Source organism: Desulfonauticus sp. (assembly GCF_055126295.1).
On record NZ_JBSRHE010000011.1, the window covers coordinates 1 to 57,671 of the forward strand.

The window sequence follows — 57,671 nt, forward strand, 5'->3', positions numbered from 1 at the left end:
ATCTCTGATGCCGAAAGGCGTTGAGCACCCAGTGTAGCACTTCTAGGCACAAAACTGAGGCAACTGATTTGATCTCTGATGCCGAAAGGCGTTGAGCACATACAGAGGGGCTTGTATTCCAGGACTTTTATGAACTGATTTGATCTCTGATGCCGAAAGGCGTTGAGCACTTATAACAGATAAAGATAGTTTGGTGTATTCTTTACTGATTTGATCTCTGATGCCGAAAGGCGTTGAGCACTTAAGTCAGAAGGTTTGTGTAAAAGATGGTTTTACTGATTTGATCTCTGATGCCGAAAGGCGTTGAGCACTGGAGAGGTTCAAGTTTAACTTTAATAGAAGTTCGGCTGATTTGATCTCTGATGCCGAAAGGCGTTGAGCACTTCTTAGTGGCTATATTCAGCAGAACAAATATTCCTGATTTGATCTCTGATGCCGAAAGGCGTTGAGCACCAAGTGGGTATGCTGTGCCAGCCTCGGACAGTGCAGCTGATTTGATCTCTGATGCCGAAAGGCTGATCTCTGATGCCGAAAGGCGTTGAGCACTCGTTGCGATCCACCTCAACAGTGGCCTCCCAATCTGATTTGATCTCTGATGCCGAAAGGCGTTGAGCACGCAAAGGCAAAAGATTACGCAAAGGATATGGGCGCTGATTTGATCTCTGATGCCGAAAGGCGTTGAGCACAAGTTGGTAAAACTTATGTTCACAATGGGGATATATCTGATTTGATCTCTGATGCCGAAAGGCGTTGAGCACTTGAAAAATTGAAAGAAATTAACAGGTGGTGTTTACTGATTTGATCTCTGATGCCGAAAGGCGTTGAGCACCTTACTACAATAACAAATCAACTTCTTTAAACTATCTACTGATTTGATCTCTGATGCCGAAAGGCGTTGAGCATCCGAAACTTTTTATACCCAATTGGACCATTTGAAATTCTAAATTTCTAGTTAAAATAAATAAATTGCCCTCCCAAAAATAAACTAGATTTTTGACCTCCTTTTTATTATGAGAGTCTGGTCTTAGCAGTAAATAGGGAGTTAAGTATGGAAGAGAAAATCAAACAGGTAGTTAAAAAGGTAGTAGACGCAGTAAGTAATGTCTTTTCTACCATGGCTATGGTAGAAGTTAAGCCTGGAAAACCCTATGTAAAAAAGGATACTACTTCTTCCGGGGACGTGAGTGGAATAATTGGTTTTTCCAGCCCAGATGGTAAGTCCAAGGGAAGTATGTCTGTAACTTTTACTGAGCAGAGTGTTTTAGGTATTGTTAGTCAGATGCTGGGAGAAGAATTTTCCACTATAAGCAAGGATGTAGTAGATGCAGTAGGAGAGTTTACCAACATGATTTCTGGCCAGGCCAGAAGGGGAATGGATGAAATAGGTATGACCTTTGAAGCAGGCATTCCTTCTGTGGTGACTGGAAAAAATCATTCCATTAGCCATGTTTCCAGTAAGGCTATTTTGGTCATACCCTTTGAAAGTGCTTTTGGTCCAGTAATTGTAGAAATTTGTTTTGCTTAAAAAAAGCCCCTTTTAAAAGGGGCTTTTACTTTTAATCTAAAATTACTTCTTCTTCTATTTTGGCCTCTACTAAAGCAGTAGAGGGAGCATATTCATTTAAAAATCGCTTAAAATTATCAATATTTTGCTCCAGTACAGGAAAAGAGCCCCAGTGCATAGGAATTACTTTTTTACACTTAAGTAATTTACAGGCATAGGCAGCTTGTTTGGGGTCCATGGTAAAAACTCCTCCTATGGGAAGTAAGGCCAGGTCCAAAGAATAGAGCTCTCCCCACACTTCCATGGATTTAAAAATACCAGTGTCACCTGCATGATAAAGGGTGTAACCATTTTCTAAGCTTAAAATAAAGCCTACAGGTAAAGTATTGCTTCCAGAATGAAAGGCTTGAGTCATAGTAATTTTTATCCCTTTAAACTCTACTGTACCTCCAATATTAAAACCTATGCCATTTAAAATTTGTTCTGGTTTTACTCCCTTTTGTTGACATTTTTCAGCTACTTCTACAATAGCTCCTAAAGAGGCGTTAAAGTGTTTACAGATTTCCACTGCCTGCCCCAAATGGTCTGCATGGTCGTGCGTAACCAAGACCAAATCTACCTTTTTTAAATCTTTAAAACTGATTTTAGCACTGGGATTACCGTCAAACCAGGGGTCAATTAAAATGTTTAAGTTAGGGGTTATAATTTCAAAATTTGCGTGTCCATGCCAGATAAGTTTATTGCTCATACCTTAAACCTCCTTTTTAGTTTCTCCCCATGGAAGAAAAAGTTTATGTTCTATTCCCAATTGATCCAGAATTCTTCCTACAATTTGGTTGATTAAATCCTCTAAGTGTTGGGGTTGATGATAAAAGCCAGGGCAGGGTGGTAAAATGATTGCTCCAGCCCTTTTTAATTTCAACATATTTTCTAAGTGAATGGTATTTAAAGGCGTTTCCCTGGGCACCAGAATCAGGGTGCGCTTTTCTTTTAAACATACATCCGCAGCCCTATGAATAAGGTTGTGCCCAACTCCATTGGCAATGGCTCCCAAGGTAGCCATGGTGCAAGGGACAACAACCAATCCTGCGTGCTTCCAGGACCCGCTAGCCATGGGAGCAGTAAATTCCTTTTCTCCATAAATGTTTAAAGAAGAGGGAAGTCTTTTTGACCAATTAGGGACCTCTAAATCCAGGACCTGTTTTCCCACTTCAGAGATAATAGCATGTACTTCTATTTCCTTATCTCTTAGGAAAAGTTCTTCCAGGAGCCTGATACCATAAATAACCCCACTGGCTCCAGTGATAGCAACAATAATTCTTTTTTTCAGCATGTTTATTAGCCTAAGGGATTCTTTAAACCTTGACAAGAGCTTTTCTTAAGTCCATAGAAAACTGTCTTTGGGTTGGGTGGGCAATTAGCTCAGGTGGATAGAGCGTCAGCCTCCGGAGCTGAAGGCCGCAGGTTCGAATCCTGCATTGCCCACCATTTTTTTACTTCCAGGTAGCTATAATTTCTTTAGCCAATTTTAATTGACTTTCTCTATCTTTGGCTTTGCCTTCAAGAAAAGCCTTTTTAATCTTTTGAAAAATAAAATTAAATTTAGGTCCTGGTTTTAAGCCAAGATTTATTAAGTCTTTTCCTGAGATAAAAAGTTTTAGTTTTCTATATTGGGAAATATATAAGGAGATGTTTTCTCTTATCTTTTCATCTTTTAAGATAGCTAATAGATAAATTATACCTTCCAAAGGAATATCTTCTAATAAAAAATAAATTTCACTTAGTTTTAAGAATTTTTCTCTACTTCTAATTATATTTATATAGGAATTTTTTGATTTTTCTCTTATTTCAAAAAATACTCTGGTCTCTTTTTTAGATAATTTTAACCTATTTATAACCAATTTACAATCTTCATAATTTAGATCTGACAATAAAGCTAAAAGATATAATATATCTTTTCTAACCTTTTCTTTTAAATAGAGTAGAGTGTACCAGTGTAGCACCTTTTCTATCTCTTCAATTATTTTTATATTTTTTAGGTTTAAATCCAATTTAGGATGAATAGCAGTAAGTATCTCTAACTCCTTTAATCTTTTTAAACATTGAACTACTTTTTCTTCTTGAAAAATAAGTTTTAATTCGTGTAAGATTCTAGTCCCTGATAACTTATCAAATATTTTTATTTTTAAGGCGCTTTTTATTAATTTTTCTGTTTGTTTACCTATTCTAAAGTTGAATCTTTGTTCAAAGCGAATAGCTCTTAAAATCCTGGTAGGGTCTTCAACAAAACTTAAAGAATGGATAACTCGAATAGTTTTTTCCTTTAAATCTCTTTGTCCTCCAAAAAAATCAATGAGCTTTCCAAAATTTTCTGGATTAAGATGAATGGCCAGGGTATTGATGGTAAAGTCTCTTCTAAAGAGGTCCATTTTTAAAGAAGAAAGTTCTACAATGGGCAAGGCAGCAGGATATTCATAATATTCCAGCCTGGCCGTAGCTACATCTATTTTCTGTTCATTATTTAAAATAATGACAGCAGTTTTAAACTTTTTATGGCTTCTAACCCTTCCTCCAATAATCTGGGCAAAATGCTGGGCAAAAGCTATTCCATCCCCTTCCACCACAAAATCTAAATCTTTTACAGGAACATTTAATAAAAGGTCTCTAACCACACCTCCTACTAGATATACCTGGAAGTTGAGTTGTTTGGCCACCTTGCCAGCTAGCATTACCAACTCTAAACTCTTTTTATCCAGCTTTTCTTTTAACAGTCGCTGGATATTTTTTTCTTTGGGATGGTTATTTAAAAGGTTTTCCGGAAGTTTTAAGGGCTCTTGTACCAGAAAGTTGATTAAATCTGTTCTAGTAAAAACCCCAACAACTTCTTTATTTTTATCTACCACAGGAACTAATCTCTGTCTTTGGCGTAAAATAATGTCTATAACTGTGTATAAAGAGGTTTCCTTATCTACACAAGATATATCTTTTTGCATATAGTCTTCTAAATTTAACTCTCCCAATCCATGTAAAATTGCCTTTTCAGCTATCTGATGTTCAAGTATTCCTATACATTCATTTTTTTCATTAACTACAGGAATGGCTTTTAATCCCAGTTTAGTCATAAGTTCAGCAGCTTGTCTTAAATTTTTTCTGTTTTCTATAACAATAGCTGGAGAAGTCATTAATTTTTTTACTTTTAACTCGCTATTTATAATTGAAAATAAAATGGCTAAAAGTTCTTCTTTTACTTGATTTAAAGTTCTATCTTTTATTGAAGCTGAGGCTGCATAGGTATGACCTCCTCCACCAAAATAGGAGCATACTTTACCTACATTTACCTCTGGAATTCTACTTCTGGCAACTAAGTGGATTCTATCATTCATTCTTGCTATGGCAAAAACTACTTTTAGATTTTCAATTTCCATGAATTTATGAACTATAAAAGCAAAATCACCTAAGTATTCATCTAAAGATATGTAAGTTATAGTTATGTCAATAGAGTTTATATTTTTAGTAAATGAGTTTTTAATAAGGGTATTTAATATCTCTATCTGAGAAGAAGTGAAATCTCTATTAATAAACTCTGCAATAACATTTAAGTCCATTCCTTTGCTTTTAAGCCAGGCAGCAGCTAAAAAGTCATGCTCTGTAGTGGAGTTAAAAGTAAAGGAGCCAGTATCTTCGTAAATGCCCAAACCCAATAAAGTAGCTTCATCTGGAGTTATGTCCATATTTTGCTTTTTCAAAATATCTATAATTATAGTGGTGGTAGAGCCCCATTTTTTATATATAATTTTATCTGCAGATAAATCATCTTCTGTGTCTGGGTGATGGTCGTAAATGTGGATGGATATATTTTTATTTTTTAATATTTTGTGTATATGAGGTACTCTAGAGTACTGTTTGGTATCAACCAAAATAACTTTTTTTACTTTTTCAATATCTACATCATTAGAATGTTTGAAGTTATACAAATAGCTTGTAGATTCGAGAAAAAAATCTTTTATGTTTTTTTCTTGACTTCCAGGAAAAATTAAAACTCCTTCGGGATAGAGTTTTTTAGCAGCCACCATAGATGCTATGGCATCAAAATCAGCATTGGCATGGCAAGTGATTATTGTTTCAGCTACTATTTTTTTATCCACTTTAACTGTTCCTTAGATGTAATTTTTCGTAAATACTTTTTATTCGGTTGGAATTTACATGGGTATAGATTTCTGTAGCTGTAATGTCAGAGTGTCCAAGTAAGATTTGCACAGTACGCAAATCAGCTCCACCTTCTAATAAATGGGTAGCAAAGGAATGTCTTAATACATGGGGAGATATGTCTTTAATTATATTAGCTTGCTGAGCATATTTTTTAATAATTTTCCAGATTCCTTGTCTGGTCAATCTCTTACCACTTCTATTTAAAAAAATGTAATCTTCTTTGGGTTTAAAGAGTTTTCGCTTTTCCTGAAGATAGGTATTTAGTAATTCTTGAGCCTTGGAATAAAGAGGGACCAATCTTTCTTTTGAGCCCTTACCAAAAATTTTTAAAATTCCCTGCATAGGATCAAAGTCAAGGGGTTTAAGGTTTATAAGCTCAGAAACCCTAAGGCCTGCAGCGTACATTATTTCTAACATGGTTTTATCTCTAAATCCAAGTAAAGTAGAGGGGTTAGGGGCCTGGAGTATTTGTTGTACTTCTTTTAGAGATAGAATTTTGGGAAGTGATTTGGGAATTTTGGGATTTTCCAAAGAAGAAGTGGGGTTGTTTTTAACCACTTGTTTTTCTTCTAAAAAATTAAAAAACCCCCTTAAAGTAGATAAATGTCTGGCTATGCTTTTACTTTTTAAACCTTTTTGCCGAAGATAAAGCAGGTATAAAAAAAGAGAATCTTCTTCTGCAAAGCCTTGCTTATTTTTTTTTAAAAAAAATAAAAAATCTTCTAAATCCAAACGGTAGGAGTCCACTGTTTGTTTGGACAGTCCCTTTACGGCCAAAAGATAATGTAAAAATTCCTCTAAATAAACTTTTAAGTCCATTGGAAAATCCTTGCCCTTATTGAAGTTAAGCTATAAACTCAGTTTCATGTGTGCTAGTTATGAAGCTGTGTATCTTAGTCTGGGTAGTAATTTAGGTGATTTAATCCACAACTTAAAACTTGCTCGTAATAACCTCAATTCTTTACCCTACTTAATAGAAGCTCAAACTTCTTCCATTTATTATACAGAGCCTCAAGAAAAAAAAGACCAGCCCTGGTTTGCCAATCAAATAATCAAATTTTACTCTCTTTCCAGTGTAAAGCCAATATTTTTTTTAAACCAACTTTTAGCTATAGAAAAACAGATGGGAAGAAAACGAATGGAAAGGTATGGTCCAAGGATAATTGATATTGATATTTTAATCTGGGAGGGTAAAAAAATTAACTCCCCGAAATTAACCATACCTCATCCCCAAATGCTCAAAAGGGCTTTTGTCTTAATTCCCTTAAAAGAGATAGCACCTCAACTTAAAATCAATAACCAAAGCATCCATACCTATCTCAACAAACTAAGTTATAGGTTAATTGGAGATAAAATTTACCAATAAAAAATTAAAGTAAAAGTTTAACTAAGGAGGAAAAATGTTTAAAATTCTTTTAACTATTGCAGCTATTTATATTTTATTCAAACTCATTAGTAATGATAGAAAAAAGAAAAAAGCCCAGGAAAAAGCAGCAGCAGGACAACCTTCGCAAATAAGTGATGAAATGGTAAAAGACCCTATTTGCGGGGCTTATGTGCCTAAAAACAGTGATATCCGGGTGAAAGTAGGGGAGAAGGTTGAATGTTTTTGTAGCTATGATTGTAGGGATCAGTATTTAAAACAATTAAAGGGAAAGGAATAATTTTTCAAATCAGCTTTTAATTTTCATATTATTTTCTTTTTTTTCAGTTTTTTTTTCAGTCTTCCCAATTTTTCCTTGTATAAAAAGTAAGGGCTTAACCAGCAACAAGTTAAGCCCTGGTCCTAAACTTAGCCTCTAGCTTGTTTAGGAGTGGCTTTTTGATTTTGTATTTTAAGGTTCGGTTTTAATTTTCTAAAACTGAAAAGCCATCTGTTTTTCCTTTAAGTTATCTAGAGGATTGAAAAGAATCACAACATAAAAATATTTCAAAAATACTTCTTCCTTGTCAAACCCCTTTATTCATCAGACAAATACCCAATGAGGTCTCATGAGGCCTCACGGTTTTTCTTACTAAAAATTTTATTATATTTAAAATATTCAAACTGTTAAGAACAATTATTTAACTAAAATATAAAAAAATTATATAATATCTTTAAATAATTTTTATTTTTTAGAAGATTTAATTCCTCAAATAATACCCCGCAAATATCCCTCAATCAATTATCTTATATTTCAGGCGGTTATTTTGATATAAATTTTTGTCTCATAATGTAAATTATGTAAACTTTAATAAAAATAAGCTGCCAAAGAAAAGGAATTTTATCTGAAAAGGTAAACTTGTCTTGACGCTTAGTTTTCTTTGAGTTTAAAGACAAATCTCAGGATGAAGGAATTTTTAAAAGGTATAAATATTTCTTTTTCTAAATCAGGTGAACTTTTAATTTTAAGTTTCCTTATTTATCTGGTTCTAAGCCTGATTTGGAGACTTATTTTTAGATCTCGCCAACAAGGCAATACCTTTTCCTTTTTAAAATGGCTTTTGTTTCTTCTTGTTTTTAACCTTATTTTAGGAATAAATAATCTAAAGGCCATTTTTCAAAATAAAGTTGCCCTTACCCTTAATCTCATTTCTTTATGGATGCTTTTAAAACATTTTCTAAAAGGATTTTATCAAAATTATTACTTACCTAAAATAAAAAATAAAAATATCAACTTTATATATTTTGACTTAATAATTATATCTACTTTTATTATATTTTTTATAATTTTTTTACGTGAAGTACTCAATATAAATCTATCTTCTATCTTAACTTCTTCTGCTATTATCACTGGTGTTGTTGGACTATCCATGCAAGATACTATTGGCAGTTTAATTTCTGGGCTTTTAATTCAAATAGAAAAACCATTTAGTATTGGTGAATGGATTAAAGTAAATAATTTAGAAGGTAGGGTTGTAGAGATAAACTGGAGATATACTAAGATACAAACTATAAACTTTGATTATATTTTCATTCCCAACAATAGTATCTCTAGAGATACTCTAATAAACTATAGTAGACCTATCTCTAGAATATATAGATATATAGATGTGGGAATAAATTTTTCTATTTCACCTGTCAGGATAAAAAGCACAATTTTAGAAATCTTAAAACAAATCCCGGAAATAGCTAAAAATCCCCTGCCCAGAGTGCTTTTAATAGATTATGATAATTTTAGAATGATCTATAGAATAGGTTATTATATAGATCGTTTTGAAAAACATCGGCAGATTCAAGATAAAATCCTTTCTTCTCTCTGGTATGCTTTTAAACAAAAAAATATTTCTTTTCCCTTACCTAAACAAAACCTTATTTTTGATAGAAAAAAAGAAAAAACTTATCCTCTTGATTCTAAAATAATAAATATTCTTACTTCCTCTACCCTATTTAACAATTTTTCCAGCCAGGAAATAGAAAATTTACTTTTGCTTTCTGATCAAAGAACTTATCCACAGAATACTTTTATTTTTCAACAAGGAGATAGAAGTACTGAACTTTATTTTATTCTTAAAGGAAAAGTAGAAATAAAAACTGATAAAAAGCAAACTATTGCTGTTTTAGGGCAAGGGGATTTTTTTGGAGAAATGGCCTTACTAACTGAAGAGCCCAGAAGTGCTGATGTTTTGGCTGTAGAAGATACTCTCTGCCTGGTAATTGATAAAGAATGCTTTTCTACTTTATTAGCACACAATTTTAATTTTGTTCAAAACATAAAAAAGGTCTTTGAAGAGAGAAAAATTGATTTAGAAAAATACAAACCAAAACATCAAGCTAAAGATACTTTATGGACTATTTTTAGCAAGATATTTAAATAAAAGGAGATTTCTGAGTGAAACAAAAAATATTTTTGTTTTTAATTATTTTCTCTATTATTAGTAATCTGGTCTTGGCTTCAACTGTAAAAACAAAAAAGTCTGATTTTTCTGTCTGGCTTTATGAAGTTGGAGCTTATGATTTATTTTTGGATTCTTTAGATAATAAAGATTTAAACAACGAAAATTATTTCATATATTATTTAAACTCCTTATTTAAGGTAAAAGAATATGAAAAGATAAAAGAAGAAATTGCAACCAATCAAAATATTATTGAAAAATTTTCACCTGAAAATAAAGCCTATATATATTTAACTCTGGCTAGGGTTTTAAGAACACAAAATAATTATTTAGATTCCATTAATACCTATCTTAAGTTAATAAAAATTCTTCCTTTAAAAGAAGCGATAAAAATATTATCAACAGAAAAAAATTTAGAAGTATTATTTGAAGTAGTATTGCTAGATACTTTATGGAAATCAAATTTAGATAAGGATAAAGAAAAAGATTTTTTTCATCTTCTTGAGTTTGGATTGAAAATATGGCCTAAAAATTATCTGTTTAAAGAATTGCAAGAAGCTAGTACTAATAATAAAGCCTACGCTACTCAAGATATAAGTAAAAATGATGAATTAATGGTCATAAACTATATTTTAGCAAATTACTTAGGATTTAATGAATTAGAAAAACATTTTTTAAATAACATAGAGAATAATAAATTAAGAACTTTTTTAAGGGAAAGTTTTAATCTGGAAGAAACAAAGCAGGTATCTACGAATTTATTTAGCAATATTTTTTCCCAGGATTTAAATACCTTTAATACCCAAAAACTAGATTATTTTGATAATGAAAATTTAAATATATTTATTAAAGAACTTAAAACTAAAAATTTAACTGAAGGACTGGAATTTATAAAAAAACAATTGGAATCTTTCTTTTTAAATGAAAAAATTAAGATTAATCTCTATGAAATATATTTTTGTTATCTTATTTTTAATTCAAGATTTAATGAAGCAGCTCAAATATATACAACTTACTTTAAAGATAAAAACAACTTAAAACTTGACAGCATAGCTTTTAAACTAGATTTAATTAGCGATTTAAAATTAACCAATTATAATAAATATTCTCCTTATTTTATTATTTATTTGTTAAAGATAATGAACTATCCTCTTTCCAATTTAACCTATCCCTGGGCAGAACAATTTTTACCCTTTGAGCCTATTGGTTTTTATAAACAATTAGCAGCAAAAAAATCTCTTGATTTTTCCACCAGTTATCATTTTTCCTTTCTTTTTCCCAAAAGTTATTTGGGGCAAAAATCTTTTTTGTTCTTAGCCAAAAAAGTGCATTCTGAAAAAAATAATTCACTTGCCTGGAAGTATTTACAACAAATCGATCCTGATAAACTGGACTGGAATTCAAAAGTGGAGTTATTAAAAGCCAAAGCAGGTTTACTCATGGAGCTTAATCAAACTGAAGAGGCCTTAAGTACCTATTTAAAACTTTTATCCTTTGCTCCAAATCAGCTTTCAGTGGAAAAAAAATTAAAACTTGGATTACTGGCCCAAAGACTAAACAAGCTTTCTTTAGCAGAAAATATCTTTATAAATCTTTTGGCCCAAAAAGAATCTCTTACTACTTCCTTGCAAGCTGAAACCCTGTTTTGGTTGGCAGAAACCTATCAAATGCAGGGTTTGGAACAGGAAGCTTTAAAGAAATATCTGGAGCTAGCTTATAGTTACCCAGAAGAAAATATTTGGGCAGTTACAGCTCTTTATCGAGCTGGGCAATTGTGTGAAAAGAATAAAAACTATTCTTTGGCTAAAACTCTTTATTCTCTAGTGTTAAAACAAGCAGAGCGTAAGAGTCAAAAAGAAGCAGCTAAGGAACGACTCAAATTTTTAGAAGATAAGATAAGTTCTCCAGACAATAATATCCTGTTTCTTTTTTAATCGCCTGCTTATGAGTTAAAAAGAGAAGTAAAAGAAAACTTTTCTCCGTCAAAAAGTCCTTTATCTGTTATTTTTAGTTTAGGAATAACAGGCAAGGCTAAAAAAGAAAGATACATAAAAGCTAAGCTACCTAACCTACTTATCTTTTTTACTTCAACATCTATTTCTCTTATTTTTTTTACTACCTCTTCTGCTCTATCTAAACTCATAAGGCCAGCTAAAGGTAAGGCTAGATAGGCACAAACTTTTTGATTGACCACTACCGCCAGTCCCCCTCCCTGCTCTCTTAAAAAATTAGTAGCAACAACCATATCTTTATCATCTACCCCAGCTACAATTAAATTGTGAGAGTCATGGGCAACAGTGCTGGCTAAACTTCCCTTTTCCAGTTGTAATCCTTGCACAAAACCCAGACCAATATTTCCTGTATTTTTGTGTCTTTCTATGACTGCTATCTTTACTATATCTCTAGTTATATCAGAAACCACCCTATCATCAATTATTGTAGGTAATACCTCCTTACTATTGGTAATTATTTGATTGGGTATAATTTCAATTATTCTTATTTTATCTCCTTTTTTGGGAATATGAAAATCTTTTTCTGTTATTGGAGAAAAGTTTAATTTTTTAATCGGAAAATCTATTTTTTTATCAAATTTATGTTTCTCTAGAGATTTTCCTTTTAAAAATACCTTTTCTATTTCTAATTCCTGTAAGTCATTTACTACCACCAGGTTGGCTTTATACCCAGGCGCAATTGCTCCATATTTATTCAGCTTAAAATAACTGGCAGGATTTATGGTAACAAGTTTGATAGCTTTAACGGGATCTATTCCCAGTTGAATACATTTTTTTAAGTTATAATTTAAATGTCCATGATAATATAATTCATCTGCATGTCTATCATCAGTAACTAAAGAGATGCGTTCAGAATTAGTTTTTATAAGAGGCATTAAGCTTTCCAGGTTTTTTTCTGAACTTCCTTCTCGGATAAAAATGTGCATTCCTTTACCTAATTTTTCTTTAGCTTCCTCCAATAAGCTACACTCATGATCGCTTTTAGCTCCAGCCAAGATATAAGCATTTAATAATTTTCCAGAGAGTAAGGGAGCATGTCCATCAACCGCTAAATGTCTTTTTTGGGCTAGTTCAATTTTTTTTAACAGTTCCAAATCTCCTAAGTAAGCTCCTGGATAATTCATGACCTCGGCTAAGCCTAAAAAACGGTGCGCATGGTGAGAAAACAAGTAGTCTATATCTTCAGAGGTAAGTACTGCGCCAGAAGTTTCAAAATTACTGGCTGGAACGCAAGAAGGGGCCATAAAAAATATATCTACAGGCAAATCTTCTGTCAGTTGTAAAAAGAGTTCAATCCCTTTTCTACCCAGGACATTGGCTATTTCATGTGGATCGCACACCACACAACAGGTTCCCCACCTGGCCACCACTTTTGCAAACTCTGCAGGATTTAAAAAAGTTGATTCTATATGGATATGACTTTCCAGAAAGCCAGGAAGTAAGTATCTTCCTTCTAAATTTAAGACTTCTTTGGCTTTGTAGCCTTTTCCTAAACCAACGATAGTATCCTTATAGATAACTACGTCCTCTAAGTAAATTTCCTCTGTAAAAACATTGACTATTTTAGCCTTACTTAAAATAAGATCAGCTTCCCTTTCTCCTCTTGCCACCTCTAAAAATTTACCATATTCTTTTAACTGCATAACTTACTCCCCTTTAAGGAGGATTTAAATGAAATATATTATTTTTGAAGATTTTTCTGGAAAACCTACTCCTATTATTTTCCCGGAAAAAATTAATTACCTCGAGTTAAGAGAACAAATTCCCTATAGCAAAGTTCTTTCTGCTGGTAAAATACTTTTTAAAGAGGGTAAATTTGTTTGCTTTGATAAAGCCAAGGAACTGGGGGTTGCTGCTCAAGCTGAAGATGCCCAATTAATAGCCTCTTTGTTTTCAGAAGAAAGCTAGGGTCTGGTTTTCCATCTTCGATGGAGCCAGTACCACTGTTCTGGAAAGGAATATACCTTTTTCTCCACTGCTTGAGTATAAAAAGAGGCAATATCTTTTACTTTATCTTTTAAAGTTCCTTGAAGATTTTGAGTATCCAGAGGATTTTCTAAGTAAAACTCAAATCCTTCTCTATTTCTAACTAAAAAAGTAGGCCAGACCAAAGCTCTGGTTCGCAAAGCAATTAAAGCAGGTCCCATATTTACTGCAGCAATTTCATTTAAGAAAGGTAAAAAAATTGCTTCTTTTCTTAAACAATTGTGATCTACTAAAAAAGCAGCAAGCCCTCCTCTTTTCAATTGAGGAAAGATTTTATGAGTTACCAATCTATGTCCTACAATTTCAATATTTTTACTTTCTCTTAACTCGCCAATTAGATTAGCTAAAAATTTATTTTTGGAAAACTTTACCACTATTTGAGATTTTTTTTCTGGTAAATAATATCTGAGCACCTTTAACAATAGTTCCCAGGATCCTAAATGACCTGTTACTACTACTGCAGGACGCTTTGATTTACTTATTTTTTCTAAGTTTTCCTCATTTTTGATTTTTACTTTTTCTTTTATAAATCTATAATCTACATTTTCTAGCATTAAGGATTCAAAATAGGAGATTCCCGTATGGATAAAACTTTTTTTAGCTATACTTAAGGCTTTATTATAGTTAAAATTTAAATGCTTAATAATGGATTCTATAGCGTATTTTCTTCTTGAAGAAAGTAAGTTCCAGAGCAAAATTCCTATTTTTTCCCCATAAATTTGATAAGAGTCCGTACTTATTTTTTTAGCTATGTATTTTATAAAATTTACACTTAGGTTTTCCATATCTTATTTTCCATGTATTCTTCTAACTCTTTTTTATAATTTGAAATATCTTTATCAGACAAAGAACTTATCCAAAAGGGTTTTCCATATTTCACAATACAAGAACTAAAAGGAAGTGGCAATTCAAATTTATCCCAGGAATTAAAAGTATATTTTAAAGAACACCTTGTTCTTACAGGTATTATGGGTAATTTTAATTTATAAGCTAAATAAAATATTCCTTCTTTTATCTTATGTCTAGGACCTCTCGGTCCATCTACAGTCAAGACTATATCATTGGGATTTTTTTTAAACTCCTTTAGTAAAGACACTAAAGCTTTTACTCCAGTTTTACTACTGGAGCCTCGAGCTAATAAAAAACCAAATTTTTTCAACACCCTGGCAATAAGCTCTCCATCTCTACTTGGACTGGCCAGGGCAATGATATTTTGTTTCTGATGGAGATAGATAAGGGGGAAAATTTCCCCATGCCAAATGGAAAATAATACTTTTTGCCCTTGTTTTTTTAGGGAAAGGTAATTATCATACTCTACTCGTTGATAGCGAAGGCTCTTCCCCCAGACTTTGACCAGAGGGGGTAAAAGGGAAGTTATTAGGTCTAGTTTATTCATATTATTATCTCATAAAAACAGGAGTAAGTTATGGAGATAAAAACCATTGAATGTCAAGGCTTACCTTGTCCTAAACCAGTGCTTAAAGTAAAAGAGTTTTTGAATCAAAGCCAGGAAAAGGAATTTATAGTAATAGTGGACAATAAAGCAGCTCAGGAAAACGTTTCTCGTTTTTTAGCCCAGCAAGGATATGAAGTAATTGATACAACTGTTCAGGATAATGAAATTAAATTAAGAGTAAAACAAGCAAAAGAAAGCAAGAATGTTTTAGATGTATCCCAAAATACAGATAATACTTTGATTTTTATAACCAAGAATAGATTGGGAGAAGGTAGTGAAGAATTGGGAAAGGGACTGATAAAAAATTTTATCTCCACTTTAAAGGAAATGAGCAATCTATGGCGTATAGTTATGGTAAATAGTGGAGTAAAATTAGCTACAAAAGATAGTCCAGTTCTTTCTCAACTAAAGGAATTAGAAGAAAAAGGAGTTTCAATTTTAGTTTGTGGAACATGTTTAAACTATTATAACTTATTGGAAGAAAAAGAAGTTGGTGATACCACTAATATGTTAGATATTATCACTAGTTTAGAAATAGCAGATAAGGTTATTACTATATGAATACTATTAATATTGGCCAGATATCTTATCTTAATGTCTGGCCTTTTTTTTATTTTTTAAAAAAAGAAAATCATCCTTATCATATTAATTTTATAGAAGATCATCCAGCTAAATTAAATGATCTACTCTTAAAACAAGAGATAGATCTGGCTCCAGCCTCTTCTTTTGAATACTTATTACACAGTGAAGAGTATTTTTTACTTCCGGACTTAAGTATCAGCGCCCTGGAAAAAGTTAAAAGCGTACTTTTTTGTTCTCCTGTGCCTTTGGATAATTTGTCAGAATACTTAAATAAAAATCAAAAAACAGTATTGTTAACTTCAGCTTCTGCTAGTTCCATAAATTTATTAAAAATTTTATGGAATTTTTATTGGCAATTACCAGAAGTAGATTTTAGATTTAAAGAACCTGGGAAAGATTGGCAAGGAGATTGTCCTTTTTTAGAAATAGGAGATCTGGCTTTTGAATTGTACTTACACTCTCCTAAAAATTTATTTATCTATGACTTGGCCCAGGAATGGCACTCTTTTACTGGCTTGCCTTTTATTTTTGCCCTCTGGATAGTGAGTAAAAGGGCTTTAGAAAAATTAGAAACCATTCTTGACTTAAAGGAAAAGCTTATCTCTTATAAACAAAAAATAAAAAAGAATTATTTAGAGTTAAGTAAAAAAATAAATTCTAGATTTTCTACTCAAGAAATAGCTAATTATTGGCAGACTATGGATTACGATTTAACTGCTGAGCATAAAGCAAGTATTTTACTTTATGCTCACTATCTTTGGAAATTAAATTTAATACCAGGGATACCTGGTTTAAAATTTATTTAGGGTTTCAATTTTTCAAAATTTTCTTCTTTTCCTACAATAGCTAAAACATCTCCCTTTTTAAGCTTTTGATCAGCTCTAGGGACAAAGGTATATTCTTTTCCACCTTTATGTTTTATAGCAATAACCTGTAGGCCATACTGATTGGTTAAATCCAAATCTCTAAGAGTTTTTCCTTCCCAGTTTTCAATAACTATTTCCTTAAGTAAAATAGCCTTGCCCATGGGTAAGTAGTCAATCAGCCCGGGTACTACTAGACTTCTAGCCAGTTGCTCTGCAGCAAAGCGTTCAGGGAAAATGACATGGTCTACCCCTATTTTTAGTAATAACTTTTCATGGTCATCACTAATGGCTTTACACCAGATATCAGGCGCTCCCAATTCTTTTAAGTATAAAGCGATTAAAATACTTGCTTCCATAGAATGACCAACACTAATAATAACATGATTGAGTTCAGCAAATCCAAGTTGAGCAAGAGCGTCTTTATCTGTTGCATCAGCCTCATAGGCTTGAGTTAATACATCTTGAGCACGTTTGATACGTTCTGGTCGATTGTCCAGACCTACGACATTATGCCCCAGTCCTACCAGGGCTTTGGCTAAATAAAAACCAAACTTTCCCAATCCAATAACACCTATTTCAAACTTGGCCACTTATTTTCCTCCTAACCTATGAGTAAACTATTTTCTGGCCATTTAAACCTCTCCTGGGTTTGCCAGCTTTGCAAAAGAGTTAAAAACAAAATAGGACCTAACCTACCTATAAACATAAGTAAAATGATTATACTTTTTCCAAAAGGAGTTAAATTAGGCGTAAGTCCGGTGGAGAGTCCTACAGTACCAAAAGCTGAAACCACTTCAAAGAGAATTTCTATAAACCTTCCCTTACTTAAGTGATGGGGCATATCTCCCCCTTCAGTGGCAAGTAAAATAGCAGTAGCTAAAAAAACAATAGATAAAGCAAAAATAATTAAGGTTAAAGCCTTATTTAAACTTTTTTCTTCCAGGGCGTATTTGCCAATTACACATTGTTTTCTGCCAATAAGATTAGACCAACCAAAAGCAATTAAAGTACGAAAAGTCGTGGTTTTAATACCCCCAGCACAAGATCCAGGAGAACCACCAATAAACATAAGAAAAATCATAATAAATAAAGATAAATTGGTCATTTTACTGATATCAACGCTATTAAATCCAGCGGTTCTACACGTAATGGATTGAAAAATAGAGCTAATTATTCCTTTCGTAAAATCAAAATTAGAGTCTGAGTGGGCAAAGAACTCAGCTATAAAAATTAGAATTGAACCAACTACTATTAACCAAAATGTTGTTTCTAAGACTGTATTAGTATGCCAGCTTAGCTTATCTTTTTTTAAATTTACTTTTTTTATTCTCTTTTCGTATAGTTCTAAAATTACAGCAAAACCCAATCCACCCAAAATAATTAAAATCATAAACACTAAATTTATAGGTATATTGGAACTATATTCCATCAAACTAGAAGAAAATAAAGAAAATCCAGCATTACAAAAAGCAGAAATTGAATGAAATAAGGCAGAAAAAGGAGTAAACTTTGTAGGTTCTAAAAGATACAAAATAAAAGCCCCACTAAATTCAATAGCTAAAGTAAAATTTAACATTTTTATTAAAAAAGAGCCTAAGTGGAAAGTGGGATCGTGTAAGAGAGACTGTCCTACAGCAATTCTATCAGTAATAGAAATTTTTTTTCTCCAGAGATAAAATACCAAACTGGTATAACTCATAATACCTAAACCGCCAAGCTGGATAAGTACCAGAATAATACTTTGACCAATGGGAGAAAAAAAAGACCCTGTATCCACTACAATTAGACCTGTTACACAGGTAGCAGAGGTAGCTGTAAATAAAGCATCCAGCCAGGATATGGATGTACCCTTTAGGCTAAAGGGCTGATGAAGTAAGACTGTACCCAGCAAAATGGTTAAGGCAAAGAAGTAAACAGGTAAGGCAAAGGGAGAAAAAAACTTTTTTTTCATCTTTAATTTCAATATTTTTAGATGGGCTGGTTTAATCTTCTGTTGCTAATTCTTAACCTTTTCTACAGTTAAAAGCAAATAAAAAAGCCTATCCTTATTTTGCTTAAGGATAGGCTTAAAAACAATTTATTAAAATTTGAGCTTAGCCCAAGCTATTCACTAATTTGCGTAGCTTAGAAACCTTGCGAGCAGCATTCTTCCAATGAAGAACCCCTTTTTTGGCAGCTTTATCAATTACAGAAGTTGCAGTGCGTAAGATCTGCTCTGCCTGCTCTTTGTTATTTTCAGCAACAACTAAGCGAACTTCTTTTATAACATTTTTTACCCTAGTCTTCACAGCCTTGTTTCTAGCTCTTCTTTTAAGACTCTGTCTGTGCCTCTTGATTGCAGACTTGTGATTAGCCAAGTTTACACCCTCCTTAAATTTTCTCTAGTTTTATTAAATTTTTATTAACCTTTTTTGCTGGCTTAACCAATAAATTATACCTGCAGGGCTGCAAAATCAGCCACAACCCTCAGCCTATTAGTAAGATATTGCAAAAGGGTCAAGCGATTTTTTCGTAGATTTTCGTCTTCTACCATTACCATAACCTTATCAAAAAAACTATCAATAAAAGGTTTAATTTCTAACAATAAACCAAAGATATACTTATAATTTTCCTTACTTAAAGCCTCGTCTAAGTCAGTCCCTATGGTTTTGATTTTGGAAAATAGTTCTTTTTCCTCTTTTTCCTGTAAAAATTCTTCTTTTATTTCAGAGAAGAATTCATCTGTACCTGCCTGTTTTTGAATGATGTTGGCCACTCTTTTAAAGGTAAGCACTGCTGGTTCAAAATATTCTTCCTGGGAAAATTCTTTTAAGGCCTCAAGTCGTAAAAAAGCATTATAAATATCATCAAAACCAGCACCTAAGGTAGCTTCTACTATTCTGGTGGCATAGCCCTTATCCTGCCAGAAATATTTTAACCTTTGCCCTAGAAATTCTTCCAAGGAAGCAAAAAGTTCTTTTTGGGAAACTTTGAACTTTATGCCTTGCTCCTGATATTGTCTATAGACTTCTTCCATTAACTCTGTAAGAGAAATCCTTAACTGAAAATGTAAAATCAACTGGATTATTCCCAGAGCTGCCCTTCTAAGTCCATAGGGGTCAGAGGCACCTGTAGGTATAATCTTTAATCCAAAACATCCTACCAAATTATCCATTTTGTCTATAAGGCTTAAAAGGGCTCCGCCTTTACTTGAAGGTAGTCCTTTTTGTCCTTTGGGTAGGTAATGTTCATAAATGGATGTTGCTACAAATTCCTTTTCTCCTTTTTTACGAGCATATATACCTCCCATAATGCCTTCTAATTCAGGAAACTCCCCTACCATTTCTGAAACCAAATCACATTTGCATAAAAGGGCTGCTCTTTTCAAATCTTCTTTATTTTCAGGGATAAGCTTTTCTCCTATCCAGCTAGCTAACCTTTCCAATCTTTTAACTTTATCTCCCATATACCCCAATGGTTCTAAGAAGGTAACTTTATTTAATTTTTCTAGCCAAATAGAAAAAGAACTCTTTAAATCTACCTGCCAAAAAAACTTGGCATCTTCTAATCTGGCTTTGAGAACCCTTTCCCAGCCCTTTTGTACTATGGATAGATTTTTAGGTTCCAGGTTTATTACTGTCAAAAAATAAGGTAATAATTTCCCTTTTTTATCTTTTACTCCAAAGCTTTTTTGATGGGTTTCCATACTGGTTAATAGTACTTCTTCAGGTAAGTCCAAAAACTTATCTTCAAATTTTCCCAAGACAGGTTTGGGATATTCAGTTAAAAAACTCACCTCTTCCAGTAAGCTATCTTTCCAGACAATAGAGCCACCTACCTGAGCAGCCAATTTGTTGGCTTGCTCTTGGATAATTTTAACTCGTTCCTGAGCATCAAAAATTACTTTTCCCTGTTGTTGTAAGATTTCTTTAAATTTTCTGGAGCTTTCCACTGTAAAAGGTCCACTGCCCATTACCCTGTGTCCAAAAGTAAGGTTACTACTTTGTAAATCTGCTAACTCAAAAGAAATTATTTCCTTTTCTAATAGGGCCAACAACCAGCGAATAGGACGGCCAAAGGTAAAACTGTCTGCCCAGCGCATTTTTTTAGGAAAAGAAAGGGAAGAGATAATTTGAGGACAGATCTGGCTTAAAATTTGAGAGGTCTTTTCTCCCCCTGTTTCTTTTTTTACAGCAATATATTTACCTCTGGGCGTATCCACTTCATACAAATCTTCAGGTCTAACTCCTTGAGACTTTGCAAAACCTTCTCCAGCTTTGGTTAGCCCTCCTTCTGTGGTTTTGGCAATTTTTAGAGGAGGACCAATAATTTCCACCACTTCCTTGTCTTGAACAAGGGCTAAATCCTCAATTTCTACAATTATACGTCTGGGAGAAGCATAAGACTGTACAGAAGAGAAATTTATCTTTTTTTCTTTTAAATTTTTATTAAACAAATCTATTATTTCCTGCTGTAATGAATTTAAAAAACGAGCAGGCATTTCTTCTATTCCAATTTCTAAAATAAAATGAGCCATTATAACCTCCTACTTATTTAACAAAGGATAACCCAAATCTTCTCTTTGTTTGGCATATAATCTAGCTATTTTAGAAGCAAGTTTTCTTACTCTAGCAATAAAGGTAGTTCTTTCTGTAATAGAAATAGCTCCTCTGGCTTCTAAAAGGTTAAACAAATGGGAACATTTTAAGCAATAATCATAAGCTGGCCAAAGTAAATTATTCTCACATAAATTCAAACACTCTTTTTCACAGGCATCAAAAAAACTAAAAAGCATATCTACATTACTGTATTCAAAATTGTAGCGAGAATGTTCTATCTCTCCCTGTAAATGTACATCGCCATAAGTAACTTTATCATTCCATTTAAGCTCATATACCGACTCTTTTTCTTGTAAATACATGGATATTCTTTCCAGGCCATAGGTGATTTCTACACTAATTGGATCTAAATCTATTCCTCCTACCTGCTGAAAATAGGTAAACTGGGTTATTTCCATACCGTCTAACCATACCTCCCAGCCTAACCCCCAGGCTCCTAAAGTGGGAGATTCCCAGTCATCTTCTACAAAACGAATGTCATGTTCGCTGGGATCTATTCCTAAAGCTTTGAGGCTGTTTAAATATAAATCTATCACATCTTTGGGAGAGGGTTTTAAAATAACCTGAAATTGATAATAATGTTGTAGTCTGTTGGGATTTTCACCATAGCGACCATCAGTAGGTCTTCTAGAAGGCTCCACATAAGCTACTCTCCAGGGTTCTGGACCTATAACACGTAAAAAAGTAGCTGGATTAAATGTACCTGCTCCAACTTCCACATCATAGGGTTGTTGAATTAAACACCCTGTATCAGACCAGTATTTTTGTAAAGTCAAAATAACTTTCTGAAAATTCATACTAACTCTCCTACTAAGTTAAATTGCTAGTTGTAAATGATATTGGGAAAAATTATTTACTATTTCATAACAGGTATGTTTTAAATTTACATCTAAATTCCACTTTATCCAGTCTTTAGGAGTAGAAAAAGCTATAGTTTTAAGTGTTTTTAAGGTTGCAATGGGCACTCTAATAAAATTATCTTTTTTACAATACATACAAAAAAATCCACCATCTTTAAAAGAAAAAAAAGTCTCTTTTTCCCACATAATATTTCTTTTGCATTTAAGACAACTATCAAAGAGAGGCAAATAGCCAAGATTAAATATTAAACAAGTTTTGAAAAGTAAAGGAAAAAAACTTATATCTTCTGTTTCTTCAATAGAATATAAAAAATCTTTTAAAAACAGATATACTTGCTTAAACTCTTCTTGAGAAATTCTTATTTTTTCTAAAAAATTTAAACTATTAACAACAACCCCTATTTTTTTTTTATCTTGTTTAATTAAAGAAAAATTTTCTATTAAGCTAGCTTCTTGTAATATATAATACCCTTTTTTTTTGTTTTCTATTTTACCACAAAGTATATTTAAAATATCCAAGCAACCACAAAATCTACGTTTGCTTTTCAATCCTCCAAAAGCAAAGTATGTCTGCAAACCTTTATTAGGTGAAAATACTTTTAACCATAAATCATATTCTCTAAACTTTCCCTTTTTTAAAATAATAAAATTTTCTATATAATCCATAAAGTGGTGCTATTCAGCAGTAAATTTTAAAGTTTTAACTTGCCCTGCTTCTGCCTCTAAGGGATACTCTTTCCCATCCAAGATTAATTTTACTCCACCAGCATTACCTAATTTTACTTCTAAAAAGGAATTATAATTTAAAACTATCTTTTCACCTGGATATAAAAATACTTCTCTGTTTTCATCATCCACTTTTGCCAATACCCAGCATTTGTCTGTAGAAATTATCTCTAAAGAATGTTTGGGAGAAATAAGAGAACTATTATTATCTTCTAATTTAGGAAGTACAATAGAAGAATTAACTGAAGTATTATTTTTATTTTGAGCTATAATATTTTTTTCTTCTTTTTCATTATTATCTTTATTATCTTCCCTTTTTAATTCTTGTATGGAATTATTTTTGCTAACAATATTACTTCCTTTAACTACATTAGTGTTTTGACTCAAAGTTTCTTGTTGTGATAAAGATGATTGTTCTATTTCTTTATCTGAACTATTCTTTATCAAACTTTTTATTCCCAATACTAAAATGAATAATAAAATTAAAACAATAATTGCTATTAGCCAAAAATTTTTACGTTCCTGTTTTACTGTAGTGGGCAGACTATCAATATCTTCTATTTTATTATTTAGTTCATAAATAGAGGCATACTCCTCACCTATTTTTTTCCAATCTAGGCCTAAAAATCTGGCATAGGACTGGATAAAGCTTTTTGTATATACAGGGTGAGGTAAAATATTTTCATTTCCTTCTTCTATAGCCTTTAAAATATAAATACTTACTTTAATATTATCATGGATATCCTTTAAGTCCAAATTTTTACTTTGTCTTGCTTCTTGTAGTATTTGACCTATTTCTTTTAAAGTCATATCCCCAAGCCTTCCTGTTAAAGGTTTACTTCTATTACAGCCTTTTTCCTAAGGTCATTTATAAAAGAAGAATATATTTCTTCAAATTTCTTTTCATATATTTTTTCTCTAATCTCTGCTTTTACTTTTTCTAAACTTTTAGTACTTCCGCTTTTTTTACTTACTAACTGTAAAATAATCCACTTTTTATTAAAATAAAAAGGTCTACTTATTTCTCCCTCTTTTAAATTAACTACAAATTCTTTCCAGTCCTCGTTTAAGTTGCTCCAAGCTACTTCTCCCAGATCTCCTCCTTCAGTTATGTTTGGACCAACAGAATATTTTTGCACAGCTTCAAGAAAAGAGATTTGATTATTTAAAATCTTTTCATATACTTCTTTAGCCTCTTTTTCTGTAGCAGATACTAAAGCTCTTAAATGTACTGTTTCTTCTTCTTTATACTTATTTTTATGCTTATTATAGTAGTCTTCTATTTCTTTGTCAGTAACAACTACTTTTCTTTTAACCATAGCTCCCAAAACTCTATGTTTTAGCATATTAAATTCTACTTTTTTATAAAATTGCTCATAGGTAATACCTTCTTTTTTAAGTTCCTTTTTAAATTCTTCCATGGATAATCCACTTTTTTTTCTCAACTCGTTAATATAATTTTCTACTTCTAGTTTAGAAATTTCTATTTCATACTTAGATGCAAATTTTTTTATTAAAATGTCGTTAATCATATCATTCAAAATTTTCTTCTTTAACTCATAAATAGCTATTTTATCTTTATCTGTTAGCTGCTTGCCTTTAAAATTTTCTAAAAAAGGCTTAATCCTATTATTTAAATCAAATAAAGTTATTATTTCTCCATCCACAGTTGCTACTATCCTATCAACTGTCTCCATAGCAAAAGAATAAGAAGAGAAAATTGTAAAGATTAACAGGCACAGAACAAACTGTTTTTTCATTATTTATTTCTCCTTTATTAATACAGAACTTATTTTAATATCAGATTCTTTCAACTTATCTATAAACCAATCTTGTAAAAAGTTATTTATTTTTTGTTGAATTATATTTCTTTCTATAATTGGGTAAGCCTCAATTGGCTTTAAATATCTTGGACTTTCTTTTTTCTCAATGAATAGTAAATAAAATCCCTTTTTATCGTTTTTTATATTACTAAAACTATCTTCTGAAGTAGGCTTAATCAGATCAAGCCAAAATTGAGGTATTTGGTTCAAAGGTAAATTATATTCTTTAACTATCACGCCTGGATAAACTTTTTTTACTTCTTCTATAGATATTTTTTTATTTTTAATATTTATTAACTTATCTTTATCTAAAGAATAAAAGGAAACAAATTTTACCATTTCTCCGATATAAAAATCTTCAATATTTTTTTTATAATATGCTTCTAGCTCTTTTATATCTATTTTTATTTTAGGTTTTACAATAATATTTATAAATTTATCAATAGTTAATTTCATTCTTAAAAAATCTCTCCAGCTATCTATATCAATGTATTCTTCTACTAATATTTTTTCAAATTCTCCTGGTGGATAATCAGATCTTATTTTTTCTTCTTCTTTTTTTACTTCTTCTTTTGTAACTAACATGTTTTTATTTTTTAATTCTTCTTTTACTAGCTCATAAAAAAATAAATTTAATAGCTCTTTTTTATACTCGTCTTTGATTTTATTTAAAGTTGAAAAGTTATCTGCATATTCTAAATGGGTAAAATCATACTTTTTTTCTAAATCCTCCAAATAAATCTTATTGCCATTTATAATAGCAACTACGCCTGGTTCAAAAGAAGAAGAACAGGAAACAATGAATATTAACAAAGTAAATACTATTTTTAGCATAATAGATATTTTTCTAACTCCTTTATTTTTTTAGAGAAAAACTCTAAGGATGTAATATCTTTATTTTTTAAAATTTTTACTTCTCCTGTAGGTAAAAATTGAAATTGACTATTTTTGTTTAACCATTCAATTATTTTACTTACATCAAAAGATAGGCTGTTTTCATCCCACTTGATCAAGCATTCTGTATTTTTGATATTTATCTTTTTTATCTTTAATTTTCTTGCAGTATTCTTTAGGTTTATAAGAGTGATAAAGTTAGAAAATTCTTCAGGAAAATCTCCAAATTTATCTTTGATTTCTGTTAACACATCATCTTTTACCATGTTATTGCTAACTAGTCGTTGATAATAATGTAACCTTTCTTTTTCATCTTCTATATAATTGTTAGGTATGTAAGCAGGTACATTTACTTCTATCTCTGGATCTACTTTCTCGGTTATCTTTTCTCCTTTTAGACGCTTTACTTCATCATTTAACATTTCTAAAAATAAATCCAATCCCACTTTGCCTATATTACCACTCTGGGCTTCTCCTAAAATATTACCTGCTCCTCTAAGGCGTAAATCCTCCATGGCCAAGTGGAATCCTGCTCCCAAATAATCTAAGGCCAGAATAACCTGCAATCTTTTTTTACTTTTAGCAGGCAGTACTTGTAAATTGGGAACTAAAAAATAGGCAAAAGCCTGTTTTTCTGACCGCCCTACTCTCCCTCTCAACTGGTAAAGCTGTCCTAATCCAAAAAGGTGAGCGTTGTCTACCACTAAGGTATTGGCATTGGGAAAGTCCAAACCAGACTCAATAATGGAAGTACAAACCAGGATATCCACGTCCTTTTGCCAAAATCTGTGCATTACTTCTTCCAGTTTTTTCTCTGACATTTGTCCATGGGCTATCTCTACCCTTGCTTGAGGAACCAACTTTTTTATTTCTTCAGCTACTCTACTAAGACCACGTACCCGGTTATAAACCCAGAAAATCTGGCCTTGTCTGGTAAGTTCAAATTCAAGAATATTTTTTAAGACTTTCTTATTGCGCTCTAAAAGTTGAGTTTTAACTGGTTTTCTTTCTGGTGGAGGAGTTTCAATTACGCTTAGCTCTCTAATTCCAGATAAAGAAAGTTGTAAGGTTCTAGGTATGGGAGTGGCAGTTAGAGTTAATACATCTATTTCTTTTTTTATCTGTTTTAATTTATCCTTATGCCGAACTCCAAAACGCTGCTCTTCATCTAAAATCAATAAAGACAATCTGGGGATTATCACATCCTTGGAAAGTAAACGATGCGTTCCAATAAGAATATCCACTTTGCCAACTTTTGTTTGTTCCAATATTTTTTTCTGTTTACTTGGCTTGACAAAGCGACTTAGCATCTCCACGGAAACCCCAAAGGGTTCCATTCTTTTTTTAAAATTTTGATAATGTTGCTCAGCTAAAACAGTAGTAGGACAAAGTAAACAAACTTGATATCCATTTTGAACGGCTCTAAAAGCTGCTCGCATGGCTACTTCTGTTTTCCCAAATCCCACATCTCCACAAACTAATCTATCCATAGGAGTATCTTTATCCATATCCTTTAAAACTTCTTCTATGGCTCTGGCTTGATCCGGGGTTTCTTCAAATCCAAAGCTAGCTTCAAATTCATAATAATCCGCATCTAAAGGAGCATATCTAAATTTTTTTATAACTTTTCTATAAGCATACATTTCAACCAGATCTTTTGCTATCTTGGCAACTTCCTTCTGCACTCTGTTTTTACTTTTTTGCCAGTTACTGCTACCCAGCTTATCTAAAGCAGGACTAGAGCCTTCTGGACCTTTATATTTTTGAATTAAATTTATCTTTTCAACAGGCAGATAAAGTTTATCTTCATTGGCATAAATAAGAAGTAAAAATTCTTTTATACGGTTATCTATTTTTAAAGTTTGTAATCCTTTAAAAAGACCTAACCCATAGTCTCTATGTACAATTAAATCATTTTCTTCTAACTTATCGTAATTTTTAAGGCCTTTAAAATTTTTAATTTTTACACTTTTGCTTGGCAGTAATATGTTTTCGCTTAAAATTAATAAATTATCCCAGGATAAAGCATACCCTGATTTTATATTAGATTTAACTACAAATATTCCTTTTTCATCCAAATTGTATTTATCTTTTATTTTTATTTGTTCTGAGCTAAAAATTTTTAAAAACTTTTTTATTGCAGATTCACTTTTAAAGGAAAATATAATTTGTCTATATTCATTAGACCACTGAAGAATTTTTTCCTTTAAGGCTTTTATAGGTCTGATTTTTTCTTCTGGTTTCCAAAAGATATCTTCATAAGTGGAAAATTTTTCTTCTCTTAATTTAAAGTCATATTTCTTTTCTGTATGAAGATAAGGAAAAAATAATTTATTTTCATTTGTTAAAACATTCTTTAATTCTGCAGATTGAAAAAAAATATAAATATATGGCAATTTTTTATTCTGACAAAAACTATTAACCTCTTCCTGTTTTTCTTTTAAATTAAAAGAAAAGGATTCTGATTGGGGGATAAATAAAATTTTGTTCTGAGAATAAGACAGAAGAGATTGAGAATTTTCAAAACATAACCCCCAAAAACCTTTTCCTTCTTCCAGGGAAGTTAATTCACCTGTTTTCTTTAAATGCACTAATTTAGAATTTGCTTGAGAAGAAAATCGGGCAAAGGGAATAATTTCAGCTGATGAAGAAAATTTTATGGAAGTTTGCATTAAGGGTTCAAAAAAGCGAATTTGTTCCACATTATCGCCAAATAATTCTATACGCAGCGGATAAACATAATTCTGACTATAAATATCCAGAATATCTCCCTTTAAGGCAAATTCTCCCTTAGCAGTTACTTGCTTTACTCTAGTATATCCTTTATCAATCAGCCATTGAAGAAAAAAATCTAAATCCAGTTCATCCCCCACTTGAATGTCAAAAATATAATTATTTAAAGACTCCAGAGGAGGAAATCTTAGTAAAAAAGTGGATAAAGGGATAAAAACAAGCTTGGGATAATTATTTAGTAAAAAATATAGACCTTTTATACATTCAGAAAAAAAATTTGTATCCTCTTTTTGAGTTAAAAAGCTAGGAAAACAAAAAATTTTTTCTTTGTCTAAAAATAATTGGCTTAATTCAAAATACTCACTATAATTATCTGTATCATCTATAATGAAAAAAACATCTTTCTTTTTTTTAAGGATAAATTCACTTGCTATTCTTATCTGGGATGCTTTACCTGTTGAAGCTATGATAGTGTCTTTTTTAGATAAAATTTCTTTTATATTCATAGAAAAAAATTATAAAATATTAAAGCCGCCCTTTAAAGAGCGGCTTTAATAAATATACTTTTATGGTTTTCTTATACCTGAGATAATTCTTCTTTTTCTTGCTTACTTAACAACTTATCTAAATCTAAAAGTATCAATAATCTATCGTTAAGTTTTCCCACACCTTTTATATATTCTGATTCTACTCCAGCTACAACAGGAGGAGGAGCTTCTACTGTATCTTTAGATATTCTCAAGACTTCAGATACTGAATCTACAATAAAACCTACTGTCATATCATTTATTTCAATTACAATTATTCTAGTGTGCTTATCCTTATCTTTTATAGGTAAATTAAACCTTTTGCGTAAATCAAGAACAGGAATAACTCTACCCCTTAAATTAATTACTCCTTCTACAAAATTAGGAGCATTGGGTACTTTGGTGATGGTTAACATCCTGATAATTTCCTGAACTTTCAAGATATCAATTCCAAATTCTTCTTCTCCTAAATGAAAAGTAACTAGCTGCAATATTTCTTTTTCTTGCTGCTGTTCTTTTGAACTCATTTTCATTCTCTCCTTGGCCTTTTAGACCTGTTAACTTTTTTCCTAATTTTTTAACCGAAAATAAAGAGTTGTCAAACCTTTCCTCCATCTGTATAAAGGAAGAAATTTGAAGGAGGAGATGCTAAATGGGTAGTTTTTTACCTGAAGAGCAAGAATTTACCCTGGAAGAACAAATCAAAGCCTTAGGAGATGAAGAACTTTTAGACTTTTGGGAAGAAACTCATTTTTTTAACAAAACTTTAGAAGGTGAAGAAGAGCGCTTACTTACAAAAGTAAACTATGAAGTTCTTATTCTAAAAGAATTGAAGATTAGAAGCTGCAAGCGTATTTTAGACAAATAGCTGCTAGCTGGCAAAAGCATAGAGAAATAAAAAAGCCCGCTAAAAAGCGGGCTTTTGATTTTTAGTAGGTTCTTATTTAGCCTAGTATTTCTTAGGACGAGCGTGGTTTACCTTTAAATTACGGCCACCCAGTTCTGTGCCGTCAAGCTTTAAAGCATCTTCTGCACCACTTTCCATTTCCACAAAACCAAAACCTCTGGATCTTCCGGTTTCTCTATCTGTAATAATCTTGACAGAAGAAACCTCTCCGTACTGAGAAAAAAGATCCATAAGTTCTTGCTCTGTGGTCCTCCAAGGTAAATTCCCAACATACAAATTAGCAGACATAAAACAAAACTCCAAAAAAACTAAAAAGTTAACCCGCCTTTCGCCGCAAACTCACCCACTGAGTTTAAAAAACCTCAACGAAAGGTAATTTTCTCCTTACACTTTTTAAAAATCCTGGCAAGCTTTTTTTTAGATTATTTTTAAGGTTAGATATTACAAAAATGTCTAATTTCATAGAAATGAAAAAAATAAAAAACCCGCTAGAAAGCGGGTTTTTTATCGTCCAGTTTTAATTATTTTCTAATATTTTTTAGGACGGGCGTGATTTACTTTTAAACCTCGACCTTCCAGTTCTGTACCGTCAAGCTTTAAAGCATCTTCTGCACCACTTTCCATTTCCACAAAACCAAAACCTCTAGATCTTCCAGTTTCTCTATCTGTAATAATTTTTACAGAAGATACTTCTCCGTACTGAGAAAAAAGATTCATAAGTTCTTGCTCTGTGGTTCCCCAAGGTAAATTTCCTACATACAAATTCGTAAACATAAAAACTCCAAAAAATAAAATGTTAATACCTTCCGTTGGGAACTCACCTACTGAATTCTAAAAAACATCAACGAAAGCAGATTTATTTACTTACATTTTTTATTTATCCTGGCAAGTTATTTTTTCATTTTTTTTAAAAAATTATTCTTTAATTCGTTTTATTTTTGCACCTACCTGATTTAATTTAACTTCCATATTTTCATATCCCCGATCTAAATGGTAAACTCGCCTTACTTCTGTTTTTCCCTTTGCTGCTAAACCTGCCAGTACCAAAGAAGCGCTAGCCCTAAGGTCTGAAGCCATTACTGGAGCTCCTTTTAGGGCTTTTACCCCTCTAATAAAAGCTGTATCCTTGCTTAATCTGATATCTGCTCCCAGGCGTACCAACTCCAAAACATGCATAAATCTATTTTCAAAAATAGTTTCTTTAATAGTACCAGCACCCTGGGCCAAACACATCAAGGCCATGATTTGAGCCTGCATGTCTGTAGGAAAGCCAGGATAAGGGGCAGTAATGACATCCACGCTTTTAATTTCTTGAAAAGGTTTCACCTTTACTTTGTCCTGGTCTAAAATTTCAAATCCTACTCCCATATCTGTTAATTTACTCATTACTGCATCTAAGCTGTGAATAGGACATTGATTTAAGATTAATTCTCCTTGAGTAATGGCTGCAGCTACCATATAGGTGCCAGCTTCTATGCGATCAGACATTATTTTATATTCTTTGGCCTTTAAATTTTTAACGCCTCTAACCTTAATAATACTTGTTCCATGCCCTTTAATATCAGCTCCGCAATGAATCAAAAAATTAGCCAGATCTACTACCTCTGGCTCTCTGGCTGCATTTTCTAAAATAGTTTCACCTTCTGCTAAAACAGCAGCCATGAGTAAATTTTCAGTTCCTCCTACTGTGGGAAAATCAAAGTAAATATGGGCGCCTTGCAATTTTTTACATCTTCCCAGGATATAACCTTCTTCCAGGGTAAAAGAAGCTCCCATTTTTTCTAAGCCTTTTAAGTGTAAATCCACTGGTCTGGCTCCAATGGCACATCCTCCAGGCAAAGCCACCTTTGCCTCGCCTAAGACAGCTAAAAGAGGACCCAAACACAAAATAGAGGCTCGCATGGTGCGCACCAGATCATAAGGAGCTTCAGGCTTTAAGGCGTGAGGAGTTATTCTTATACTTTTTTCCTTTTTTTCTACTTCACATCCCAGATGTTCAAGGAGATTTAGAGTGGTCCTAATATCTCTTAATTGAGGTACATTAAAAAAAGTACACCCCTTTTCCACCATTAATGAAGCCATTAAAATGGGTAAAGCCGCATTTTTAGCACCACTTATGGTGATTTCACCTTTTAAAGGATATCCGCCTTCTATTACCAGTTTGTCCATAATTTCTACCTCAAAAATGAATATTTCTCTTGACTTTGAGGAGCTATATAGGGCATTTAGAGTTTATGCAATCAAGAAATTTTCCCTTTCTTTTTTCCTTTTACTACTTTTTTTATTTTTGTGTAAAGTTAGGGTCTGGTGGCTAATACCACCTTAAGGGAGGAGTTTAAGCCACAGGCCCTAAAAGCCTGTGGCTTTTTTTTTAAATTTTAAAAAGAGGGAGGCTAAAATGTTGTATGATGTGGAAAGGGAAACCATGCCCAGGGATGAGCTGGAGGAACTCCAGCTTAGAAAACTTAAATATCTGGTAGAAAAAGTATATTATAATGTCCCCTTTTATTCCCAGAAGTTTAAAGAACTGGGAGTAAAGCCTGAACACATAAAATCCTTAAAAGACCTCAAGTACTTACCTTTCACTGAAAAACAGGACCTGCGCAATAACTATCCTTTTGGACTTTTTGCTGTACCTAAAGAAAATGTGGTTAGAGTTCACGCTTCTTCCGGGACTACAGGTAAGGCTACTGTGGTGGGTTACACTAAAAGAGATATTCAGATCTGGTCTGAACTTATGGCCAGATCCTTTGTAGCTGCAGGAGTTACCAGAAGAGATGTAGTCCATAATGCCTATGGTTATGGTCTTTTTACTGGTGGCTTGGGAGTTCATTATGGAGCGGAAATGTTGGGAGCAACCATTGTTCCTGTATCTGGTGGAGCAACTAAAAGACAGGTTATGCTCATGAAAGACTTTGGCTCCACTGTTCTTTGTTGTACTCCATCTTATAGCCTTTATCTTTATGAAACCGCCATTGCCCAGGGTATTGAGGTAAAAGAATTAAAATTACGGTTGGGGATTTTTGGAGCAGAGCCCTGGACAGAAGAAATGCGTTTAGACATCCAGAAAAAATTCAATATCAAAGCCCTGGATATCTACGGCTTATCTGAAATTTTAGGTCCAGGAGTGGCCATAGAGTGTGAAACTGCTCAACAGGGGCTTCATATCTGGGAAGACCACTTTTTGGTAGAAATTATTGACCCCAGTACTGGAGAGCAACTGCCTTTAGGAGAAACAGGAGAATTGGTCATAACCACTTTGACCAAAGACGCCCAACCTTTGATTCGCTATAGGACTAGGGACATCACCTCTATCATTCCCATTCCTTGTAAGTGTGGGCGAACCCATTACCGTATCGAAAGGCTAAAAGGTAGAAGTGATGATATGCTCATTATCCGTGGAGTAAATGTGTTCCCCTCTCAAATTGAAGCAATTTTATTGGAAACAGAAGGTCTTGCTCCTCACTATCAAATTATAGTTAAGCGAGAAAACGCCCTGGATATCTTAGAAGTTCAGGTGGAAATAGATGAGAAGCTCTTTTCTGATGAAATTAAACACTTGCAAAGACTGGAAAATAAATTAATGCGAAACATTAAAGAATTTTTAGGAGTAAGTGCCAAAGTAAAACTGGTAGAACCCAGAAGTATAGCCAGGTCTGAAGGTAAGGCCAAAAGGGTTATTGACCTACGCAAACAAAACTAGGAGGAGAATTATGAAAGTGGAACAAATTTCTGTATTTTTAGAAAATAGAGCTGGACGCTTAAAAGAAGTTACCAGAATTTTGGCTGAGGCAAATATCAATATTAGAGCTCTATCTTTAGCTGATACTTCTGACTTTGGAATTTTAAGGCTTATTGTTACCGACCAGGATAAAGCCAAAAAAGCTCTAAAGGAAAATGGGTTTACTGTAGGGAAAACCAATGTAGTAGCAGTAGAAGTAGATGATAAGCCAGGAGGTTTAAATCGCATTTTAACTATTTTGGGAGATGCAGGGGTGAATGTAGAATATATGTATGCTTTTGTACAGCAAAGTGGTAAAAATGCAGTGCTTATTTTTAGATTTGATAGAACAGATGAAGCCATAGAGATTTTACAGAAAAATAATATCAAGATTTTAAGTGGAGAAGAGTTGTATAAATTATAATTTTTTTAAGAGGGGAGGTGTTTACAATGAGAAAATATCTTATTTTTATTTTAATGTTATCTTTTTTTGTGATTTCCTGTTCAGAAAAATCAAAGCAAGAAAATAACAATTATAAAATAGGAGCTATTTTAAGGCTATCTAAAGGTGCTTCTGATGGTATACCTGCCAAGTATGGTATAGAAATAGCTGTAAAAAAGATAAATGAAAATGGTGGAATAAATGGTAAAAAATTAGAAGTTATTTACTATGACAGTAAAGATGATTCTACCACTGCAGTAAATGCAGCCCAGAAACTAATCTCTGTAGACAAAGTCCAGGCTATAATTGGACCTATGATGAGTGGTAATGTACTGGCAGTAGCACCTATTTGTGAAAGGAATAAAGTAGTACTTTTAACTCCTACAGGAACTTCTCCTAAAATAAGCTCTGCTGGAGAGTATGTTTTTAGGGTTTGTAGTAGAATAGATTTACAAGCCAAGGCCCTGGTAAATAAGGCTTTGGAATTGGTAAACAAGCCCAACCCAAGTATAGCTATCATTTACAGCAATGAACCTTATGGTAAAGGTTCTAAGAATCTTTTTCTCAAATATTTAGAAGAAAAAGGGATTAAACCTGTAGCCATAGAAGCTTTTCAAAGAGGAGATAAGGATTTTCAGGCTCAACTTACCAAGTTAGTACCTTTAAATCCCGATATTTTATTCATTCCTGGATACCTTCAAGAAACAGCACCTCTTATTGCTCAAGCCAGACAAATGGGACTTACTGGTCTTAGCGTAGGTGGCTTTGGAGATATAGCGCCTCAGTATATAGAACTGGCTAAGGATGCTGCTGAAGGACATTTGGTAGCAGGAGAATATAATCAAGACTACTCTACTGAAGATAATAAAAAGTTTGTGCAGGTCTATACTCAAATGCTTAAAAACAATCCAGATGCCCCCAATAATATCATGTTTGCAGCTCTAACCTATGATGCCACTAATATGCTTTTAGAAGCTTTTAAGCAAGGAGCTACAACAGGTACTCAAATAAAAAATTTTCTGACTAATTTGAAAAACTTTCCTGGAGTTACAGGAAATTTAAGTTTTGATACCAACGGAGACGTACAAAAAGGTGGAATATATCTTTTTCAGGTCAAAAACGGTAAATACGTAAAAATTAATTAACACCATGTTTTGGCAACAGGTAGTTAATGGTTTGGTTAGTGGCTCAGCCTATGCTCTAGTAGCTCTGGGTTATGCTCTGATTTATGGAGTCCTGGGCTTAATCAATTTAGCTCAAGGTGAACTTTTCATGGCCGGAGCTTTTGGGTTATGGATTGGCGCTACTTTATTGCATTTATCCTGGCCAGGAGCAGTCCTACTGGGAATGCTCCTGGCTGGATTAATTTCTTTATCTATGGAAAAGTTTGTTTTCAGGCCCCTATCTGAAAAAAATCCTCTTATTCCCATGCTTGCAGCTATTGGTTTATCCATATTTTTACAAACCTCGGCCCTACTTTTTTTTGGACCAGAAACTAAACCTTTTCCCTTTTCACTACCTCAAAAAATTTTTCAATTGGGGTTTATAAAACTTTCTGCCCTGCAGGGCATAGTTATCTGTTCTGCTTTACTAATGGTCTTTTTTTTATGGTGGTATCTCAACTTTTCCAAATGGGGAAAAGGATTACAGGCTGTATCCATGGACAAAGAAGCTGCTCTTATTATTGGCATAACACCTAATTTTTGTGTTTCTCAAGCCTTTCTTTTAAGTGGATTGTTAAGTGGCCTGGGAGGTATCTTAATGGCTGCTTATTATAATGCTACCTATCCTTATATGGGGATATTGCCTGGTCTTAAAGGTTTTTGCGCTGCTGTTTTAGGAGGTACTGGCTCGGTGTTTGGAGCCGTGGTTGGTGGCTTGGTTTTAGGAATAGCTGAAAACTTGGGGGCAGCTTATATTTCTTCGGGCTTTAAAGATGGTTTTGCCTTTACTATCCTTATTCTTATACTTTTAATTCGCCCTAAAGGAATTTTAGGGAAATAATTTTTTCTTTTAACCCAGAATGGAAGCTATCCTTTCTTGACCAAAGACAAACAATTAACTAAAAAGTTTATTCTTGGTTATTCCAATAAAATTTTAAGGAGGAAGGGAGTATGTGGAAAAAGGGTCTATTATTTTTAATTGGTCTGATTTTTGTCAGTCAAAGTGTCTTTGCCAGGACCATAACCTTTGCTGTAGATGCCACCTGGCCCCCCATGGAGTTTGTGGATGAAAATAAGGAAATTGTTGGTTATTCTATTGACTATATGAAGGCTGCTGCCAAAGAAGCAGGTTTTACCCCTGTATTTAAAAATACAGCCTGGGATGGTATCTTTGCTGGTCTTGCTGGTGGTAGCTATGATGCTATCTGCTCTTCTGTAAGTATTACTGAAGAAAGAAAAAAGGCAATGGATTTTAGTATTCCTTATTTCAAAGTTAATCAGGCCCTGGTGGTTCCTATTGATAGTACTGCTAAATCTTTAGAAGATTTAAAAGGTAAGAAGGTTGGGGCTCAAATTGGAACTACTGGTTATTTTTCTATTAAAAAAGTAGAAGGAGTAATTCCAAAATCTTATGATGAAATAGGTCTTGCTATGCAAGATTTGGTAAATGGACGTATTGATGGTGTGGTATGTGACGACCCTGTTGCAGCTAACTATGCTACCAGAGAAAAAGATTTTGCCTCTAAGTTGAAAATAGCTACTATCATCGAAGCCGGAGATGAGTATTATGGTATAGCTATAAAGAAAGGAAATAAAGAAGTATTAGATTTAATTAACAAAGGTATAAAAGCTGTGAAGGAAAAAGGTATTGAAGAACAATTAAAGAAAAAATGGTTTGGTAAATAAGACAATAATACCAGGGGTAGCGAACGCTACCCCTGGTAAATTTTTCTTAAGGACATAACAACATGGACAAAGAAAAAGAGCTTAAAATAGATGTAACAGATGGCGCTGCTATACCTACTAAAAAGGATAAAGGTCTTTTTACAGCCTGGTGGTGTACGCTAATAGGCGCTCTTGTTTTACTTTTTTATCTTATTACATTTTATGCTGATCCTTATTTAAGAATATTAAAATTTGTAAGTGATGGAATAGTTGTAACCTTTAAGGTTACTTTTGCTTCTATTTTCTTTTCTTTAATTGTAGGATTGATTACCGGACTAGGTAGAATTTCTAAAAATAGAGTAATAAATCTTATTGCTTCTGTTTATGTAGAAGTAATAAGAGGTATTCCTCTTTTAGTGCAATTGTTTTATATTTACTATGCCCTGGGTAGTTTTTTTACAGTTCCTCCTTTTGTAGCAGCCATTACAGCTATGACTGTCTGTTATGGTGCTTACATGGGAGAAGTTTTTAGAGCTGGGATAGAATCCATTGATCATGGTCAAACAGAAGCTGCCAGATCTTTAGGTTTTAATGGCAGGCAAACCATGTTTTATGTAATTATTCCTCAAGCTATGCGTACTATTTTGCCACCAGTTGGTAATGAATTTATTGCCTTATTAAAGGATACTTCTCTAGTCTCCATTTTAGCTGTAGGAGACTTGCTTAGAAGAGGAAGGGAGTTTGCTACTGAAACTTTTGCTTATTTTGAAACCTATACTATGGTAGCATTGATTTATCTGTTAATAACCTTAATTCTTTCTAAAATAGTAAGCATATCAGAAGAAAAGATGAGGCCCTATGAAAGATAACAATTATATCATACATATAGAAAATATTTATAAGTTTTTTCACAATATTACTGCTTTAAAAAATGTCTCTTTAAATATCAAGCCACAAGAGAAAGTAGTTATTATTGGCCCTAGTGGTTCTGGTAAGTCCACTTTACTTCGAACGATTAATAGGCTGGAAAAAATAGATAAAGGCAGGATTATTGTAGATGGCCAGGATATTACAGACAAAAAATGTGACATCAATAAAATAAGAATGGAAGTGGGGATGGTTTTTCAAAATTTTAATTTATTTCCCCACAAGACAGTATTACAAAACATAACCATGGCCCCTATCAAGCTGAAAAAAATTCCACCTAAAGAAGCTGAAGAAATTGCTTACAGTCTTTTAAAAAAGGTAGGAATTGAAGATAAGGCCAATGTCTACCCTGCGCAGTTATCTGGTGGACAACAGCAAAGAGTAGCTATTGCCAGAGCTTTGGCCATGAAACCCAAGGTGATGCTTTTTGACGAGCCTACTTCAGCTTTAGATCCAGAAATGATTGGAGAAGTTTTAGATGTAATGATTAACCTGGCCAGAGAAGGTATGACCATGGTAGTAGTAACCCATGAAATGGGCTTTGCCAGAGAAGTGGCTGATCGGGTAGTTTTTATGGATGGTGGAGAAATTTTAGAACAAGGCACGCCTGAGCATTTCTTTACCAGTCCAGAACATCCCAGAACCAAAAAGTTCTTAAGCCAAATTCTCTAAGGAGGATAAATGAAGACGCTGTGGGCACCCTGGAGAATTGAATATATCCTGGGACCAAAACCAGATAGTTGCGTATTCTGTCTCCCCCAACATCAGGATGAAGATGAAGAAAGGCTTATTTTACTTAGAGCCAAACACTGTTTTGTGGTAATGAACAAATATCCCTATATGAGTGGCCATATTATGGTTACTCCTTACAGGCATGTATCTTGTCTTACCCAGTTAAACTCTCTTGAACTTGAAGAAATAATGAATTATCTTCAAATTAGTACCAAAATTTTAAAAGAAGTTTTTAAGCCTGAGGGAATAAATATAGGTCTTAATATAGGTGAAGCAGCAGGAGCTGGGATAGAAGAGCATCTTCATTTTCATTTACTTCCACGTTGGGTAGGAGATCACTCTTTTATGGCTGTCTTAAATGAAACAACTGTTATTCCAGAGCATTTAAAAATAACTTATGACAAATTAAAACCATTTTTTGATAAACACAAACCAAAAGGAGAATGAGTATGCGCTATTTTAAAGTAATTTTTATAGTATTGTTATTCTTTTTCTCTATGTTATTCTTTATACAAAACCCAGACTTAATTAACACCACCCTATCCTTAAAAATGAATTTATTAGGCAAGGTGATGGAATCTCAACCCATACCTATATACTTATTGGTCTTAATAGCCTTTGTGGTTGGTTCCTTCTTATCTGTAATTTATCTAATAATTGACAAACTAAAAGCTGGAAAGCAGATAAGAGAATACAGACAAAAAATTGCAGAGCTTGAAAAAGAATTAACCTCCTTACGTAATATGCCTCTTAATGATGAAACAGATTATCAAAGCTCTGAAAACCTATAAGGAGATTTAAAATTAGTTTTTTAAATTTTTTTTCTAACAAAAAAAAGAGATTTCCAGAGCTAGATATCAATAAATATCAAGGGTATCCACCTACTACCAAAGATACCCTGGTGGTTATTAAACAGTTAAGTGAAGTTGTAAAAAATAATCCAGATTCCATAGAGTTGTACCTAGCTCTGGGTAATCTTTTTCGTTCTCAAAGTGATTTAGAAAGAGCCATTCATTTAAGACAAACCATTATTGCCCGCCCCAATTTAGATCCCAAATTTAAAGCCAGGGCCTGGTATGAATTGGGCATAGATTACAAACGAGCTGGTCTTATTGATAGAGCTATTTATGCTTTAAAACAATCTAAAAAAATATTGGGTAATGATCCCAATATCTTAAGAGTGTTAGCAACTATTTATGCCCAGAGTAATGACTTTAAACAAGCTGTAGAATATTATGAAAAATTAGGAGATCCCATTGCTCAGGCTCATTACCTGGCCAAGTGGTCCAAGCAAAAACAGGATAAGGAAAAATTACACCTTTTAAAAAGAGCGCTTCATATTTATATTGGGAGTCCTGAGGCCTGGTTAGAGCTTTTACTAACCAACTGGAAGGACAATAAAATAAAAGAATTTAAGAATAATTTAGAACAGGCTTTATCTAATATAGAAAAAGATATTAATTTTACAATTCTTGAAGGTATTTATCAAGAATTTAAAAAAAGTAGTGATTCTAAATTAAATGCTTTTATCTGGGAGATACATAATGTTATTTCTACAATAAATCCAGATATACTTTTAACATATTACAATGCTCTGTTTTTATTATTAATTGGAGAAGAAGATAAAGCTAGAATATGGCTAGAAAAAACTCTTTTACTAAATACAAATTTTTGGCCTGCACGCTTAGTGCTTTTAAAACTGGATAAAGACAAACAGAGTTTACCAGAAAATTTCAGATTACATTTAGATTTTTTTATTGAAAAGGCGTCTTTTGTAAAAAAATTTAATTGTAGACGGTGTGGATTAAAAAGAGAAGTTATATTTTTTATTTGTCCTCGTTGTTCTTCCTGGCATTCTATTGCCTTTCGCAAACAATTAAATGACTAAGACAACTCTTTCTTCTCAAATAAAACTAACGCCCATGCTGGAGCAATATCTGGGCATTAAAGAAAATTACCAGGACTGTCTTTTATTTTTCCGCATGGGCGATTTTTATGAACTTTTTTTTGAAGATGCTGAAATAGCTGCCAAAGAATTACAAATTGCTTTAACTTCCAGAAGTCCTAACGCAGAATTAAAAGTTCCCATGTGTGGAGTTCCCCATCATGCTGTAAATGAATATTTAAAACAACTCCTGGAAAAGGGATACAAAGTTGCCATCTGTGACCAGATAGAAGATCCTAAAGAAGCAAAAGGGATTGTACGAAGAGAAGTTACCAGAGTACTTACTCCTGGAACAATTGTAGAGGATCTTAATTTAGAAGCAAAAAACAATAATTTTTTGTCTTCCATCTATTGGGATGAAAACAAAAAAGAAGGTTCTTTAGTTTGGGCAGATTTTTCTACAGGCTTTTGGACAGGTATGGAAGTAAAAAAAATAGAAGAGCTATGGCAATGGTTAATTAAAATAGATCCCAAGGAAATACTCTTTCCAGATACTTTAACCATCCCTACGGAAATTAAAAATATTTTTCCAGATAAAATTAGAGTTGTAAATTCCATTACTTTTTTCTCTTTGCAAAATTCCATTAATCTTATTTTAAAAGCTCAAAACATTCCAGATTTAAGCTTAATTGATTTATCAGGAAGAAATAGTGTAATTAGGTCTTGTGGAGCAATTTTACAATACTATTTACAAACTCAAAAAAAAAGTACTTTTCATCTAGATACTTTTACTCTATTTCGTAGTAATAATTACCTTATTTTAGATGAAGTAACTGAAAAAAATTTAGAATTATTTAAACTCCTGGACGGGAAAAAAGGACCTGGAACTTTAATTTATGTTTTAGATAATACTTTAACCTCCATGGGAGGAAGGTTATTAAAAGAAATTTTAAGTAAACCTTTTAAAGATAAACAAGTTGTTTTAAAACAGCAAGAAAGTGTAAAGTTTCTTTTTGATCAGGATGAGTTAAGACAAAACTTAAGAAATCTACTGGCTAAAGTGTATGATTTGGAAAGATTAAGTGTACGTATATTTTTAGGCAAAGCCAATCCAAAGGATCTGGTAGCTTTAAGAGAAAGTTTAAAAATTTTACCTTATATACAAGACCAGTTATCTTTAATCAATCCTAAACCAAAATTACTTGAAAACATTTATACTTCCTGGGATAATTTAAAAGAGGTACAGGAAAAACTGGAAAAGGCAATTTTAGATAACCCCTCTCCCCTAATTACAGAGGGAAATATTTTTAAAACAGGTTATGACCAGGAACTGGACTCACTTATAGATCTTACTGAACACGCAGAACAAAAGTTGAAAGATTTATTGGAGAAAGAGCAAACTAATTATAACCTACCCAAGTTAAAATTGGGATATAATAAGGTTTTTGGGTATTATTTTGAACTAAGCAAGGCCTATAAAGGCGATATCCCTGCTCATTTTGAGCGTAAACAGACTTTGGTCAATAGTGAGCGTTTTATAACTCCAGAATTAAAGGAATTAGAAATAAGTATCTTAAATGCTAGTGAAAAAAGAAAATTAAAAGAATATGAACTTTTTCAGACTTTAAGAGAAGAGCTTAGTTTAGAAAAAGAGCGCTTTAAGACAATTGCCAAAAATGTAGCCTGGTTGGATTATTGGCAAAGCCTGGCCGAGACTGCTCGAAAGTGGGAATGGACTCAGCCTGAAATCAGTGAAGATATGGAATTAAGTATAATTCAAGGCAGACATCCCAGCATTGAAGGGGTTATAGGTAAAAACAACTATATTCCTACAGACGTTCATCTGGATAAGTCTACGCAGGTTCTCATCATCACTGGTCCCAACATGGCTGGTAAATCCACGGTGTTAAGAAAAACTGCTCTTATTTGTATTTTAGCCCAGATTGGCTCTTTTGTCCCGGCCAAAAAAGCCAAAATAGGCTTGGTGGATAGAATTTTTTCCCGGGTAGGAGCTTCTGATAATCTTGCTCAAGGCCAATCTACCTTTATGGTGGAAATGACTGAAACAGCAAGGATTTTAAGGCAAGCTACTAAAAGAAGTTTAATCATCTTAGATGAAATTGGGCGAGGTACAAGTACTTTTGATGGTTTGGCTCTAGCCTGGGCTGTAGCAGAAGAATTGTGTAAAAAATATGGGGGAATAAGAACTCTTTTTGCTACTCATTATCACGAACTAACTAAGTTGGAAAAGGAATACGCCAATTTAAAAAACTTCAACATTGCTGTAAAAGAATGGAAAGGAGAAATTATTTTCTTACGTAAACTCCTGCCAGGACCTGCAGATAAAAGTTATGGTATAGAAGTAGCTAAATTAGCTGGCATTCCTTTAAATGTAGTGCAAAGGGCTAAGGAAATTTTGAATAACTTAGAAAAAAAAGAAGAAGAAATAAAAAGAAGGGTAACCCAGAAAACTCTCTTTGCAACTTCCTTACCTTCAACTCCAAAAGAACCCCACCCTATTGTCCAAGAGCTGGAAAAGATAGATTTAAATCGCTTAACACCGCTGGAAGCAATGAATATATTATACAAACTACAAAAAAAATGGGTGAAAAAATGAGAATTAAAATTTTATTATTGCTCTGTTTTATTAGTTTATTGTTGAGTGCTTGTGGAAAAAAAGTCTGGCCTAACCCTCAAGAACAGGAAGATAAAGTGGAAGTAAGCATAATAAAAGCAGAAAAAAAAGATAAATGTTACAAAGTATATCTCCAAATAAAAGGAGATAAAAACAATATTAGAACCATTCTGGTCCAGGGTGAAAATAAGGATACATCTTGTCCTACCTGCCCTTTTGAAGCCAATACAGAACAATCTGTATTTTTAGAAGAGGAAAAGGGACAGTTTCATGTCACCTATTGCCCAGATATGTCTCTTTCTAGAATAAGGTTGGTGGTAAAAAATGTATATAAAGCTATAAATGATTTTTATTCCAATGTTTATAAAATGGAGGAAAATTAACATGCACTACTTTGAGTACAAAAATGGAGAATTATTTGCAGAAGACATACCTGTAAGAAAATTGGTAGAAGAATATGACACACCTCTTTATATCTATTCTGCAAAGACTTTTAAAAGGCATTTTGAAGCTTTTGATTCAGCTTTTGAAGACTTAAAACATCTTACTTGTTATTCTGTAAAAGCCAATTCCAACTTGTGTATCTTAAAACTACTAGGTAAGCTTGGAGCTGGTATGGATATTGTGTCTGGAGGAGAATTGTTTAGAGCTTTAAAGGCAGGCATCTCCCCTCAAAAAATAGTTTACTCTGGTGTGGGGAAAAGAGAACACGAGATAAGAGAAGCTTTACTAGCAGATATCTTAATGTTTAATGTGGAATCCCTGGAAGAATTAGAAAAAATAAACGAAGTAGCTCAGGACTTAAATAAAAAGGCTAGAATAAGTTTGCGCATCAATCCAGAAGTAGATCCCCAAACCCACCCTTACATCTCCACAGGCATGGAAAAAAATAAATTTGGTCTAGCCAGAGAATTTGCCCTGCAGGGCTATAAACTGGCTAAGGAACTCTCTCACATCGAACCCATTGGTATAGACTGTCATATTGGTTCTCAATTGACCAGTATTTCTCCTTTTTTAGATGCTCTGGATAAAATCCTGGATTTCTATGAGGAATTGAAAAAACAGAATATAAACATTCAGTACTTAGATCTGGGTGGAGGCCTGGGAATAACTTATAACCAGGAAGAGCCACCCCACCCCTTAGAATTTGGAAAAGCCCTGAAAGAAAAATTAAAAGGACTTGACCTCACTCTCATTTTGGAACCTGGCAGAGTTATAGCTGGCAATGCAGGAATCTTGGTAACCAGGGTTTTGTATACCAAGAAAACAAAAAAGAAAAATTTTATCATTGTAGATGCAGCTATGAATGACCTTATACGACCTTCTCTTTATGGTTCTTATCATAAAATCAGTCCTGTGGTGGAAAATAAGGGAGAAATAATAACTGCAGACATTGTAGGTCCTATTTGTGAATCTGGAGATTTTTTAGCCCAAGACAGAGAAATACCAGCCCCTACTAAAGATGATCTTTTGGCAGTCTTTTCTGCAGGGGCTTATGGTTTTACCATGTCTTCCCAATACAACTCCAGGCCAAGGGCAGCTGAACTACTAATTGATGGAGATAAAGTAACTGTTGCTAGAAGAAGGGAAGTATATTTAGACTTAATTGCCCTGGAAGACAATTGCCTTTAATTTAAGGAGCTTGGTATGAAGTTAAATGAACATAAAAGTAAAATCCTTTTCTCTAGATATAACATTCCTGTCCCAGAAGGCTATCTGGTCTTACCTGCTGAAGTAGAAAACTTTTCTCCAGAATTTGCCTTTCCCTGGGTTATAAAAGCTCAGGTGCTTACTGGCGGAAGGGGTAAGGCTGGTGGAATTAAAGTAGTTAACAGTCGAGACGAGTTTATCCAAGAAAGTAAAAGAATTTTAAATCTGGAAATAAAAAGTGAAAAACCACCTTTTTTGAGAATAGAAAGAGGAGTAAATATCCAGAGAGAAATTTATTTATCCTTTACTGTGCATAGAAAAAGCAAGAGCATAGTATTTAGTACAGGGAGAGAAGGTGGAATAAATATTGAAGAATCCTCAAAAGATAATTTGCTTATTCAACATTTAGACAACTATGGATTACAAGATTATCATATAAAAAACAGTTTTTTTCATCTTCAACTGGATAAATCCTTATATAAAAAATACTATCAACTTCTAAAAAATATTTTTCTAGCCTTTAAAGATAATAAAGCTCTTTTACTGGAGATAAACCCTTTAGTACTAACCAAGGATAAGGAATTTATAGCCTTAGATGGAAAGGTAGAGCTGGATGACAGTTTTGTTTCTATTAACTCTAGTTTGGAAGAATACTATACTCCTGAACATAAAAGCGAACTAGAAAACTTGGCTAGAAAATATGGACTTAGCTTTCATCAATTAGATGGTTTTGTGGGTATGATAGTTAATGGAGCAGGTCTGGCCATGGCCACCATGGACTTGCTCAATTTTGCAGGGTTAAAGCCTGCCAATTTTTTAGATTTAGGCGGTGGCGCTACCCCGGAAAGAATAAAACAGGCCTTTAGTATTTTGTTTGCTGATCCCAAGGTTCAAATTATCTTTATCAATATCTTTGGAGGCATTCTGTCCTGTGATAGAGTTGCTAGTGCCTTGAGTAAAGTACTTACCTCTCCTCCACCCAAGGAAATCGTCATTAGATTTTCTGGTTTCAAAAATAAAGAAGCCAAAGAAATCATAAAAAACTTAAATTATCCCCAGTTATTTTTGGCAGATGACCTGGAAGAAGCTATTAAGCTTTTAAAATATCGTCTGAAAATAGAAAAAGATTTTAACTATCAAAAAACAACTAATCAGGAAGATGTTATTTTAACCCCTCAAAACAATGATACAACCTTTCCTTTAAATGAAAACTCTCAAATTTTAGTGCAAGGCATAACTGGCAAAGAAGGTTCTTTGCATACAGAGCAAATGTTGAAATATGGAACCAAGATAGTAGCAGGTGTAACTCCTTTTAAAGAAGGAGAAACTGTCCAGGGAATACCTGTATTTAACTCAGTAAAAAGAGCTTGTGCCAATTTTAAAATAGATGCCAGTATTATTTTTGTTCCAGCAGCTTTTGCAGTAGATGCAATTTTAGAAGCAGTAGAAGAAAAAATTCCCTTTATCATTTGTATTACTGAAAACATTCCCCAGCAGGATATGCTTGGCATTTTACCCAAAATAAAATCCTCTTCTAGTGTGCTTATTGGTCCCAATACGCCAGGGCTAATTGTCCCGGGCAAACTAAAAGTAGGAATTATGCCTGCTGATATCTTTAGACCTGGCCAAGTGGCTATTTTTTCTCGTTCTGGGACTCTGACTTATGAATGTGTCAACCAATTAAGCAAATCTGGTATGGGACAATCTCTATGTGTGGGTATTGGCGGTGATCCTTTTATTGGTAGCGAATTTAAAGACCTAATCAAGTTTATTGAAAAGGATCCTCAAACCAAAGCCTTGCTTATCTTAGGAGAAATTGGTGGCACAGCAGAAGAAGATTTAAGCTATTATTTAAAAGAAAGGAACTTTTCCAAACCCTGTTTTGCTTTTATTGCCGGTCAAACAGCCCCTCCAGGTAAACGTTTGGGACATGCAGGCGCTATTTTGGAAAAAGGCAAAAATAGCTTAGAAGATAAAATAAATACTTTAAAACAAAATGGATTTATTTTTTGCTCTGATTTGAACAACATTAGTGAAACGATAAGAAACAATATATGATATAATGAAATTTAATTCCAGGATAAAGTTAATATATGTTGGAAAGGTAAAAAAAGACTTTAATCAAAAAGCTATTCTTTATTATAACAAAATAATATCTAAATATGCTAATCTTAATAGAATAGAAATAAAAGATGTAAAGGATAAAAATATAGAAAAAATAAAAACAAAAGAAGGGGAAGAAATTATAAAAAAAGTTGAAGATAGAGACTATTTATTTTTAATGGATGAACAAGGTAAACAATTCTCCAGTAAAGAACTGGCTAAAAAATTGGAAGAAACCATTATTTACCAGCAGAAAAATCCAGTTTTTATCATTGGAGGGCCTTATGGACATGGCCCTCTTTTAAAAGAAAAGGCCGACTTAATTCTTTCCCTATCTAAGATGACTCTACCACATGAGTTGGCTCAGGTGGTCTTATTAGAACAAATATATAGAGCTTTCACTATTATAAATGGACATCCTTATCACAATGTTTAAAAATATTTAGTTAATTAACTCATAGGCCAACTGGCCTAACCTGGCAATGCCATTCTCTACTTCTTTATTCCAGAGTCCATTACAGCTTATGCGAATAAAATTTTTAAATCTATCTTGAGTAGAAAAGATATTTCCAGGAACTATACTGATACCTAATTCCAGGGCCTTTTGAAAAAATAAAATACTATCTATTTGCAAAGGTAATTCCAACCACAAGACAGATCCACCTTGAGGAGAAGTTGCTTTAGTACCTTTAGGAAAATATTTGTTTATGGCAACTAGAATGTTTTTCATTTGTAACTCTATTAGCTTATTTAATTTTTTTAAATTTTTTGTATAGGAATTATTTTTAAAATATTCTGCTAAAGCTAATTGACAAAGAGTAGTAGAGGATACACTGGTTGTTGCTTTTAATTCATATACCTTTTTATAAAAGCGTCCAGGAAGAATCCACCCTACTCTATATCCAGGACAAAGGGTTTTAGAAAAAGAAGAACAATAAACAACTAAACCTTTTTGATCATAAGTTTTAAAGGCTTTGGGTCTATGAACTCCAAAATAAATATCGCCAGAAACATCATCTTCGATAAGAGGAACTTCCTTTTGAGCAAGCAAAGCAACTATTTCTTTTTTTTGTTCTTCTGTGGTTAAACTACCATCAGGATTATTAAAGTTAGCAGAAAAAATACAGGCCTTGACTTCAAACCTATCTAAAGCTTCTCTTACATCTTTGGGATTTATTCCCCTTTTAGGATTAGAAGGAATTTCAATGGCTCTCAGGCCATAATTTTCCAAAAACTGTAAGAAACAAAAATAAGTAGGAGATTGAATAAGAACATTATCTCCAGGTCTGGTTAAGGTTCTAACAGCTAAACTTAAAGCCTCCATAGCTCCATTGGTAATTAGCATATCTTCTGGATTTAGACTGGGAATAATATCCAGATATTCAAAAGAAATTTGTTTTCTAAGCAAAAAATTGCCTTCTACTTTTTCATAATTTAATATTTCTGCTCTATTTTCCTGCAAAACAGAACGCATAGCCCTGTTTAATTCCTTTAATGGCAACAAGCTAGGATGAGGAGCAATAATACCCAGGGGTAAAAGCTGTTCATTACCCAACACATTTAAAACTTCTAAAATAAGGTCCTTTCTTTTAAAAGTTCTGGGGGTAAAATCCGTCTGGGGAGACTTGGGATAATCTAACTGATGATTAGGATAAGAAAGAACATAATAGCCTGACCTGGGCCTGGCTTCAATTAAACCTTGTTTTTCCAAGTTTAGATAGGCCTGATTAACTGTACTTAAGGAAACCCCCAGAGTAACACTCAATTTTCTAAGGGAAGGAAGCCTATCTCCAGGTTTAAGTAAGCCCTTTTCCAGATAGGAAATAATGGTTGATTCAACTTCTGTATATTTAAAGCCCATCTGTTATGCCCTTTTTTAAGAAAAATTGTATCTGTTATCCATACAAAAAACAAGCTATAAATTGAGCATGGACAACTTGAAACAAGAAACTTTACAGGTTTTAAAAATAACTCTTCCCATAGCCTTAGGTTATATAACGGTAGGATTTACCTTTGGAGTTATGGCCATTAAAATAGGTCTATCTCCCCTAGCCTCTTTGCTTATGTCCATAATAGTTTATGCAGGTTCTGCTCAGCTTATTGCAGTGTCTCTTTTTGCTCAAAAAGTTTCACCCTTAGTAATTATTATAACTACATTTATTGTTAATTTAAGACATCTTCTCATGTCCTTGGCCTTAACTCCATATTTGAAAAAATGGCCCAAAAAGCTTCTTCCCTTTTTCTTTTTTGAACTTACAGATGAAACCTTTTCTCTTCATTATCTTAATTTTAGTAAAAACAACAATTCTATATACAAATCAATACTTATAAATATAATATCTCATTTATCCTGGATAACCGGAACATTTTTAGGAATAATTTTTGGCAATTTAATAACAGATATTTCTAAATTCGGTCTTGATTTTTCTCTAGTTGGTATGTTTGCAGTACTTATTGCCTGGCAGATTAATAAGCCTATTCATATCCTGGTGGTGCTTATCTCCAGTATGTTTACTCTATTCTTCAACTTTATCAATTTGAATAACTTAAGCGTTATTTTATCTTCTATATTGGCAGCTACAATTGGACTAGGAATAAGTAAATGGAAAAACAAATAATAATCACAATTATTTTTATGGGCTTAGTAACCTATCTTCCCAGGGCTCTTCCTGGAATTATTTTCTCCAAAATAAATTTACCTCAAGATTTTTTAAAATGGTTAAAACTAATTCCAGCTTCGATACTTTCCTCTCTAATTGTAAAAGAAATATTAACTTTTAAAAACCATAATCCAACCATTAACCTTCCCTATCTTTTAGGATGTATTTTAGCTTATTTTTTGGCTAAAAAGGGAGTAAATTATATTGTATCTTTAGGATTAGGCATGTTTTTAGTCTTTTTGTTAAGAATTATTGGTAGCTAGTAGTTATAATTTTTCCAATTCTTTTTTTATTATCCTGGCCTTTTTCAGACCAATTCCTTCAATATGACTTAATTCTTCTACAGAAGCTTTTTTTATTCTCTCTAAGGTATTAAACTTTTGCCAGATAAGTCTTGCTGTCTTGGGGCCAATACCTTTTATTTCTGACAATAGGTCTTTTGTATAACGCCTGGATCTAGCTCTTTTTTGAGCTTGTAAAACAAATCTATGAGCTTCATCCCTAAGCTTTTGAATAAATAAAGAAAACTTATCTCCTGGAGCTAACTCTAATTTCATTTTAGCAGAAGAAAAATATATTTTATCTTCAAGATAATTTTTACTTCGTTTATCCCCTTTGGCAATGGCTATCACTTTTATATTTTGCAGGCCATATTTTTTTAGCTCTTGAACAAAGTTTTTTAAATGTGTTTTTCCACCATCAATTAAAAACAAATCAGGTAAATCATTATTACCTATTCTTCTTTTTAAAAATTCTTTAAATACCAGAATATCATTATTTAAATTTTCAAATTTATACAATCTATACTTGTCTTTAGCTAATCTTCCCTTTTCAAAACGAACTAAACCCAAAAAAGTATCTTGGCCATAAAAATGAGATACATCCAGAACTTCTATACTATAAATATTGTTGTCTCTTAAAAAAATAAAATCTTCAGAATCACTATTTTCTTTGTTTATTAAATTTAAACGGGCTAACTCTAAAAGTTTGGCATATTTTCTTCTGTTATTAACAATTATAATATTTTTTTTAAAAAATTCAGAAAAAAAAGCACTTAAATCATTGTTTTTTATATTCAAGGAAGTTACTATCTTATCAGGAATATAATCTTTAGTTAAGTAAAATTGAATAATTATTTTGAGAAAAATATCTTCTTTGTCTTCAAAGTAGATATTTTCAAAAGAATAGACAAAATTATCAAAAACCTTTCCTTCACGCACGCAGAGAACGCTCATTTTTATAAGCCAATCATCCATATAAAAATCTATAACATCTAAAGAATTATCTTCTTTAAATTCTACATATTGTTGCTCTAAGGTTTTTTCTATGGCAATCAATTTATCTCTTATCTCAGCAGCTTTTTCAAAATTTAATTTTTCAGAATAAGAAAACATTTCACTTTTTAAACAACTAACAAGTTCTTCTTTTTTGCCTTTTAAAAACAATCTAACCTTATTTAATTCAGATAAATAAAGTGATTTGCTTATTTCAAAAAAACAAGGAGCAAAACATCTATTTATATGATATTGTAAACAAGGACTTTTCTTTTTTTTTAAATTTCCACCACACTTACGTAGTTTAAAGTATCTATTTATAACTTTTAACGTATCTCTAGCAAGATTAGCTGACGTATAAGGACCATATATCTCATTAAAATTATTTTTCTTTCTAGTTAGTTTTAAATATGGATACTCAGTTTCATTATTCAGTATTAAATAAATATATTGCTTGTCATCTCTAAAATAAATATTATATCTTGGTTTATATTTTTTTATCAAGTTTGCTTCAAGGATTAGTGCTTCCTTTTCACTATGGGTAACCAAATATTCTATATTTTCTATTTGAGAAGACAATTTAAGAGTTTTGATGGACTTGAGATTATTTTGAAAATAAGAATTTACTCTTTTTTTTAAGTTTTTAGCCTTTCCAATATATAAAATATTATCATCTTTGTCTTTAAAAATATATACCCCAGGTAATTTAGGTATAGAATTTAAGTTTAACATATATTTTTAAGTCTATTTTTTATTTCTTTTTTATTTCTTTTATAGATTTTTTTTAAAAAGTTAGAAATCTTCTTTTCTGTGTTTTTACCAAAGGGAATCTCCTGATAAGCAGGAATACCCATTTTCTCCAGCTCTAAAGATTTGATTTTAAAATTATCATCTATATTATATACAAACATAGAACCTGTTATATCTGAATTATCTACATTCATAGTCATTTTTTTGGAAAATTGTAAAAATTTAGTTGGAGTATAAAAGGTGTTTATATCTTTTATTTTTCTATTTATTTCCTCAATCAATTTAAAAAGCAAGTTATAGTTAAAAGTTATTTTTTTCATCTTATTTTTAGAATCATATATTTCTTCTCCATAAAGATAATATTCTATTTCCTTGTGTAAAATATTATAATATCTTAAAAAAATATTTTTATATCTCCACCAAAAGAAAATAGATATTTTACAAGAATTAAAATTGTTAAAATCTAAATTTTCTGGATAACTAATATCTACTTTTAATAACTCCCAAAATTTTTTCCAATTGTCAGGAGTTACTAAAAGCCAGGCCAAAATTTTTTTTAAATTTTCAATTCTATTTTTTCTTTTTTTTAATTCTTCTATCTTCTCTTTTAAGAATTCTATATCCTTTTCCACCCTTACTCTACGGCCAAAAAAGTTATCCGCACTTTCTTTCAAGAGATTGTAAAGGAGTTCTTCTCCTAAATAGTCTTTGCCACTCATTTTTCTTGCCAAACACCTCAAAATAAGCGATAATTACATTTATGTTAAAGAGAAAAGATGAAAATAAATTACCCAATTGTCCACATTGTCAACATACTCTTAAGCTAAAACCTTCCTGACAAAAAGTAAACCTTTATTGCCGTGTCTGCAATAAACACTTTGATTTAAAAGACCTAAAAAACTCTCTTACAGATTATCTAGAAAATCTCTTAGAATCTATTCCCTGTGATCGGTTATAAATTTATTGCTTGCGCCTTTTTGGACTTGCTGCTAACCAAAGCTCCATGCATTTTGGTCAAATAATTCAAGAACTATCCATTTTCCTCTTACCTCTTTTACTAGGTATTACTTTACATGAAGTAGCTCATGGTTATGTGGCCTATCTGTTAGGAGATCCTACTGCTAAAAAGGCAGGACGGTTAACTTTAAATCCTTTAAAACATCTAGATCCTCTGGGGCTTATGGTGCTTTTAATTACTCGTAAAATAGGTTGGGCCAAACCTGTTCCCATAAACCCTGCTTATTTCAAAAACCTAAAAAAGGGGCTCCTATTGGTGTCCATAGCTGGTCCAGGTGCTAATTTTATTTTAGCAATATGCTTTTGGTTGCTTTTAAAGTTAGTTACCTGGCTTAATCCCAACCCTTATAGTTGGTTAACCATTTATTTCTTCAAGCCTTTATATCTTATCTCTTCAGCAGGAGTTATTGTAAATATTATTTTAGGAGTATTTAATCTTATCCCCATTCCACCTCTAGATGGAAGCAAAATACTGGCTTATTTTTTACCAGAAAAATGGACCTACACCTATCTTTCCTGGGAAAAATATGGTTTTATTGTTCTTATTTTATTCTTATTTACTGGACTATTTAATAAGTTTTTAAATATTGTTCTCAACTTCATTTACTTTTATATCTTAGGATAAGGAGAAAGTATGGAAAAAAAGAGAATAGTTTCAGGCATGCGACCTACAGGTCCTTTACATTTGGGGCACTATTTTGGAGTTTTAAAAAACTGGATAAACTTCCAGGAAGAATATGAGTGTTATTTTTTTGTAGCTGATTGGCATGCTTTAACTAGTGAGTACAGTGAACCTCAAAAAATTCGTAATTTTATCTATGAATTGGTAAAAGATTGGTTTTCTGTGGGGCTTAATCCTGAAAAATGCATCATTTTTTTACAATCTCAGGTAAAACAACATGCAGAGCTTCATCTTCTACTTTCCATGTTAACCCCTCTGGGATGGTTAGAAAGAAATCCCACCTACAAAGAGGTTAAACAAGAACTTATTGCCAAAGATTTAAATACCTATGGGTTCCTGGGCTATCCGGTACTTATGGCTTCTGATATACTTGTATATAGACCTCAATTAGTGCCAGTAGGAGAAGACCAATTGCCTCACCTGGAATTAACCAGAGAAATAGCCCGCAGATTTAATTATTTATACGGTGAGACCTTTCCTGAACCTCAAGCCAAACTTACTGAAGCTGCCAGACTGCCTGGATTAGATGGTAGAAAAATGAGTAAAAGCTATGGTAATTCCATTTATTTAAATGAAGATATAAAGTCTATTGAAAAGAAAATAAGAGCTATGCTAACTGATACCAATAGAAAAAGAAAAAATGACCCAGGCAATCCAAATATATGCAATCTTTTCCCTTATCATAAATTAATGACCCCTGCAGAAGTGCAAGAAGAAATAATTACCAATTGTACCCAAGCCAAATGGGGATGTGTAGATTGTAAAAAAATATTGTTAAATAATTTAATTAAATTTTTAGAACCAATCCATGATAAAAGAAAAATCATAGATAAAGATAGCCAATTAGTGGATAGTATTTTAGAAAAAGGAAATAAATTGGCTAGAGAAAGTGCTGAAGAAACAATGAAAATTGTAAGGTCAAAAATCAATTTTATTTAGATTAGAGGCCAATATGCTAAATGAAAAGTTTTTAACTGACTTAGAAAATTACTTAAAATCTGGACAATTAGAAGAAGACTTCAAATACTCCTCTGAAGAAAGAAGAATGGAAATTTTAGATTATTTAGAGAGACTGATGGACTTAGCAGAAGTTGCAGATGAAGTTGCTACCAGATTAATTTTTAAAAACTCTGCTTTAGGTCAAATGTTTAATTCAAACAACCAAAAGTAACGATTTTTTTTCTTTACCTGGTATTTATAAGTCGTTTTTAAGATCCAGGAAGAAGGCGTTATTTTAGGTGTTTGTTCATTGGCTAAAATTATAACTTTTCCTTTAGGCAAAAGAAGGTCTTTAGCCAGGGCTAAAACTTCTAAATAGGGTTTAAAGGCCCTGGCTATAACTATATGTGCTCTACCCAATAAAGAATTAACTTCTTGAGCATATCTATCAATAATAAAAGTATTTTCTAATTTTAATTTTAGTATACAGTTCTTTAAAAAAACAACTCTTTTTTTTCTAATTTCAATTAAATAATATATTCCTTCTTTATACAAGATTTTAAAAGGTATTCCTGGGATACCAGCTCCTGATCCTAAATCAAAAAAAATCAAATCTTTCTCTTTAAATTTTTCTTTAATAAAATCATACAAATAAAAACTATCGACTATTAAATTGTCATATATATCTTTTACATTCTTAAATCCAACCAGATTTATCTTTTTATTCCAAAATTCAAGTAAATTTAGATAATCATTAAGTTTATTTTCTTCTTCTTTATCCAAAGATATATTGATATTAATATTTTTTTCTGTAAGCACTTTTTCCCCACCCTATATTTTTCTCGACTTTCTAAGACAAAAAGATTATTCTAGCAAGCTTGATTTTTGTAGCAAAGGAGTGCTTATGACTTTTAGCGGAGCTATTTTATTTCCAGGTCAGGGTTCTCAAGAAAAAAATATGGGTAGGGATCTGGCTGAATATTGGCCAGAGGCCATGGAACTCTGGAAATTGGGAGAAAAGATATCTAACCTTCCCTTAAGAGAAGTCTATTGGGATGGAAATGAACAAGAACAATCTCAAACCTTATATGTTCAACCTGCTCTTACCATTGTAAATTTATCCTTTTTTTATTTTTTAAAAAATAAACTTTCTCCTGTAGCTCTAGCTGGCCATAGTTTGGGTGAATTTTCTGCTCTGGCAGCCAGTAAAGTAATCTCAATAGAAGATACTTTAAAACTGGTTAGCATTAGAGGGCGTCTCATGCAAGAAGCCACTTCAGACACTCCTGGTTCCATGGTGGCAATTTTGAAGCTACCCTTAGAACAATTAGAAGAAATAGTGAAAAAATTACAAAATAAAGGTATTATTTTAATAGCCAACTACAATACTCCTCTTCAATATGTAGTAAGCGGAGAAGAAAGCCTTATAGAAGAACTTATAGAGGAATCTAAAAATTTTAAATGTAGAGCTATAAAACTAAATGTAAATGGAGCTTTCCACTCTCCACTTATGCAAGAAGCAGCAAGGGAGTTAGAAAAAGAGATAGACAAAATAGAATTTAGAACTCCTGAATATCCAATATTTTGTAATGTATCTTCCCTAAAGGAAATAAACTCCCTAAATATAAAAGACAACTTAAAAAAACAAATGGTATCCTCTGTATTGTGGTACCAAAGCATAGAAAATATGTTTAAGGAAAATATAACTTCCTATCTGGAATTAGGGCCAAAAGGTGTTTTATCCAAAATGATTTCTCAAATTATTTCTCATCCTGAGTTAAAAGTCCAAAAAATAAGCACTCTTGAAGAAACTAAAATCTTAGGAGAAGAAAACTAATGGATTTAAAAAAGTATCTCAAAGAACAACTGGAGACTATCTTACAAAAATACAATATATCCTGGCCAGCTAAAGGAGTGCTTAATCCTCCTACAGATCCTAAATTTGGAGACTTAAGCACTAACCTGGCTTTAGTTACCGCTAAAGAGGTCAACTTGCCTCCCAGAAAATGGGCTGAAGAAATTCAAAAAGAGCTTTCTCAAATTGAATTTATTCAAAATATTGAAGTAGCAGGGCCTGGTTTTATTAACTTCACCTTTACTCCTCAAGTATGGCAAAAAATTCTTTTAAATATATTTCAAGAAAAAGAAAACTTTGGCCGTTTAAGCCTTGGAAAAGGCAAAAAGGTTCAAATTGAATATGTATCTGCTAATCCAACCGGCCCCCTGCACATCGGTCATGGAAGAGGAGCAGCTTTAGGTGATAGCCTGGCCAGAATAATGCGTTTTGCTGGTTTTGAGGTAACTACTGAATACTACATAAATGATGCTGGCAGGCAAATAAACCTTTTAGGCCGTTCTGTTTGGTCCAGATATAAAGAACTATTAGGAGAAAAAGTTAATTTTCCAGAAGACGGCTATAAAGGAACTTATATTTATGATATAGCCAGAGAAATAATTGAGTTAAAGGGAAAAAATTTACTCAATAATGAAGAAGAAGGGTTAAGATATTGTACAGAATACGCAAAAGATAAAATTTTAGAAGACATAAAGGATGATTTAAAAAATTTTAGAGTGGAACATCAGATTTGGTTTTCTGAAAAATCTTTAGTCCAAAGAGGTGAAGTTGAGAAAACTTTAACCTATCTCCAGGAAAAAGGATTTTCCTATGAAAAAGATGGAGCTTTATGGTTAAAAACTTCTCTTTGGGGTGATGATAAAGATCGAGTACTTAAAAAGTCCAGTGGAGATCTTACCTACTTTGCCTCAGATATTGCCTATCATGCAGACAAATTTGCACGTGGTTTTGACCTGGTAGTAGATATCTGGGGAGCAGATCATCACGGATATATTCCCAGAATGAAAGCAGCTATTCAAGCTTTAGGTAAATCTCCAGAACAATTACAAGTTATTTTAGTACAACTAGTAAATTTACTTAGAGAAGGTAAGCCTGTAGCCATGTCCACCAGAGCAGGTGAATTTGTAACTTTAAGAGAAGTATATTCTGAAGTAGGCGTAGATGCTGCCAGATTTATTTTCCTTACTAGAAAAAGTGATAGTCATTTAGACTTTGATTTAGAACTGGTTAAGAAGAAATCTTTAGAAAATCCAGTTTATTATGTACAATATGCACATGCCAGGATATGCTCTCTTTTGGAAAAAGCTAAAGAAAAAAATATATCCTATTCTCTGGAAGAATTAGAAAACCATCTTCATCTTTTAGATACAAAAGAAGACTTAGATTTACTTAAATGCCTGGCAAAATTCCCAGAAACCATATCTATATGCGCTGAAAACCTTTCTCCTCATCATTTAAGCTTTTATCTCCAAGAATTAGCAAGCCTTTTACATAGATATTATAATGAACATACAATTTTGGATAATAATAACTTAGAATTAACTAGAACAAGAATAAATCTTTTTCTTGGAGTAAAACAAATCCTTCATACTGGATTATCCTTATTAGGAGTAGAAGCCCCTAACAGAATGTAAAATGGACAAAAAAAAGACTAAAAACTTATTTTCCTGGCAACTTACTCCAATACGTATAACTTGTATAGTATTAATTTTTTTTATTGGGATGTGTTGGAGCTTTATTTTAGGTATTTTTGTAGGCAGAGGTTATAAACCTCCATTTCTTGAAATAGAAAATAAAAAAGAAATAAAACAAGATGAAAACATAATTCCCTCTGAAGAGTTAACCTTTTTAGACGCCTTAAGAAAAAAAGATAATTTAAAACAAGATAAATCAAATTCTTTTCCAACAACAAACAGTATAGAAAAAGAAGAAGATAAATTTGTGTATATATATCAATGTGGATCTTTTAAAAATAAAAAAGATGCAGAAAGTTTAAAGTTAAAACTAGAAAAATTATCACTAAAATATAAACATGAAATATATTTAGAAGAAGTAAATATAAAAAAAGAAAA

At 32.5% G+C, this 57,671-nt stretch carries 57 protein-coding genes, 1 tRNA gene, 1 pseudogene and 1 CRISPR repeat array (1 of these 60 running past the window's edge); of the genes and pseudogenes, 34 read left to right on the forward strand and 25 right to left on the reverse strand.

Annotated elements, in window-relative coordinates; genetic code table 11:
* The first annotated feature begins 63 nt into the window (after positions 1-63).
* Positions 64-903: a CRISPR direct-repeat array (repeat unit 36 nt; unit sequence CTGATTTGATCTCTGATGCCGAAAGGCGTTGAGCAC).
* 145 nt (positions 904-1,048) lie between these two features.
* On the forward strand, positions 1,049-1,525 hold the full coding sequence (locus tag ACTCIM_RS07650) for a chemotaxis protein CheX (RefSeq protein ID WP_464279790.1): 477 nt from the start codon (positions 1,049-1,051) through the stop codon (positions 1,523-1,525).
* Positions 1,526-1,556: 31 nt separating this feature from the next.
* Here ACTCIM_RS07650 and ACTCIM_RS07655 read toward each other — a convergent pair whose 3' ends face one another.
* Both ACTCIM_RS07655 and ACTCIM_RS07660 read right to left on the reverse strand, forming a co-directional pair.
* Positions 1,557-2,252, reverse strand: coding sequence for a metal-dependent hydrolase (locus ACTCIM_RS07655; protein ID WP_472314850.1), 696 nt, complete (start codon positions 2,250-2,252; stop codon positions 1,557-1,559).
* A 3-nt stretch (positions 2,253-2,255) separates the two neighbouring features.
* Complete coding sequence (locus tag ACTCIM_RS07660; protein ID WP_472314851.1) at positions 2,256-2,837, reverse strand: UbiX family flavin prenyltransferase; 582 nt, start codon at positions 2,835-2,837, stop codon at positions 2,256-2,258.
* Between the two features lie 78 nt (positions 2,838-2,915).
* Here ACTCIM_RS07660 and ACTCIM_RS07665 point away from each other — a divergent pair.
* Positions 2,916-2,992 (forward strand) — tRNA-Arg (locus ACTCIM_RS07665).
* A gap of 5 nt (positions 2,993-2,997) precedes the next feature.
* Here ACTCIM_RS07665 and ACTCIM_RS07670 read toward each other — a convergent pair.
* Entirely contained in the window at positions 2,998-5,649 is a 2,652-nt protein-coding gene (locus ACTCIM_RS07670) for a CBS domain-containing protein (RefSeq protein ID WP_472314853.1), read from the reverse strand.
* 1 nt (position 5,650) lies between these two features.
* A complete protein-coding gene (xerD, locus tag ACTCIM_RS07675; RefSeq protein WP_472314854.1) occupies positions 5,651-6,532 on the reverse strand; it encodes a site-specific tyrosine recombinase XerD in 882 nt (293 codons plus the stop codon).
* A 10-nt stretch (positions 6,533-6,542) separates the two neighbouring features.
* Here xerD and folK point away from each other — a divergent pair, with 10 nt between their 5' ends.
* The 4 genes from folK to ACTCIM_RS07695 all read left to right on the forward strand — a co-directional run bounded on the left by folK (position 6,543) and on the right by ACTCIM_RS07695 (position 11,463).
* Positions 6,543-7,079: a 2-amino-4-hydroxy-6-hydroxymethyldihydropteridine diphosphokinase gene (gene folK, locus ACTCIM_RS07680; protein WP_472314856.1), complete on the forward strand. Its 537-nt coding sequence runs from the start codon at positions 6,543-6,545 to the stop codon at positions 7,077-7,079.
* Positions 7,080-7,113: 34 nt separating this feature from the next.
* Positions 7,114-7,377: a transcriptional regulator gene (locus ACTCIM_RS07685; protein ID WP_472314857.1), complete on the forward strand. Its 264-nt coding sequence runs from the start codon at positions 7,114-7,116 to the stop codon at positions 7,375-7,377.
* 664 nt (positions 7,378-8,041) lie between these two features.
* On the forward strand, positions 8,042-9,511 hold the full coding sequence (locus ACTCIM_RS07690; protein ID WP_472314859.1) for a cyclic nucleotide-binding domain-containing protein: 1,470 nt from the start codon (positions 8,042-8,044) through the stop codon (positions 9,509-9,511).
* Positions 9,512-9,525: 14 nt separating this feature from the next.
* Positions 9,526-11,463 carry a tetratricopeptide repeat protein gene (locus ACTCIM_RS07695; protein ID WP_472314860.1) on the forward strand — a complete coding sequence of 646 codons (1,938 nt, stop codon included), beginning with the start codon at positions 9,526-9,528 and terminating at the stop codon, positions 11,461-11,463.
* 8 nt (positions 11,464-11,471) lie between these two features.
* On the opposite strand, the gene ade is transcribed toward ACTCIM_RS07695, so the two are convergent.
* A complete protein-coding gene (gene ade / locus ACTCIM_RS07700; RefSeq protein ID WP_472314862.1) occupies positions 11,472-13,184 on the reverse strand; it encodes an adenine deaminase in 1,713 nt (570 codons plus the stop codon).
* Between the two features lie 28 nt (positions 13,185-13,212).
* On the opposite strand from ade, the gene ACTCIM_RS07705 reads away from it, so the two are divergent.
* Positions 13,213-13,449 carry a hypothetical protein gene (locus ACTCIM_RS07705; RefSeq protein ID WP_029969405.1) on the forward strand — a complete coding sequence of 79 codons (237 nt, stop codon included), beginning with the start codon at positions 13,213-13,215 and terminating at the stop codon, positions 13,447-13,449.
* On the opposite strand, the gene ACTCIM_RS07710 is transcribed toward ACTCIM_RS07705, so the two are convergent.
* On the reverse strand, positions 13,446-14,312 hold the full coding sequence (locus ACTCIM_RS07710; RefSeq protein ID WP_472314863.1) for a lysophospholipid acyltransferase family protein: 867 nt from the start codon (positions 14,310-14,312) through the stop codon (positions 13,446-13,448). The two genes, ACTCIM_RS07705 and ACTCIM_RS07710, sit on opposite strands and share 4 nt — an antisense overlap.
* Positions 14,300-14,923: a lysophospholipid acyltransferase family protein gene (locus ACTCIM_RS07715; protein ID WP_464279800.1), complete on the reverse strand. Its 624-nt coding sequence runs from the start codon at positions 14,921-14,923 to the stop codon at positions 14,300-14,302. The genes ACTCIM_RS07710 and ACTCIM_RS07715 overlap by 13 nt, the downstream gene beginning before the upstream one ends.
* A 30-nt stretch (positions 14,924-14,953) precedes the next feature.
* Here ACTCIM_RS07715 and yedF point away from each other — a divergent pair, with 30 nt between their 5' ends.
* Both yedF and ACTCIM_RS07725 read left to right on the forward strand, forming a co-directional pair.
* Complete coding sequence (gene yedF, locus ACTCIM_RS07720) at positions 14,954-15,544, forward strand: sulfurtransferase-like selenium metabolism protein YedF (RefSeq protein WP_029969399.1); 591 nt, start codon at positions 14,954-14,956, stop codon at positions 15,542-15,544.
* Entirely contained in the window at positions 15,541-16,371 is an 831-nt protein-coding gene (locus ACTCIM_RS07725; protein ID WP_464279801.1) for a menaquinone biosynthesis protein, read from the forward strand. Before yedF ends, ACTCIM_RS07725 begins: the two co-directional genes overlap by 4 nt.
* Here ACTCIM_RS07725 and ACTCIM_RS07730 read toward each other — a convergent pair.
* The 11 genes from ACTCIM_RS07730 to ACTCIM_RS07780 all read right to left on the reverse strand — a co-directional run bounded on the left by ACTCIM_RS07730 (position 16,368) and on the right by ACTCIM_RS07780 (position 29,119).
* Positions 16,368-17,021, reverse strand: a complete 654-nt coding sequence (locus ACTCIM_RS07730) for a potassium channel family protein (protein WP_472314864.1) — start codon at positions 17,019-17,021, stop codon at positions 16,368-16,370. The two genes, ACTCIM_RS07725 and ACTCIM_RS07730, sit on opposite strands and share 4 nt — an antisense overlap.
* Before the next feature lie 11 nt (positions 17,022-17,032).
* Entirely contained in the window at positions 17,033-18,382 is a 1,350-nt protein-coding gene (locus tag ACTCIM_RS07735; RefSeq protein WP_472314865.1) for a TrkH family potassium uptake protein, read from the reverse strand.
* A 142-nt stretch (positions 18,383-18,524) separates the two neighbouring features.
* Entirely contained in the window at positions 18,525-18,788 is a 264-nt protein-coding gene (gene rpsT / locus ACTCIM_RS07740) for a 30S ribosomal protein S20 (RefSeq protein ID WP_029969391.1), read from the reverse strand.
* 74 nt (positions 18,789-18,862) lie between these two features.
* Positions 18,863-20,947: a glycine--tRNA ligase subunit beta gene (gene glyS / locus ACTCIM_RS07745; RefSeq protein WP_472314866.1), complete on the reverse strand. Its 2,085-nt coding sequence runs from the start codon at positions 20,945-20,947 to the stop codon at positions 18,863-18,865.
* Between the two features lie 9 nt (positions 20,948-20,956).
* Positions 20,957-21,826: a glycine--tRNA ligase subunit alpha gene (gene glyQ / locus ACTCIM_RS07750; protein ID WP_464279803.1), complete on the reverse strand. Its 870-nt coding sequence runs from the start codon at positions 21,824-21,826 to the stop codon at positions 20,957-20,959.
* Between the two features lie 18 nt (positions 21,827-21,844).
* Complete coding sequence (recO, locus tag ACTCIM_RS07755) at positions 21,845-22,555, reverse strand: DNA repair protein RecO (RefSeq protein ID WP_464279804.1); 711 nt, start codon at positions 22,553-22,555, stop codon at positions 21,845-21,847.
* A gap of 9 nt (positions 22,556-22,564) precedes the next feature.
* Positions 22,565-23,425: a helix-turn-helix domain-containing protein gene (locus ACTCIM_RS07760; RefSeq protein ID WP_029969381.1), complete on the reverse strand. Its 861-nt coding sequence runs from the start codon at positions 23,423-23,425 to the stop codon at positions 22,565-22,567.
* Positions 23,426-23,442: 17 nt separating this feature from the next.
* Complete coding sequence (locus ACTCIM_RS07765; RefSeq protein WP_472314868.1) at positions 23,443-24,375, reverse strand: peptidyl-prolyl cis-trans isomerase; 933 nt, start codon at positions 24,373-24,375, stop codon at positions 23,443-23,445.
* Positions 24,376-24,378: 3 nt separating this feature from the next.
* Positions 24,379-25,272 carry a peptidylprolyl isomerase gene (locus tag ACTCIM_RS07770; protein ID WP_464279807.1) on the reverse strand — a complete coding sequence of 298 codons (894 nt, stop codon included), beginning with the start codon at positions 25,270-25,272 and terminating at the stop codon, positions 24,379-24,381.
* Positions 25,266-28,571, reverse strand: a complete 3,306-nt coding sequence (gene mfd, locus ACTCIM_RS07775; RefSeq protein ID WP_464279808.1) for a transcription-repair coupling factor — start codon at positions 28,569-28,571, stop codon at positions 25,266-25,268. Before mfd ends, ACTCIM_RS07770 begins: the two co-directional genes overlap by 7 nt.
* Positions 28,572-28,642: 71 nt before the next feature.
* Positions 28,643-29,119, reverse strand: a complete 477-nt coding sequence (locus ACTCIM_RS07780) for a chemotaxis protein CheW (RefSeq protein WP_029969373.1) — start codon at positions 29,117-29,119, stop codon at positions 28,643-28,645.
* Between the two features lie 125 nt (positions 29,120-29,244).
* Here ACTCIM_RS07780 and ACTCIM_RS07785 point away from each other — a divergent pair, with 125 nt between their 5' ends.
* Positions 29,245-29,460 carry a hypothetical protein gene (locus ACTCIM_RS07785; RefSeq protein WP_029969371.1) on the forward strand — a complete coding sequence of 72 codons (216 nt, stop codon included), beginning with the start codon at positions 29,245-29,247 and terminating at the stop codon, positions 29,458-29,460.
* 81 nt (positions 29,461-29,541) lie between these two features.
* Here ACTCIM_RS07785 and ACTCIM_RS07790 read toward each other — a convergent pair whose 3' ends face one another.
* The 3 genes from ACTCIM_RS07790 to murA all read right to left on the reverse strand — a co-directional run bounded on the left by ACTCIM_RS07790 (position 29,542) and on the right by murA (position 31,668).
* Entirely contained in the window at positions 29,542-29,787 is a 246-nt protein-coding gene (locus ACTCIM_RS07790) for an RNA recognition motif domain-containing protein (RefSeq protein WP_464279809.1), read from the reverse strand.
* Positions 29,788-30,027: 240 nt separating this feature from the next.
* Positions 30,028-30,273, reverse strand: a complete 246-nt coding sequence (locus ACTCIM_RS07795; protein ID WP_464279810.1) for an RNA recognition motif domain-containing protein — start codon at positions 30,271-30,273, stop codon at positions 30,028-30,030.
* 141 nt (positions 30,274-30,414) lie between these two features.
* Complete coding sequence (gene murA / locus ACTCIM_RS07800; RefSeq protein ID WP_029969697.1) at positions 30,415-31,668, reverse strand: UDP-N-acetylglucosamine 1-carboxyvinyltransferase; 1,254 nt, start codon at positions 31,666-31,668, stop codon at positions 30,415-30,417.
* A gap of 229 nt (positions 31,669-31,897) precedes the next feature.
* On the opposite strand from murA, the gene ACTCIM_RS07805 reads away from it, so the two are divergent.
* From ACTCIM_RS07805 to ACTCIM_RS07875, 15 genes are all read left to right on the forward strand, one after another.
* Complete coding sequence (locus ACTCIM_RS07805) at positions 31,898-33,202, forward strand: phenylacetate--CoA ligase family protein (RefSeq protein ID WP_029969700.1); 1,305 nt, start codon at positions 31,898-31,900, stop codon at positions 33,200-33,202.
* Positions 33,203-33,212: 10 nt separating this feature from the next.
* A complete protein-coding gene (locus ACTCIM_RS07810) occupies positions 33,213-33,644 on the forward strand; it encodes an ACT domain-containing protein (RefSeq protein WP_029969701.1) in 432 nt (143 codons plus the stop codon).
* A gap of 26 nt (positions 33,645-33,670) precedes the next feature.
* A complete protein-coding gene (locus tag ACTCIM_RS07815) occupies positions 33,671-34,807 on the forward strand; it encodes an ABC transporter substrate-binding protein (RefSeq protein WP_464279811.1) in 1,137 nt (378 codons plus the stop codon).
* Positions 34,808-34,811: 4 nt separating this feature from the next.
* On the forward strand, positions 34,812-35,666 hold the full coding sequence (locus ACTCIM_RS07820) for a branched-chain amino acid ABC transporter permease (RefSeq protein ID WP_464279812.1): 855 nt from the start codon (positions 34,812-34,814) through the stop codon (positions 35,664-35,666).
* Between the two features lie 110 nt (positions 35,667-35,776).
* The gene (locus ACTCIM_RS07825) at positions 35,777-36,511 is read left to right on the forward strand and encodes a basic amino acid ABC transporter substrate-binding protein (protein WP_464279813.1); all 735 of its coding nucleotides are present in this window, start codon (positions 35,777-35,779) and stop codon (positions 36,509-36,511) included.
* Positions 36,512-36,573: 62 nt separating this feature from the next.
* Entirely contained in the window at positions 36,574-37,359 is a 786-nt protein-coding gene (locus tag ACTCIM_RS07830) for an amino acid ABC transporter permease (RefSeq protein WP_472314869.1), read from the forward strand.
* Positions 37,349-38,089 carry an amino acid ABC transporter ATP-binding protein gene (locus tag ACTCIM_RS07835; protein WP_472314871.1) on the forward strand — a complete coding sequence of 247 codons (741 nt, stop codon included), beginning with the start codon at positions 37,349-37,351 and terminating at the stop codon, positions 38,087-38,089. Before ACTCIM_RS07830 ends, ACTCIM_RS07835 begins: the two co-directional genes overlap by 11 nt.
* A gap of 9 nt (positions 38,090-38,098) precedes the next feature.
* Positions 38,099-38,596: an HIT family protein gene (locus ACTCIM_RS07840; RefSeq protein WP_464279816.1), complete on the forward strand. Its 498-nt coding sequence runs from the start codon at positions 38,099-38,101 to the stop codon at positions 38,594-38,596.
* Positions 38,597-38,598: 2 nt separating this feature from the next.
* Positions 38,599-38,940, forward strand: coding sequence for a lipopolysaccharide assembly protein LapA domain-containing protein (locus ACTCIM_RS07845; protein WP_029969716.1), 342 nt, complete (start codon positions 38,599-38,601; stop codon positions 38,938-38,940).
* A 110-nt stretch (positions 38,941-39,050) separates the two neighbouring features.
* Positions 39,051-40,037, forward strand: coding sequence for a tetratricopeptide repeat protein (locus tag ACTCIM_RS07850; RefSeq protein ID WP_464279817.1), 987 nt, complete (start codon positions 39,051-39,053; stop codon positions 40,035-40,037).
* Complete coding sequence (mutS, locus tag ACTCIM_RS07855; protein WP_472314873.1) at positions 40,030-42,651, forward strand: DNA mismatch repair protein MutS; 2,622 nt, start codon at positions 40,030-40,032, stop codon at positions 42,649-42,651. The genes ACTCIM_RS07850 and mutS overlap by 8 nt, the downstream gene beginning before the upstream one ends.
* Positions 42,648-43,052 (forward strand): hypothetical protein, encoded by a 405-nt coding sequence (locus ACTCIM_RS07860; RefSeq protein ID WP_472314875.1) that lies wholly within the window; start codon positions 42,648-42,650, stop codon positions 43,050-43,052. Before mutS ends, ACTCIM_RS07860 begins: the two co-directional genes overlap by 4 nt.
* Before the next feature lies 1 nt (position 43,053).
* Positions 43,054-44,301: a diaminopimelate decarboxylase gene (gene lysA / locus ACTCIM_RS07865; RefSeq protein ID WP_029969724.1), complete on the forward strand. Its 1,248-nt coding sequence runs from the start codon at positions 43,054-43,056 to the stop codon at positions 44,299-44,301.
* A gap of 15 nt (positions 44,302-44,316) precedes the next feature.
* On the forward strand, positions 44,317-46,377 hold the full coding sequence (gene sucD / locus ACTCIM_RS07870; RefSeq protein WP_029969726.1) for a succinate--CoA ligase subunit alpha: 2,061 nt from the start codon (positions 44,317-44,319) through the stop codon (positions 46,375-46,377).
* 4 nt (positions 46,378-46,381) lie between these two features.
* Positions 46,382-46,858 carry a 23S rRNA (pseudouridine(1915)-N(3))-methyltransferase RlmH gene (locus ACTCIM_RS07875; RefSeq protein ID WP_464279819.1) on the forward strand — a complete coding sequence of 159 codons (477 nt, stop codon included), beginning with the start codon at positions 46,382-46,384 and terminating at the stop codon, positions 46,856-46,858.
* Between the two features lie 6 nt (positions 46,859-46,864).
* On the opposite strand, the gene ACTCIM_RS07880 is transcribed toward ACTCIM_RS07875, so the two are convergent.
* Positions 46,865-48,283, reverse strand: a complete 1,419-nt coding sequence (locus ACTCIM_RS07880; protein ID WP_472314877.1) for an aminotransferase-like domain-containing protein — start codon at positions 48,281-48,283, stop codon at positions 46,865-46,867.
* A 76-nt stretch (positions 48,284-48,359) separates the two neighbouring features.
* On the opposite strand from ACTCIM_RS07880, the gene ACTCIM_RS07885 reads away from it, so the two are divergent.
* Both ACTCIM_RS07885 and ACTCIM_RS07890 read left to right on the forward strand, forming a co-directional pair.
* The gene (locus tag ACTCIM_RS07885; RefSeq protein ID WP_472314879.1) at positions 48,360-49,040 is read left to right on the forward strand and encodes an AzlC family ABC transporter permease; all 681 of its coding nucleotides are present in this window, start codon (positions 48,360-48,362) and stop codon (positions 49,038-49,040) included.
* Entirely contained in the window at positions 49,025-49,345 is a 321-nt protein-coding gene (locus ACTCIM_RS07890; protein WP_472314881.1) for an AzlD domain-containing protein, read from the forward strand. Before ACTCIM_RS07885 ends, ACTCIM_RS07890 begins: the two co-directional genes overlap by 16 nt.
* Before the next feature lie 3 nt (positions 49,346-49,348).
* On the opposite strand, the gene uvrC is transcribed toward ACTCIM_RS07890, so the two are convergent.
* Positions 49,349-51,088, reverse strand: a complete 1,740-nt coding sequence (gene uvrC / locus ACTCIM_RS07895; protein ID WP_472314883.1) for an excinuclease ABC subunit UvrC — start codon at positions 51,086-51,088, stop codon at positions 49,349-49,351.
* Entirely contained in the window at positions 51,082-51,825 is a 744-nt protein-coding gene (locus ACTCIM_RS07900) for a hypothetical protein (protein ID WP_464279824.1), read from the reverse strand. The genes uvrC and ACTCIM_RS07900 overlap by 7 nt, the downstream gene beginning before the upstream one ends.
* 134 nt (positions 51,826-51,959) lie before the next feature.
* On the opposite strand from ACTCIM_RS07900, the pseudogene ACTCIM_RS07905 reads away from it, so the two are divergent.
* The 4 genes and pseudogenes from ACTCIM_RS07905 to ACTCIM_RS07920 all read left to right on the forward strand — a co-directional run.
* Positions 51,960-52,064, forward strand: a pseudogene (locus ACTCIM_RS07905) (dual CXXC motif small (seleno)protein); the annotation flags it as partial.
* Positions 52,065-52,073: 9 nt separating this feature from the next.
* The gene (locus ACTCIM_RS07910; protein ID WP_472314885.1) at positions 52,074-52,748 is read left to right on the forward strand and encodes a site-2 protease family protein; all 675 of its coding nucleotides are present in this window, start codon (positions 52,074-52,076) and stop codon (positions 52,746-52,748) included.
* Positions 52,749-52,757: 9 nt separating this feature from the next.
* Positions 52,758-53,744: a tryptophan--tRNA ligase gene (trpS, locus tag ACTCIM_RS07915; protein WP_472314887.1), complete on the forward strand. Its 987-nt coding sequence runs from the start codon at positions 52,758-52,760 to the stop codon at positions 53,742-53,744.
* 13 nt (positions 53,745-53,757) lie between these two features.
* A complete protein-coding gene (locus ACTCIM_RS07920) occupies positions 53,758-53,976 on the forward strand; it encodes a hypothetical protein (RefSeq protein ID WP_029966630.1) in 219 nt (72 codons plus the stop codon).
* On the opposite strand, the gene rsmG is transcribed toward ACTCIM_RS07920, so the two are convergent.
* On the reverse strand, positions 53,946-54,563 hold the full coding sequence (gene rsmG / locus ACTCIM_RS07925) for a 16S rRNA (guanine(527)-N(7))-methyltransferase RsmG (protein WP_472314889.1): 618 nt from the start codon (positions 54,561-54,563) through the stop codon (positions 53,946-53,948). The genes ACTCIM_RS07920 and rsmG overlap by 31 nt on opposite strands.
* An 85-nt stretch (positions 54,564-54,648) precedes the next feature.
* On the opposite strand from rsmG, the gene ACTCIM_RS07930 reads away from it, so the two are divergent.
* The 3 genes in view from ACTCIM_RS07930 to ACTCIM_RS07940 are tightly spaced (at most 1 nt apart) and all read left to right on the forward strand, a layout consistent with a single transcriptional unit that may run on beyond the window.
* Entirely contained in the window at positions 54,649-55,581 is a 933-nt protein-coding gene (locus ACTCIM_RS07930; RefSeq protein WP_464279826.1) for an ACP S-malonyltransferase, read from the forward strand.
* On the forward strand, positions 55,581-57,233 hold the full coding sequence (argS, locus tag ACTCIM_RS07935; RefSeq protein WP_464279827.1) for an arginine--tRNA ligase: 1,653 nt from the start codon (positions 55,581-55,583) through the stop codon (positions 57,231-57,233). The genes ACTCIM_RS07930 and argS overlap by 1 nt, the downstream gene beginning before the upstream one ends.
* Before the next feature lies 1 nt (position 57,234).
* Positions 57,235-57,671, forward strand: the 5' portion of a protein-coding gene (locus tag ACTCIM_RS07940; RefSeq protein WP_472314890.1) for an SPOR domain-containing protein. The gene runs 115 nt beyond the window's last position; the window shows 437 of its 552 coding nt (coding positions 1-437); it begins with the start codon at positions 57,235-57,237; the stop codon falls past the right edge of the window.

Bases quoted from the DNA above. Each gene is read 5' to 3' on its own strand.
- ACTCIM_RS07825 (WP_464279813.1), top strand. From the start codon at position 35,777: ATGTGGAAAAAGGGTCTATTATTTTTAATTGGTCTGATTTTTGTCAGT.
- glyS (WP_472314866.1), bottom strand. From the start codon at position 20,947: ATGGCTCATTTTATTTTAGAAATTGGAATAGAAGAAATGCCTGCTCGT.
- ACTCIM_RS07875 (WP_464279819.1), top strand. From the start codon at position 46,382: ATGAAATTTAATTCCAGGATAAAGTTAATATATGTTGGAAAGGTAAAA.
- trpS (WP_472314887.1), top strand. From the start codon at position 52,758: ATGGAAAAAAAGAGAATAGTTTCAGGCATGCGACCTACAGGTCCTTTA.
- ACTCIM_RS07805 (WP_029969700.1), top strand. From the start codon at position 31,898: ATGTTGTATGATGTGGAAAGGGAAACCATGCCCAGGGATGAGCTGGAG.
- murA (WP_029969697.1), bottom strand. From the start codon at position 31,668: ATGGACAAACTGGTAATAGAAGGCGGATATCCTTTAAAAGGTGAAATC.
- ACTCIM_RS07710 (WP_472314863.1), bottom strand. From the start codon at position 14,312: ATGGAAAACCTAAGTGTAAATTTTATAAAATACATAGCTAAAAAAATA.
- ACTCIM_RS07715 (WP_464279800.1), bottom strand. From the start codon at position 14,923: ATGAATAAACTAGACCTAATAACTTCCCTTTTACCCCCTCTGGTCAAA.
- ACTCIM_RS07660 (WP_472314851.1), bottom strand. From the start codon at position 2,837: ATGCTGAAAAAAAGAATTATTGTTGCTATCACTGGAGCCAGTGGGGTT.
- ACTCIM_RS07770 (WP_464279807.1), bottom strand. From the start codon at position 25,272: ATGCTAAAAATAGTATTTACTTTGTTAATATTCATTGTTTCCTGTTCT.
- lysA (WP_029969724.1), top strand. From the start codon at position 43,054: ATGCACTACTTTGAGTACAAAAATGGAGAATTATTTGCAGAAGACATA.
- ACTCIM_RS07765 (WP_472314868.1), bottom strand. From the start codon at position 24,375: ATGAAAAAACAGTTTGTTCTGTGCCTGTTAATCTTTACAATTTTCTCT.
- ACTCIM_RS07725 (WP_464279801.1), top strand. From the start codon at position 15,541: ATGAATACTATTAATATTGGCCAGATATCTTATCTTAATGTCTGGCCT.
- ade (WP_472314862.1), bottom strand. From the start codon at position 13,184: ATGCAGTTAAAAGAATATGGTAAATTTTTAGAGGTGGCAAGAGGAGAA.
- ACTCIM_RS07735 (WP_472314865.1), bottom strand. From the start codon at position 18,382: ATGAAAAAAAAGTTTTTTTCTCCCTTTGCCTTACCTGTTTACTTCTTT.
- ACTCIM_RS07690 (WP_472314859.1), top strand. From the start codon at position 8,042: ATGAAGGAATTTTTAAAAGGTATAAATATTTCTTTTTCTAAATCAGGT.
- mfd (WP_464279808.1), bottom strand. From the start codon at position 28,571: ATGAATATAAAAGAAATTTTATCTAAAAAAGACACTATCATAGCTTCA.
- yedF (WP_029969399.1), top strand. From the start codon at position 14,954: ATGGAGATAAAAACCATTGAATGTCAAGGCTTACCTTGTCCTAAACCA.
- ACTCIM_RS07880 (WP_472314877.1), bottom strand. From the start codon at position 48,283: ATGGGCTTTAAATATACAGAAGTTGAATCAACCATTATTTCCTATCTG.
- ACTCIM_RS07820 (WP_464279812.1), top strand. From the start codon at position 34,812: ATGTTTTGGCAACAGGTAGTTAATGGTTTGGTTAGTGGCTCAGCCTAT.
- recO (WP_464279804.1), bottom strand. From the start codon at position 22,555: ATGGATTATATAGAAAATTTTATTATTTTAAAAAAGGGAAAGTTTAGA.
- ACTCIM_RS07900 (WP_464279824.1), bottom strand. From the start codon at position 51,825: ATGAGTGGCAAAGACTATTTAGGAGAAGAACTCCTTTACAATCTCTTG.
- sucD (WP_029969726.1), top strand. From the start codon at position 44,317: ATGAAGTTAAATGAACATAAAAGTAAAATCCTTTTCTCTAGATATAAC.
- ACTCIM_RS07890 (WP_472314881.1), top strand. From the start codon at position 49,025: ATGGAAAAACAAATAATAATCACAATTATTTTTATGGGCTTAGTAACC.
- ACTCIM_RS07860 (WP_472314875.1), top strand. From the start codon at position 42,648: ATGAGAATTAAAATTTTATTATTGCTCTGTTTTATTAGTTTATTGTTG.
- uvrC (WP_472314883.1), bottom strand. From the start codon at position 51,088: ATGTTAAACTTAAATTCTATACCTAAATTACCTGGGGTATATATTTTT.
- ACTCIM_RS07840 (WP_464279816.1), top strand. From the start codon at position 38,099: ATGAAGACGCTGTGGGCACCCTGGAGAATTGAATATATCCTGGGACCA.
- ACTCIM_RS07920 (WP_029966630.1), top strand. From the start codon at position 53,758: ATGCTAAATGAAAAGTTTTTAACTGACTTAGAAAATTACTTAAAATCT.
- ACTCIM_RS07795 (WP_464279810.1), bottom strand. From the start codon at position 30,273: ATGTTTACGAATTTGTATGTAGGAAATTTACCTTGGGGAACCACAGAG.
- ACTCIM_RS07785 (WP_029969371.1), top strand. From the start codon at position 29,245: ATGGGTAGTTTTTTACCTGAAGAGCAAGAATTTACCCTGGAAGAACAA.
- ACTCIM_RS07815 (WP_464279811.1), top strand. From the start codon at position 33,671: ATGAGAAAATATCTTATTTTTATTTTAATGTTATCTTTTTTTGTGATT.
- ACTCIM_RS07830 (WP_472314869.1), top strand. From the start codon at position 36,574: ATGGACAAAGAAAAAGAGCTTAAAATAGATGTAACAGATGGCGCTGCT.
- ACTCIM_RS07790 (WP_464279809.1), bottom strand. From the start codon at position 29,787: ATGTCTGCTAATTTGTATGTTGGGAATTTACCTTGGAGGACCACAGAG.
- ACTCIM_RS07760 (WP_029969381.1), bottom strand. From the start codon at position 23,425: ATGACTTTAAAAGAAATAGGTCAAATACTACAAGAAGCAAGACAAAGT.
- xerD (WP_472314854.1), bottom strand. From the start codon at position 6,532: ATGGACTTAAAAGTTTATTTAGAGGAATTTTTACATTATCTTTTGGCC.
- ACTCIM_RS07780 (WP_029969373.1), bottom strand. From the start codon at position 29,119: ATGAGTTCAAAAGAACAGCAGCAAGAAAAAGAAATATTGCAGCTAGTT.
- ACTCIM_RS07810 (WP_029969701.1), top strand. From the start codon at position 33,213: ATGAAAGTGGAACAAATTTCTGTATTTTTAGAAAATAGAGCTGGACGC.
- argS (WP_464279827.1), top strand. From the start codon at position 55,581: ATGGATTTAAAAAAGTATCTCAAAGAACAACTGGAGACTATCTTACAA.
- ACTCIM_RS07930 (WP_464279826.1), top strand. From the start codon at position 54,649: ATGACTTTTAGCGGAGCTATTTTATTTCCAGGTCAGGGTTCTCAAGAA.
- ACTCIM_RS07845 (WP_029969716.1), top strand. From the start codon at position 38,599: ATGCGCTATTTTAAAGTAATTTTTATAGTATTGTTATTCTTTTTCTCT.
- ACTCIM_RS07650 (WP_464279790.1), top strand. From the start codon at position 1,049: ATGGAAGAGAAAATCAAACAGGTAGTTAAAAAGGTAGTAGACGCAGTA.
- ACTCIM_RS07705 (WP_029969405.1), top strand. From the start codon at position 13,213: ATGAAATATATTATTTTTGAAGATTTTTCTGGAAAACCTACTCCTATT.
- ACTCIM_RS07685 (WP_472314857.1), top strand. From the start codon at position 7,114: ATGTTTAAAATTCTTTTAACTATTGCAGCTATTTATATTTTATTCAAA.
- mutS (WP_472314873.1), top strand. From the start codon at position 40,030: ATGACTAAGACAACTCTTTCTTCTCAAATAAAACTAACGCCCATGCTG.
- ACTCIM_RS07655 (WP_472314850.1), bottom strand. From the start codon at position 2,252: ATGAGCAATAAACTTATCTGGCATGGACACGCAAATTTTGAAATTATA.
- ACTCIM_RS07835 (WP_472314871.1), top strand. From the start codon at position 37,349: ATGAAAGATAACAATTATATCATACATATAGAAAATATTTATAAGTTT.
- glyQ (WP_464279803.1), bottom strand. From the start codon at position 21,826: ATGAATTTTCAGAAAGTTATTTTGACTTTACAAAAATACTGGTCTGAT.